This window comes from Metapseudomonas cellulosilytica (genome assembly GCF_049334135.1).
Classification (GTDB): Bacteria; Pseudomonadota; Gammaproteobacteria; order Pseudomonadales; family Pseudomonadaceae; genus Metapseudomonas.
On record NZ_JBHZGN010000006.1, the window covers coordinates 220,945 to 274,808 of the forward strand.

The following is a 53,864-nucleotide window of genomic DNA, read 5'->3' on the forward strand; positions in this document are numbered from 1 at the left end:
ATCGTCACCTTCCGCAATGCCGATGCCTTGCGCGAAGTGGCTCGCCAGGTGCCGGCCGACCGCCTGCTGGTCGAGACCGACTCGCCTTATCTCGCGCCGGTCCCTTACCGTGGCAAATCGAACCTGCCGCAGTACGTGCGTGAGGTGGCGGAGTTTCTCGCCGAGTTGCGCGGAGTCCCGTTCGAGGATTTTGCCCAGCAGACGAGTGAGAACTACCTTCGCCTGTTCCCGCTGGCGCGGCTTGGCTGAAAGCTCGGGCTGCTGGAAAACACGCGCACAAAAAAAACCCGGGTTCTGGGGGATGAATCCGGGTCAAGACCATTAGGAGTAAAACAAAGGAACGCGATCCACGGTTCCTCGACTGGCTGGGCACTTGGGGGGAGATGCCGCACGCCAGTAAGAGAAGTATTGGCCATTATCCCCAAGCGTCCAGATTGCTCAGCGGCGTTTCTTAAACGTATTTGGAATACACCGGCCCCGGCTGAGTCCTCATGCGTCTGCCATCTGGCGCAGGAGCGCAAGGGTTTCGTCTATTACCCGAGGTTGGGTGTAGAAGTGCGGCGAGAAGCGGATACCACCTCCGCGCTGGGCGCACACCACCTGCTCGGCGCGCAGGCGCTCGAACAGTGCCTGGTTGTCCCAGCCGTCCAGGCGGAAGGTGATGATGCCGGCACGGCGCGCCGGCTGCAGAGGGCTCAGCAGGTGCACGCCGGGAATCCGCGCCAGTCCGTCCTGCAGGCACTGCACCCGCTCGCCGAGGTCCTTGGCCACCTGCGTCATGCCCACTTCCTCCAGCAGCGAGAGGCTCGCCTCCAGCGCCATGGCGCCAAGCATGTTGGGGCTGCCACATTCGAAGCGGCGTGCGGTGCGCGAGGGTTCCCAGTCGGCGCGCTCGTAATCCCCGGGGTGTTCCAGCATGTGCCAACCGTACTCATGGAGCTTGAGCTGCTGGCGCAGGTCGGTGCGGCAATAGAAGACACCGAGCCCCTCCGGGCCGAGCATCCATTTGTGGCCGTCGGCCATCGCGAAGGCGCAGTCGATGGCCTGGGCGTCGAAGGGCAGGGCGCCCAGTTGCTGGATGGCATCGACACAGAACAGCACGCCGCGTTTGCGACATTCCTGGCCCAGGCGCAGCAGGTCAAGGCGCAGCCCGCTGGCGTACTGCACGGCGCTGATGGACATCAACCGCGTGCGCGGGCCGCAGGCGGCGAGCAGGGCACCTTCGGGATCGGCGTTGTCCAGGGAAACCTGGATGGTGTCCACGCCATAGCGCTTCAGCGCTTGCCAGACGACCCGGTTCGAAGGGAATTCCTGGTCGCTGATGACGACCTGATCGCCCGCCGTCCAATCCAGACCAAAGGCAACGAAAGACAGGGCTTCCGATGTATTCTTGACCAGTGCAAGATCAGCCGTGGTCGGTGCGTTCAGTAGCCTGGCCAGGCGTTCGCGAAGGCGACGATCCACGATCAACCAGTCCGGATAGTCCCTCGCGCCAATGCGCCAGTTCTCTTCGGCGAAGCGTTGGACCGCCTGGGTCGCGCGTTTCGGCCAGGGCGCGACGGCGGCATGGTTCAGATAGCGGAGCCCTTCGGCGTGGGCAAACTCATCTTGCAATACGCTCATAGTCGGATGTTCCGTGCATTTTTACGCCAGATAGGCATAATACCCGGCTTATTTTTTGACCCCACAGTCCCTTTATGCAGAAAGAACCCCGTAAAGTCCGTGAGTTCCGCCGCCGCGAGCAGGAAATTCTCGACACCGCCCTCAAGCTCTTCCTCGAAGAGGGCGAAGACAGCGTAACCGTCGAGATGATCGCCGACGCAGTGGGTATCGGCAAAGGCACCATCTACAAGCATTTCAAGTCGAAGGCGGAGATCTACCTGCGCCTGATGCTCGACTACGAGCGTGATCTGAACGCGCTGTTCCATTCCGCCGATGTGGATCGTGACAAGGAGGCGCTGTCGCGGGCCTACTTCGAGTTCCGCATGCGCGACCCGCAGCGCTATCGCCTGTTCGACCGCCTGGAAGAGAAGGTGGTGAAGAACAGCCAGGTGCCGGAGATGGTCGAGCAGCTGCACAAGATCCGCGCGTCCAACTTCGAGCGCTTGACCCAACTGATCAAGGGTCGTATCGCCGAGGGCAAGCTGGAAGACGTGCCGCCGTACTTCCACTACTGCGCCGCCTGGGCCCTGGTTCATGGCGCCGTCGCACTCTACCACTCGCCGTTCTGGAGCAGTGTGCTGGAGGATCAGGAAGGTTTCTTCCAGTTCCTCATGGACATCGGCGTACGCATGGGCAACAAGCGCAAGCGGGAAAGCGAGTCGCCAGCCAGCTGACGTATTCAGTGCATCTATGACGCGGTCCCGGACATGTGCTGCACCGACCGCGGGGATATACTCCGGTGTACCACATGCCGGAGCGTTCCATGATCGTCGATCGCCAGGGCAGGCGCTTCCGCAACCTGCGAATCAGCCTGACCGCCGCTTGCAATTACGCCTGTACCTACTGCGTGCCGGATGGCAAACGCCTGGTGGCGGCCCAGGACGAGCTCTCCGCCGAGGCCATGGTGCGTGGTGTGGCCTACCTCATCGAAGCGGCCGGTATCGAGCGTCTGCGCATCACTGGCGGCGAACCGCTGGTGAGCCCCAAGCTCGATCCTTTCCTCCATGAAGTCAGCAAGCTCGGCCTGGATGACATCAGCCTGACCAGCAACGGCCAGCTGCTGTCCCGCAAGCTGCCGCTGCTGCTGGATTGCGGCATCCGCCGCCTGAACATCTCCCTCGATACCCTGGATGCCGGCGAGTTCCGCGCCATCGCCCGTGGCGGCGACCTGGCCACTGTGCTCAAGGGGCTCGACGAAGCGCGGGCGGCCGGACTGAAGATCAAGATCAACATGGTGCCGCTGCGTGGCAAGAACCTGGACCAGGTGCTGCCGTTGCTGGATTACTGCCTGGAGCGCGGTTTCGAGTTGCGCTTCATCGAGCTGATGCGCATGGGCCACCTGGCTCGCGATCCCAATGCCTTCCATCAGCAGTTCGTGGGGCTGGAGGAACTGCTGGCGCTGATCCGCACCGCCCATGAGTTCGTCCAGGCCGATGCGCCTCTGGATGCCACGGCCCTGCGCTACCGGGTGCCAGGGGAGGGCTACTTCGGGGTCATCGCCAACGAGAGCGTGCCGTTCTGCCGCACCTGCTCGCGCCTGCGCCTGTCGTCCACCGGCTGGCTGCATGGCTGCCTTTCTTCGAGCAACCGCCACTACATCGGCGACCTGCTGGAAAAGCCCCGTCACGAAGCGCTGCCTGCTTTGCAGCGGTTGCTGGTGAAGGCCCTGGCGGACAAGCAGGATGTCGCCTTTTCCGGTGGCGTCACCGTGATGAAGATCATCGGCGGTTAATGGCGCGGAAGCTGCATTGGTCCTCTATCCGCCGGTTTTTCGTCGCCGGCGCGTGGAGGAGACACGATGCGTAGCATGATTCTGTTGCTGGCGATGCTTGGCCTGGTGGGCTGCATGAAGGTCAGCGACATGGCCGAAGGCACCCGCGAGCAGCTGAGCGATGCGGGGTTCCTGGACCACAGCGATACCCGCCGCGCCAGTCCCTGGCGCCTGCAGGCGGATTCCTTCATCTACATCGCCCAGGGCTACTTCGTGCCGCCGGGCTCGGCCTATCCGCGTGCCAACGTGGTGGCCGAGGAGGCCTTCAATGGCTTCGTCGAGTATTTCCCCCTGGTCCGTCGCGCCAAGGGGCCGGCCGGCCTGGAAGAGGCCATGGGCCAGGCCCGCTCGGTCGGTGCGCACTATTTGCTGTATGCGCGTTTCGCCAGCGCCGACGACCGCATCGGCACAGTGGAGGATTGGGAGGACCAGGAGGCCCTGGACCGCCTCGGCCGCGACCGTGGCGTGATCCAGTTGATGCTGATCGAGACCAATACCCGCTATCTGGTGGACACCGCCCGTATTCGCAACCGTGGCGGATTTCTGACGTTCTACGATGCCAGGCCGGAAGACCTGATCGGTCCGCCGCTGGAAGAGTATGCTCGCAGCCTGATCGGTCTGAGTCGTTGAGGAGATTGAAATGAGCGATCCCGGCAAAGCCGGCGACCTGCTGGCGCAGATACCCACGGGCGACAAGTCCGGTGGGGCGCCGGTGCACCTGTGGAACCCGCCATTCTGTGGCGACCTCGATATGCGCATCGCCCGTGACGGCACCTGGTTCTACCTGGGCACACCCATCGGCCGCAAACCCATGGTCAAGCTGTTCTCCAGCGTCATTCGCAAGGATGGCGAGGACTACTTCCTGGTGACGCCGGTGGAGAAGGTGGGGATTCAGGTCGAGGATGCGCCCTTCGTTGCCGTCGAGCTGCAGGTCGAGGGAGAAGGGGAGGCGCAGCAACTGCGCTTCATCACCAATGTCGAGGACGAGGTGCTGGCCGGCAGTATGCATCCGTTGCGCGTCGAACTGGACCCGCAAACCCAGGAACCCTCGCCCTACGTGCTGGTGCGCACCAACCTCGAGGCGCTGATCCACCGCAATGTCTTCTACCAACTGGTGGAGTTGGCCGAGCCGCGCGAAATCGGCGGCGTGACCTGGCTGGGCGTCTGGAGCGGCGGGGAATTCTTCCCCATCGGACCGCTGCCGGAATAAGGCTTCACAAGGCCACAAAAAAGGCTCCCGAGGGAGCCTTTCTTGTGTCTGCTTACATGTTGGGGTAGTTCGGGCCGCCAGTGCCTTCCGGGGCCACCCAGGTGATGTTCTGCGCCGGATCCTTGATGTCGCAGGTCTTGCAGTGCACGCAGTTCTGCGCGTTGATCTGGAAGCGCTTGGCGCCGTCCTCCTGGGTCACCACCTCGTACACGCCAGCCGGGCAGTAACGCTGTGCCGGCTCGTCGTACAGCGGCAGGTTCTGGGCGATCGGGATGCTCGCGTCGGCCAGCTTCAGGTGGCAGGGTTGTTCCTCTTCATGGTTGGTGTTGGAGAGGAATACCGAGGAGAGCTTGTCGAAGCTGAGCTTGCCGTCCGGCTTCGGATACTCGATGCGCTGGGACTGGGCCGCGGGCTTCAGGCAGGCGTAGTCCGGCTTGTTGTCGTGCAGGGTGAGCGGAATCTTGCCACCGAACCAGTTCTGGTCGATGTAGTTGAAGGCACCGCCTACCAGTGCGCCGAACTTGTGGATCGCCGCGCCGAAATTGCGGCTGCGGAACAGTTCGTCGTACAGCCAGCTGGATTTGAAGCTGTCGACGTAGCCGGTCAGCTCGTCACCGCCTTCCTTGCCGGCGGCCAGGGCGGCGGCCACGGCGTCGGCGGCCAACATGCCGGACTTCATCGCGGTGTGGCTGCCCTTGATCTTGGCGAAGTTCAGGGTGCCCAGGTCGCAGCCGATCAACGCGCCGCCGGGGAAGACCATCTTCGGCAGCGAGTTCAGGCCGCCCTTGCAGATGGCGCGGGCGCCGTAGGCTACGCGCTTGCCGCCTTCCAGGTACTGCTTGATCACCGGGTGGTGCTTGTAGCGCTGGAACTCGTCGAAGGGCGAGAGGAAGGGGTTGCTATAGGACAGATCGATGATCAGGCCCACCACCACCTGGTTGTTCTCCAGGTGATAGAGGAAGGAGCCGCCCGGGTTCTCGTCGTTCAGCGGCCAGCCGGCGGTGTGGACCACCAGACCGGGCTTGTGCTTGGCCGGGTCGATGTCCCAGATTTCCTTGATGCCGATGCCGTAGTGCTGGGCGTCGGCCTCGGAATCGAGCTTGTACTTCTTGATCAGTTGCTTGCCGATGTGGCCACGGCAGCCTTCGGCGAACAGGGTGTACTTGGCGCGCAGTTCCATGCCGGGGGTGTAGTAACCCTCTTTCGGGTTGCCTTCGCGGTCCACGCCGAGATCGCCAGTGATGATGCCGCGCACCACGCCGTTGTCGTCGATCAGCGCTTCCTGGGCGGCGAAGCCCGGGTAGATCTCCACGCCGAGGCCTTCGGCCTGTTGGGCCAGCCAGCGGCAGAGATTGCCCAGGGAGATGATATAGTTGCCCTCGTTGTGCATGGTCTTGGGCACGAAGAGGCCGGGAACCTTGATCGCGGAGTCGGCATCCTTGAGCATATAGATGTCGTCGCCGGTCACCGGGGTATTCAGCGGGGCGCCCAGGTCTTTCCAGTCAGGGAAGAGTTCGTTCAGGGCTCGCGGTTCGAATACGGCGCCAGAGAGAATGTGGGCGCCCACTTCGGAACCCTTCTCGACCACGCATACGCTGATCTCCTGACCAGCTTCCGCGGCCTTCTGCTTCAGTCGGCACGCGGCGGACAGGCCAGCAGGGCCAGCGCCGACAATGACGACGTCGAATTCCATGTATTCGCGTTCCACAGTCAATCTCCTCAAGGCTCTTCGATATTTTGTGTTGGAGGGCTAGGCTCAATCCCTGACCTGAGCCGGCGCATTATATCCAGACCCTAGGGCTGGTCCAATACAAACGTTTGTTTGAATTTTGTGAAACCCTGATAGGATAAGGCTCTGCGGCTTATGGCGGGGTATTTTGCTGTATTGACCAGAATAGGCGATACGGTCAAGATACGGGCGGTTTTGCGCTCGCTGTCTGGGCTCCGTGTCGGTTCCGGCCGACCTGCATCACTGGCCAGGCTCGTCTTGGCGACATTCTTATTAACCGGAGAGTAACGAGGAATCCATGAAGGTTCTTGTAGCTGTCAAACGAGTGGTCGACTACAACGTCAAGGTCCGCGTCAAGGCGGACAACTCCGGCGTCGACCTTGCCAACGTGAAGATGTCGATGAACCCCTTCTGCGAAATCGCCGTGGAAGAAGCCGTCCGTCTGAAAGAGAAAGGCGTAGCGAGTGAAATCGTCGTCGTCACCATCGGCCCGAACACCGCTCAAGAGCAGCTGCGTACTGCCCTGGCCCTGGGCGCCGACCGCGCGATCCTGGTCGAATCCAACGACGAACTGAATTCCCTGGCCGTGGCCAAGCTGCTCAAGGCCGTTGTCGACAAGGAACAGCCGCAGCTGGTGATCCTCGGCAAACAAGCCATCGACAGCGACAACAACCAGACCGGCCAGATGCTGGGCGCCCTCACTGGCTACGCCCAGGGCACCTTCGCCTCCAAGGTCGAAGTCGCTGGTGACAAGGCCAACGTCACCCGTGAGATCGATGGTGGCCTGCAGACCGTTGCACTGAACCTGCCGGCGATCGTCACCACCGACCTGCGTCTGAACGAGCCGCGCTACGCGTCGCTGCCGAACATCATGAAAGCCAAGAAGAAGCCGCTGGACGTGGTGACCCCGGACGCCCTGGGCGTTTCCACAGCTTCCACCGTGAAGACCCTGAAAGTTGAAGCACCGGCCGCCCGCCAGGCTGGTATCAAGGTCAAGTCGGTGGCTGAACTGGTCGACAAACTGAAGAACGAGGCGAAGGTAATCTGATGGCTATCCTGGTTGTTGCTGAACACACTAACGCCGCCCTGGCAGCCGCCACCCTCAACACCGTGACCGCCGCCCAGAAGATCGGTGGTGACATTCACGTGCTGGTCGCAGGCCAGGGCGTCGGCGCTGCCGCCGAAGCCGCTGCCAAGGTCGCCGGCGTGGCCAAGGTGCTGGTAGCCGACAATGCCGCCTACGCCCATCAACTGCCGGAAAACGTCGCTCCGCTGATCGCCGAGCTAGGCAAGGGCTACAGCCACGTTCTGGCCCCCGCTACCACCAACGGCAAGAACTACCTGCCGCGCGTAGCGGCTCTGCTGGACGTCGACCAGATCTCCGAGATCATCGCCGTTGAAAGCGCCGACACCTTCAAGCGGCCGATCTACGCCGGCAACGCCATCGCCACCGTGCAGTCTTCCGCTGCCGTGAAGGTGATCACCGTGCGTACCACCGGTTTCGACGCCGCTGCCGCCGAAGGCGGTGCCGCTGCCGTTGAAGCCGTGGCCACCGTGTCCGACGCCGGCAAGTCCGCGTTCGTCGGCGAAGAGTTGGCCAAGTCCGACCGTCCGGAACTGACCGCGGCCAAGATCGTCATCTCCGGCGGTCGTGGCATGCAGAACGGCGAAAACTTCAAGCACCTGTACGCCCTGGCCGACAAGCTGGGCGCCGCCGTCGGCGCGTCCCGTGCCGCGGTCGACGCCGGCTTCGTGCCGAACGACATGCAGGTCGGCCAGACCGGCAAGATCGTCGCCCCGCAGCTGTACATCGCCGTGGGCATCTCCGGCGCCATCCAGCACCTGGCCGGCATGAAGGACTCCAAGGTCATCGTCGCGATCAACAAGGACGAAGAAGCCCCGATCTTCCAGGTGGCGGATTACGGCCTGGTGGCTGACCTGTTCGAAGCCGTACCGGAACTGGAAAAGCTGCTGTAACAGCGCTTTCCCAGCCTGCCGTACAGAAAACCCGCTCCTGAGGAGCGGGTTTTTTATTGCCCCTCAATTACCGCTGGTGTCGAGGAAGGCCTGGTAGTGCCGAGCGGTTTCTTCCGGGCGCTCGATCATGGGCGCGTGGCCACAGTTCTGCATGATCACCACGCTGGGCTTTTTCAGCAGCGGTTTCATCACCTCGATACTGGAGACGTCCAGTACCCGATCGTGGTCGCCCCATAGCAGCAGGGTAGGGGACTCGATACGCGGCAGCTCCGGTTCAAGCGGGATATAGCGTTCGCGAAGCTGGCGGAACACTTCGTCGTAATGCGCCTCGTTGGCCATGGACTGCGCGGCGAGGTAAGCCTTCACCGAATCGGGCAGTCGCGGTGGTTCGACGAAGACGAAGGCCAGCATGCGCTCGAAGTCGTCCGCGCTCCTTACCACCAGCGGGTTGGGCTGGCCGCTTTCGATCAGGCGGAACAACTCGCTCTGCTTCGGCGCCTTGATACCGCCGTTGTCGAACAGTGCCAGGCTGCGTACTTGCTGGGGGTGGCGGGCGGCGAAGAGCGCGGCAATATGTCCGCCCATGGAGTTGCCCACCAGGTGTACCTTGCCCAGCTCCAGGGTCTTGACGAAGGACTCCAGGCGTTCGGCCTGGGTGCCGACGTCGTAGCTGCCGGCGGGGCGGTCGCTGTCGCCGAAGCCGGGCAGGTCCAGGGCAATCACGTGGTAGCGCTGGGTGAAGTGGCGGGCGAAGCGCAGCCAGTTGTCCTTGCTGGCGCCAAATCCATGGACCATCAGGATGGTTTCTCCCTTGGTCGGGCCGCCTTCGTAGTAATGGATGCTAAGATCGCCCAGCGCGATCTGGCGCTCCGACAGACCGGCGAGCTGGCGCTCGACCAGGCGCACGCTCGCAGTCAGCGCGGCGGGGGAGAAATAGAGGGTTGCCGTCGCAGCCGCCAGGATGACGAAGGCTGCGATGAGTAGTTTCTTCATGATCCATCCTTATCACGAATAGTTCTTTACGCCGCCCGTACGCTAGCATGAAGCTCGCGCCAGGCGATGCCGCGCATGCGTGGCCAATCGAATGTCCAGTTCGGGAAACTCCAGATGCCAAGTCGACTACGTCTTTCCTCCCTGCTACTCGCGCTCTGCCTGCTGCCCGGGCTCGGGCACGCTGCCGGGAAGTGCGAGCGCCTGGTGGCCACCGGCAATCCCGAGTATCCCCCATTCCTCTGGCGCGATCCGGAGAACCCCAAGCAGCTCATAGGCGCCAACGCCGACCTGCTCAAGCAGATCGCCAAGGAGCTTGGCCTGAAGGTGGAGATCCTCTACACCGGCCCATGGTCCCGTGCCCAGGACGAAGTCCGTACCGGCCGGGTCGACCTGATCGCCGGTGCCTACCTCACCTTGCCGCGCCTCGAAACCATGGACTACGTCCACCCGGCTTTCCTCGAGACTCAGAGCGTGGTCTGGGTCAAGCGCGACAAGGCCTTCCCCTACAGTGGGTGGGATGACCTGCGCAACCACACGGGCGGAACCCTGGTACAGAACAGCTTCGGCGAGGCCTTCGACCGCTTCGCCAAGGAAAACCTCAAGCTGGAGGAGGTTCCCAGCCTGACCCAGGCCTACCAGAAGCTCCTGCTCGAACGTACCGACTATGTGCTTTACGAACGCTACCCCGGCCTGGTGATGGCGGACACCCTCGGGATGGCGGATGATCTGGTCGCCCTGGAACCGCCCATCTCCAGTGAAGGTCTGTACCTGACGCTTTCCCACAACTCGGCCTGCAACGACCCGTGGCTGCGCGGACAGCTGGCGAAAAAGATGACAGAATTGGTCGCCGCCGGGGTCCCGGAAACCCTGCTGCAGCGCAACCTGGAACGTTGGAAGGCGCTGCAGATGCAACCTGCCGCCACCCCCCCGAACGATTAGGAAAACTCTCGTGAGCAAGACATCCCTGTTTGCTGCCGGCCTGGCGGCATTGGCCCTGGCCGGCTGCGCCAACGATCCGGTGCCCATGGAGCAGATGCGCCTGACCCAGAAGGCGGTGGAGCAGGCCAAGGCCGTTGGCGCCACCGAAGAGATCGAGGAAATGAAGCTGGCGCAGGACAAGCTCGCGCTGGCCGAGAAGAACATGGGCGAGCAGGACTACAAGCGCGCCCGCGTCCTGGCCGAAGAAGCCGAGCTGGATGCGCGCCTGGCGGAAGCCAAGGTGCTGACCACCAAGAGCCAAGGCCAACTGGCCGAACTGACCGCGCGCATCAATCGCCTGCGCAAGCAGTTGGGGGATGTCCAGTGATGCGTAACCATGCATTGAGTCTCGGCCTGCTGCTGACCCTCGGCGTGCTCGGCGGTTGCGCCAGCCAGCAGGAGACCGAACAGAACCTGGAACAGGCCCGGCAGATGTTCCAGAAGGTCAAGGAGGACCAGAACGTCCTCAGCGCCGCACCCAAGGACGTGATTCGCGCGGGCGAATCCCTGGCCCGCGCCGAACGCCTGTCCAGCTACTGGGGCAACGACGCCGACGTCGTTCACTATGCCTACCTCAGCCAGCGCTACAGCGAGATCGCCAGCCAGCACAGCGAGCAGAACCAGAACCAGGCCCGTGCCGCCAAGCTGCAGCTGGAGCGCGAGCGCCTGCAACTGGCTTTGCGCGAAGCCAAGCTGCTCAGCGTGCAGCAGCAGGGCAAGTGGCTGGAAGAACAGATGATCGCCCTGGCCGCTACCGAAACCGACCGAGGCCTGGTGATGACCCTCGGCGATGTGCTGTTCGACACCGGTCACTCCGAACTCAGGGCTTCGGCCAACCGGACTGTGCTCAAACTGGTGCAGTTCCTCCAGCTCAATCCGAAACGCGTCGTGCGCGTCGAGGGCTACACCGACAGCAGCGGAAACAAGCAGGACAACCTCCGGCTTTCCACCGACCGTGCCCAGGCGGTGGCCGATGCCATGATCGATCTCGGGATCGATGCCAAGCGCATCCAGGTCCAGGGCTATGGCGAAGCTTTCCCGGTGGCGGAGAACGCTTCCAATCGGGGCAGGGCGCAGAACCGCCGGGTGGAGATCGTCTTCTCCAACGAGAAGGGCGAACTCGGCCCGGCGCGCTGAGCCGCGACGCAGAGGCCCCGGCTACCATTGGGCGCCGGGGCTTTTTCTTGCCTGGACAATTTCACTGTATCGCCCACACTCTTTCGATCTGTACCGGTGCAGTTGCAGGGTATTCGGATAGTGTTTCGGTCCAGTGATCCAGGTGCCGCCGTCATGACCAATCTGTTGCTCTACCAACGCATCGCCCAGCAACTGGCCGATGATATCCGCCGTGGCGTCTATCAGCCCGGCGAGCGCGTGCCTTCGGTGCGCAAGCTCAGTTCCCAGCTCAGTGTCAGCCATGCCACTGTCCTGCAGGCCTATGCCAGCCTCGAAGACCAGGGACTGATCCGCGCCCGTCCGCAATCCGGCTTCTATGTGCACCAGACTCCGGCCCTGACCGCCCCCACGCCGGATATCGCCCGCGTCGAGCGTCCCGGCCTGGTCACCCGAGCCAGCATCATCCAGCAGGTACTGGCTGAGTCCCGCCGCGAAGGCGTGTTCCCGCTGGGCGCGGCGGTGCCCCATGTGGACTACCTGCCGGTGCGTACCCTGCACCAGCAATTGGCCAAGGTCACCCGCTTCCACAGTCCGCGCGCCTTCAGCTACATGTTCAGCCCGGGCTTCGAGCCGCTGCGGCGCCAGGTGGCGATCCGCATGCGCGATGCCGGCGTGGTGGTGGACCCGAGCGAAGTGGTGATCACCCATGGCTGCGTGGACGCCCTGCAGATGAGCCTGCGGGTGCTGACCCGGCCGGGCGACCTGATCGCCACCGAGTCGCCGACCTACTACGGCCTGCTGCAACTGGCCGACCTGCTGGGCCTGAAAGTGATCGAGATCCCCAGCGACCCGACCACGGGCATCAGCCTGGAAGCCTTGCAGCTGGCCGCCAACCAATGGCCGATCAAGGCCCTGGTGCTGACCGCGCGGCTGAGCAATCCGCTGGGCGGCACCATCCCCGAGGAGCGCCAGAAGCAGTTGCTGCGCCTGGCCTCGGATTTCGACATCCAGATTGTCGAGGACGATATCTACGGCGAGCTGATGTTCGACCAGGGCCCGTCCAAGGCCATCAAGGCCTACGACCTGGACGACCGGGTGATCTACTGCTCCAGCTTCTCCAAGACCCTGTCGCCCGGCGTGCGCATCGGCTGGATGGTCGCCGGCAAGTATCAGGCGGAGATCCAGCGCCTGCAGACCTTCAGTACTCACTCGGCGTGCAGCGTCACCCAGATGGGCGTGGCCGCCTACCTGGAGAACGGCGGCTATGACCGGCATCTGCGCTACATCCGCCAGGAGTACCGGAAGAACCTCACGGCCTTCCAGCTGGGTGTGCAGCAGTATTTCCCCGAAGGCACCCAGATGACCCGCCCCAACGGCGGCTTCATCCTCTGGATCAGCCTGCCGGCCAAGGTCAACACCAAGGACCTGCACGTGCGCGCCCTGCAGCAGGGCATCAGCATCGCCCCGGGGCTGATCTTCAGTAACACCGAGCAGTTCAACCACTGCGTGCGGCTGAACTGCGGCATCCCATGGAACCGCGAGGCCGAGCGCGCCATCATGACCCTCGGCATGCTGGCCAAGCAGCTCTGCCAGGAGGCCGGCCTGTAGGGGCGAATTCATTCGCCAAGGGCTGCGAAGCGGCCCCCTTCAGGAATCTACGCAACCTTAACCCGTTCGGCGCAGCGCCTCCGTCTACTGGTGCGAATGGCTCATTCGTACCCAGGAGGCGTCCATGTCCAGCCATAACTTCCTTCAGCACCAACCCCTGGCCGCCGGATTCACCACCGGCCTGCTGCTGGCCTTGGCGGCCTGCAGTGCCCAGGATGCTTCCGCACCGACCACCGGCAAGGTCGAGGCGTCGTCGCCCGTGCCGAGCCAGACCGAACCGGCGTTGCGCGAAGAGGCCAAGGCCAGTGCTCCGGCGCCCCTGGCCAAGCGCGCCGATTACGCCGCCGAGGTCCGGCAGCTGCCCATGAGCGTGCCCGCGCCCGTGGCGGACGTTTTCCAGCCGGGCTACCGCGATGTGCCGCGCGAGCAGTACCAGCATCTCGCCGACAACCCGGTGCATGCCGTGGCCAGCGAACCGGTCTCCACCTTCAGCATCGACGTCGACACCGGCAGCTACGCCAACGTGCGGCGCTTCCTCAACAGCGGCCAGCTGCCGCCGGCCGATGCGGTGCGGCTGGAGGAGATGGTCAATTACTTCCCCTACCGCTATCCGCAGCCGGAAGGCGATGTGCCCTTCGGTATCGGCACCGAGGTGGCGCAGACGCCGTGGAATCCGCAAACCCGTCTGCTGCGGGTGGCGATCAAGGCCTCCGACAGCAGCGTCGAACAACTGCCACCGGCCAACCTGGTGTTCCTGGTGGACGTCTCCGGGTCCATGGACCGGCGCGAGGGCCTGCCCATGGTGCAGGGCACCCTCAAGCTGCTGGTGGACCAGTTGCGCCCGCAGGACCGCGTATCCCTGGTCACCTACGCCGGGGAGGCGAGGGTGGTCCTGGGCTCCACACCCGGCAGCGAGAAGGCGAAGATCCGCGCCGCCATCGAGCAGCTCAGCGCGGGCGGCTCCACGGCCGGCGAGTCCGGGATTCAACTGGCCTATGCCGAAGCACAGAAGGGGCTGATCCAGGGCGGCATCAACCGCATCCTGCTGGCCACCGACGGTGACTTCAACGTCGGCATCAGCGACTTCGACAGCCTCAAGCAACTGGCCGCGCAGAAGCGCAAGGGCGGCGTGTCCCTGACCACCCTGGGCTTTGGCGTGGACAACTACAACGAGCGCCTGATGGAGCAACTGGCGGACGCCGGTGACGGCAACTACGCCTACATCGACAACCTGCGAGAGGCACGCAAGGTGCTGGTGGACCAGCTCGGCTCCACGCTCTCGGTGGTGGCGCGGGACGTGAAGTTGCAGCTGGAATTCAATCCGGCCGAGGTCAGCGAGTACCGTCTGCTGGGTTACGAGAATCGCGCCCTCAAGCGTGAGGACTTCAGCAATGACAAGGTGGACGCTGGCGAGATCGGCGCGGGACATACCATCACCGCGCTTTACGAGATCGTTCCCGCCGGTGCCAAGGGCTGGCTCGAGCCACTGCGCTACCAGCCGGCCGCCAGGGCCGAGGGCAAGGCGGGAGAACTGGCCTGGCTGCGGGTGCGCTACAAGGCGCCGGGCTCGGAGCAGAGCCGCCTGCTGGAACGTCCCATCGCCGCCGGCAAGGTGCCCAACCTGGACGAGGCCAGCGAGGACCTGCGCTTCGCCGCGGCGGTGGCGGCCTTCGCCCAGCAGCTCAAGGGCGGCCAGTACACCGGCGCGTTCGGCCTGGCGGACAGCGCCACGCTGGCCCGCGCCGCCCGAGGCGATGATCGCTTCGGGCTGCGCGGCGAGTTCGTGCAACTGGTGGAACTGGCACAGAGCCTGCAAACTCCCGTTCCATCCCAAGCGCGGAAGGAATGATGTGAACGCGACCCTCACGGATGATGACGCCGCCTTGCTGCGGCGTTACCGCAACGGCGATGCCGAGGCGTTTGGCGTGCTCTATGCGCGCCATCGCCTCGGCCTCTATCGTTTCCTCTGCGGGCTTTGTGGTGATGGCGCCCTGGCCGAGGAGATCTTCCAGGAAACCTGGCTGAACCTGATTCGCAGCGAGTCCGAGCCGCTGGGGCAGGCCAGCTTCAAGACCTGGCTCTACCAGATCGCCCGCAACCGCCTGATCGACCACTGGCGCAAGCACGGCCGCCAGTACGGCCGTGAGGAGGCGTTCGACGAGGCGCTGCATGGCGATGCCTTGCCAGGCAGCAGCCCCGACCCGGAGCGCGAACTTTCCCTCAGCCAGGACCAGCAGCGCCTGCGCGCGGCCCTGGACGAACTGCCAGGCGAGCAGCGTGAAGTATTCCTGCTGCGCGCCCACGGCGACCTGGAACTGACCGAGATCGCCGAACTCACCCGCACGCCCGCCGAAACGGTGAAAAGCCGCCTGCGTTATGCGTTGCAGAAGTTGCGTCGGCTGCTGGCCGACCCGGCCGCGGCCGAGGAGGTATCCGCATGAACCGAGACCCGCACAAGCCGGACGATATGGAACGGGAACTGCTCGAACACTACCGCCGCCACAGCCACGACGAGCCGTCGGCGGCTTTGGACCAGCGCATCCTCGCCGCGGCGGCCGCCCAGGCGGCACAGAACCGGGCGGCATCCCGCCCATCCTTCGGTTCGCGCTTACAGGCCTGGCTGTTCGGCCCTGGCGGCCGGCAGCGTTGGGCAGTCGCCGTGGCGGGCTTCGCCACCCTGGGCATTGGCCTGAGCCTGACCCTGCGTACCCAGGAGCAAGCTCGGCAACGCTTTGATGCGCCGCCGGCCAGCGTCGCGCCGTATTCCGCGCCAGCGCCGGCAGCCGCGCCCATGAACCGGGCCGCACCGGCAACCCTTGCCAGCCCTCCGGCCCAGGCCGAAAAGAAGGCGTCGACAATGGCCGACAGCAGCGCCGAGCTGCAGCAGAGGCAGGCTGAACCACAGCGGCTGGAGGAGGCCGCAGCCAAGGAGGAGCTGGCCAAATCCGCGTCCACACCCGAGCCGGAGGCCAGTCTGCGCCGCGTGCTGGAACTCAGGCAGGCGGGTAAGCGCGAGGAAGCGCACAGGTTGCTGGACGAGTTGCAATCGCGCTATCCGCAGCGGGATATGGCCGCCGAGCTGCGCGAGCTGGAGCGTGACCGCTGAAGGTGGTCGCGCCGGGCTTGCCTCCATGCTGGCGAAGGTGGAGCATGACGCCATTACCGACTCCACCCCCGCGAAGCCATGCGCCCGATTCATCTGATATGCGCTTTCCTGGCCTTGACCCTGCTCGCCGCCTGCGACAAGGAAGCGCCGCCCAAGCCCAAGGCCCCGCCCGCGCCGCCGCCAATTTCCACCAGCCCGGCGCCCGCACCTGCTGCGCCGCCTGAGGCCCCACCGCCGGCCGCACCGGAGCAACCGGTACCCGCAGCCGAACCCAAGCCGGTTCCGCCGCCTCCACCCGCGCCGCGGCCGGTGTCACCACCGCCCGTGCCGGTCACGCCCAAGGAGCCGGTGCAGACCGCCACTGCCAAGGCACTCGACCTCAGCCTGCCCACGGAACTGGCCGACACGCTGCAGCCGGATGAAGTCGCGGCTGAACTGCCGGTGCTGCCGCAGATGTTCGTGGAGAAGCCGGCTCCGGCGGGTCCCTTCCAGCTCAACGGCAAGTTGATTACCAACGAACGGGAAGACGACACCTGGCATTCGGTGGAAGGGGCCGAACTGCAGTTCGAGTTCAAGCGCTGAGTGGACCCTGGTACCAGCCGTGTAGGGTGGATAGCGCTTTTCTATCCACCAGCGAGGCATTGCAGGACACCGATGGTGGAAATCCCGGAAGTGATCTCTACCCTTGCGCGTTGTAGGAGCGAATTCATTCGCGAATGAATTCGCTCCTACAGATTCAGGACACCAGGCTTAGAAGCGGAACTCCCCACGCTGGATCGCCTGATACAGCTGGGCGTCCAGGGGGCGGAAGCCCGCGTCGCCGGGCAGGCGGGCGAACAGGGGCGCGCCCACCGCTTCCGGGTCGTAGGCCTGCTGCTTGAGTTCGGTTTTCTTGTACTTGAAGGTGCCGGTGGTCTCCACTTCCTCCAGCAGACGCAGGAACAGCGGCGACGCATAGCCGGGCAGCTCGCGGTCCAGGTGCGCGGCCAGGGCCTGGCCATCCAGGTGCTGGCCGGCGGTCAGGCGCAGGGCGGCCATGCCGCAACGGCCGTTGGTGCCGGGAATCTCCACACCGTAGACCACCGCATCTTCCACACCGGGGAAGGCGCCCAGGGTGTTTTCCACCTCGGTGGTGGAGACGTTCTCGCCCTTCCAGCGGAAGGTGTCGCCTAGCCGGTCGACGAACTGCGCGTGCTTGCAGCCGATGCCGCGCATCAGATCGCCGGTATTGAACCAGGCATCGCCCGGCCTGAACACATCGCGCAGGATCACCGCTTCGCTCTTGGCCGGGTCGGTGTAACCGTCGAAAGGCCATTTCGGGCTGATCTCGCTGATCAGCAGCCCCGACTCGCCCTTGGCCACTTCCTGCAGGAACCCGCGCGGGTCGCGCAGGGGGCGGTCGTTTTCCAGGTCGTAACGAACGATGGCGAAGGTGGCCGGGGAGAAGCCCACCGTATTGTCGAAATTGAACACATTGGTGAAGCCGATATTGCCTTCGCTGGAGGCGTAGAACTCCATCACGCGTTCGATGCCGAAGCGCGCCTTGAACTCGGCCCAGATGGCCGGGCGCAGGCCGTTGCCGATCATGCCGCTGAGGCTGTTGCCGCGCTCCTCGGCGCAGGGCGGCTGGTTCAGCAGGTAGCGGCAGAGTTCGCCGATGTAGCCGAAGCAGGTGGCCTGGTAGCGCGCCACGTCCTTCCAGAAGTTGCTGGCGGAGAACTTGCGGCGCAGGGCGATGGCGGCGCCTCCGGCCAGCACCGAGGCCCAACTCACGGTGACCGCGTTGTTGTGGTAGCAGGGCAGGGTCAGGTAGAAGACGTCCCGCTCGGTCAGGCCCAGCCCTGAGTGGCCGAAGCCACCGTAGGCCTTGATCCACTTGCCGTGGCTGAGGATGGATGCCTTGGGCAGGCCGGTGGTGCCTGAGGTGTAGATGTAGAAGCAGGGGTCCTTGAGGCGTACCTCGCCGGTTTCCACCGGATTGCCGCTGGAGCGACCCAGGGCCAGGCGCATCAGGTTCAGCCAGCCGGGCGGGGCATCCCCGGGGTCGCCCAGGCTGTCGCCGTCAGCCACCCAGTAGCAGCGGCGTGCGTCGTCCAGCTCGTGGCGAACCTCTTCGAAGGCGCCGCGCAACTCGTCACCCGCCACGAAATGCCGCGCCTTCACCAGGTTGAGGCTGTGGCTCAGCACCTTGCCGCGCTGGGTGGTGTTCACCAGTGCGGCGATCGCCCCCAGCTTGGCCAGTGCCCCCAGCACGGCCAGCACTTCGATGCGATTTTCCAGCATGACCGCCACCACGCAGCCGTGGACCACCCCTTGCTCCTTCAGGGCGTGGGCCAGGCGGTTGCACCAGGCGTTGAACTCGGCATAGCTGAGGCGGCGTTCTTCGTCTATGACTGCAGGGCGCTGCGGGTACAGCCGCGCCGCCCGTTCCAGGGCCCAGCCAAGGGACAACCTTTTCTCGCGGTTGCGGATGCCGGTGTAGTAGAGCCCCAGCAGCATGCGCGGCAGGCGTGGCAGGTTGCCCGGCAGGCGGGTGATGAAGCGCAGCGGGGAGATCAGTTCGGCTTGGCTCATGGTTTGCGTGTTGTCGTTGTTGTGAGCGGCGAAATCACTCTAGGACGGGCATTTGTCCTTCGCCATGACCCTGGCGCGGAGGCGAGGGGGCAGATGGGCGAATGGCTGGGGCAGTGAGATCTCTTGTAGGGGCGAATTCATTCGCCAAGGGCTGCGCAGCAGCCCCATTCCGTTGTTGGGCAGGGCTTCGTCCTGCTTGGCGAATGAATTCGCCCCTACAGGCTCATCGCCCTCGTGGGGGGGCCTCAATCGAGAAACAGATCCTGCACCAGCGAGCCACCTTGGGGGTCGTAGCGGTACTGCTCGAACTCGGTCTGGCCCTGTTCGCGCAGCAGGTCCTCGTCAATCAGCAGGCGGCCGGTGATGCTGCGGCCTGCGCTCGACAGGATGGCGTAGGCGGCATCGGCCATGATGGCCGGGGTGCGGGCGCGCTTGAAGGCGTCGCGGCTGCCCAGCTCGAACTCGATGGCGGCGGTGGCGATCATGGTCCTGGGCCAGAGGGAGTTGACGCTGATGCCGTAGCGCTTGAACTCCTCGCTCATGCCTAAGGTGAGCATGCTCATGCCGTACTTGGTCACGGTGTAGGGGCCGTGCTGGGCGAACCACTTGGGCGACAGGTTGAGCGGCGGCGACAGGTTGAGGATATGGCCGCCGGCGCTTTGCTTCAGGTAGGGCAGGGCGGCCTGGCTGCAGACCATCACCGCGCGGGTGTTGATCTGGTACATCAGGTCGAAGCGCTTGGCTTCCAGGTGCTCGACACCCACCAGCTTGATGGCGCCGGCGTTGTTGACCAGGGCGTCGATGCCGCCGAAGTGGGTGGCAGCCTTGGCCATGGCGTCGCGCACGGCATTTTCGTCGCGCACATCCAATTGCAGGGGCAGCGCCTTGCCGCCGGCGGCCTCGACTTCTTCCGCCACGCTGAAAATCGTGCCGGGGAGCTTGGGATGGGGCTCGGCGCTCTTGGCGGCGATGACGAGGTTGGCGCCATCGGCTGCGGCGCGCAGGGCGATCTCGCGACCGATGCCGCGGCTGGCGCCGGTGATGAATAGGGTTTTGCCGGATAGGGACATCTGTGCCTCCTGGATATTGTTGTTCATTGGGGCCGCGATGCGGCCCTTGGCGAATGAATTCGCCCCTACAGGAAACGGCGCGGGCGTCAGGTTTCTTCTACCTCCACCAGCAGCTGGCGGCTTTTCACCTGGTCGCCTGCGGTGACCTGGACGCGGCGGATCACGCCGTCGACCCCGGCCTTGAGCGGGTGTTCCATCTTCATGGCCTCCAGCACCACCAGCAGCTGGCCCTTGCCGACCCGTTCGCCTTCGCTCACCAGTACCTCGACGATGGCGCCGTCCATGGGGGCCTTCACCGTGCCCGAGCCGGCGCCGCCCTGGCCGTCTGCCGGTGCGTGGGTGACGTCCTGCAGTTCCAGGTTGCCGTTCCGGCCATACAGCCAGAGCTGGCTGGCGCGTTGATGGTAGGCCACGCGGCGGCGGATGCCGTCCAGCTCCACCACGGCCCAGCGGCCATCGGCGCTCAGCAGGCGGAGGGCGATTTGCGCATCGCCCACCCTGGCCAGCAGGCGCGGCTGCTGCCCGGTGTCCTGCACCACCAGCTCCACCGCCTGCTTCTGCTCACCCTGGCGCAGTACCAGGCGCCAGGGCGCGTTGCCGGCGCTGCGCCAACCGGCCAGGCCGCCCTGGTGGGCGCTGGTGGTGGCCGAGGCCTGGTAGAGCAGGGCGGCGGCGATCGCCAGTTCGGCCGGCGAAGCCGGCTGCGGGCTCAGGCTCGGGTCGGCACCGAAACTGTCGGCGATGAAGGCGGTATTGGCCTCCCCGTCGGCGAACTGCGGGTGCCTGAGCAGGTTGGCGAGGAAACGCTGGTTGCCCTTGACCCCGAGCAGCACGCAATCCTCCACCGCACGGGCCAGCTTGCGTCGGGCCTCGTCGCGGGTCGCGCCCCAGGCGATGACCTTGGCCAGCATGGGGTCGTAGAAGGGCGTCACCGCCTGGCCTTCCACCAGGCCATGGTCGATGCGGATGCCCTCCAACTCGGAAGCTTCCCAGCGCAGCACCTCGCCCGTCTGGGGCAGGAAGCCGGCGGCGGGGTCTTCGGCGTAGAGACGCACTTCCATGGCGTGGCCGCTGAGGCGGATTTCATCCTGCTTCAGCGGTAGCGGTCGTCCCTCGGCGACGCGAATCTGCCAGGCCACCAGGTCCTGGCCGGTGATCAGCTCGGTGACCGGGTGCTCCACTTGCAGACGGGTGTTCATTTCCAGGAAGTAGAAGGCGCCGCTGGCCTCCAGCAGGAACTCCACTGTACCCGCGCCGATGTAATTCACCGTGCGTGCCACCTTCACCGCTGCCTCCCCCATGGCCTGGCGCAGCTCGGGTGTCATGAGGGGGCAGGGGGCCTCTTCGATGACCTTCTGGTGGCGGCGTTGCACCGAGCAATCGCGTTCGCCCAGGTAGACGATATTGCCGTGGCAGTCGCCGAACACCTGGATCTCCACATGGCGTGGCCGCAGCACAGCCTTTTCCAGGATCAGTTCGGCACTGCCGAAGGCGTTCAGGGCTTCCGAGCGGGCGGTGCGCAGTTGCGCCGCCAGTTCGTCCGCGCTCTTCACCAGGCGCATGCCACGCCCGCCGCCGCCGGCGCTGGCCTTGATCATCAACGGATAGCCGATGCGCGTGGCTTCACGGGCCAGGGTGGCATCGTCCTGTTCGGCGCCTTCATAGCCGGGAATGCAGGGTACGCCGGCTTCCAGCATGGCCAGCTTGGACAGTCGCTTGCTGCCCATCAGGTGGATGGCTTCGACGGTGGGGCCGATAAAGCTGATGCCGGCCGAATCGCAGGCCCGGGCGAAGTCGGCATTCTCGGAAAGGAAGCCATAGCCAGGGTGGATGGCGTCGGCGCCAGTCCGTTGTGCGGCGCCGATGATGGCCTCGATGCCAAGGTAGGACTGGCCCACCGGCGCCGGGCCGATGCACACCGCTTCGTCCGCCAACTGTACGTGACGCGCTTGCGTGTCGGCCTCGCTGTAGACGGCGACGGTGCGGTAGCCGAGGGCCTGGGCGGTGCGCATGACCCGGCAGGCGATTTCGCCACGATTGGCGATGAGGATCTTGTTGAAGCTGGGCATCTCTGCGCTCCTGCGGTGTGTCCCGGATTGTGTCCGGGCTGTTCTTGCGTAGGGTGAATCACGCTCTATCGATCCACCGCCGGTGGATGTGAAAAGCGACATCCACCCTACGGGTCATTGCGCCCAGCTGGGCTTGCGCTTCTGCACGAAGGCCAGGGTGCCCTCGGTACCTTCGGGGCCGGTGACGGCGGCGGCGAACTGCTCGGCGGCCCGGTCCAGCAAGGGCGCCAAGGGTTCAGTTTCGGTCACCAGCAGCAGCGCCTTGGTCCGGGCGTTGGCGCCAGGGGCGCAGCGGTGAATCTGGTCCAGGCTTTCCGCCAGGCGCTGTTCCAGGGCAGCGGTATCCGCCTCGGCGAAATGCACCAGCCCCAGGCGCAGGGCTTCGGTTCCGTCGAAGCGGGCGGCAGTGAGGGCCAGGCGGCGCGCCTGGGTCAGGCCGATGCGCTTGACCACGAAGGGTGCGATCTGCGCCGGCAGCACGCCGAGGCTGGTTTCCGGCAGGCCGAACTGGGCGTTCTGGGCGGCGATGGCGATGTCCGAAACGCAAGCGAGGCCGAAGCCGCCGCCCAGCACGGCGCCTTCCAGCACCGCTATCACCACCTGGGGCTGTGCCTGGGCTTCTTCCAGCAGGCTGCCGAAGGCACGGTTCAAGGCCCGGTAGGCATCGCTGCCGGTGGCGCGGGCGCTGGCCATGTCCTTGATATCGCCGCCCGCGCAGAAGTGCCCGCCAGCTCCGCGCAACACCAGGGCGCGCACGCCGGAGTCGGTGCGCACGGCGGCCAGGACCGCCTGCAGTTCCTCGACCATGGCCAGGCTCATGGCGTTGCGGCTGTCCGGCCGGTTCAGGGTGATGTGCAGCACGCCACCGGCCTGTTCCAGCAGCAGGGTTTCGCAGTTCGGCAGTTCGGTCATGCCGGTGTCCTCATCAATTGGACGTCATGCTCGCTCGGAACCGTAGGAACTGTAGGATGGGTGGAGCGGAGCGATACCCATGCTGTGTGCGCTGGTACGGTTACGATCCGGGTTCAGCCTTTCTTCTTGCCGGGCAGGATGCCCATCAGCTTGCAGATGATGCCGAGCATGATCTCGTCGGCGCCGCCGCCGATGGAGACCAGGCGGGTGTCGCGGTAGGCGCGGGAGACGTGGTTGTCCCACATGAAGCCCATGCCGCCCCAGTACTGCAGGCAGGCATCGGTGACTTCGCGGCCGAGGCGGCCGGCCTTGAGCTTGGCCATGGAGGCGAGGCGGGTGACGTCCTTGCCTGTGACGTAGAGCTCCACGGCCTGGTAGACCAGGGCGCGCAGGGCCTCGATCTCGGTCATCAGCTCGGCCAGGCGGAAGTGGATCACCTGGTTGTCGATCAGCGGCGCACCGAAGGTCTTGCGCTCCTTGCAGTAGTCGATGGTGACGTCCACGCAGTGCTCCAGGCCCTTGATCATGTTGGCGGCGCCGAACAGGCGTTCTTCCTGGAACTGCAGCATCTGCATCATGAAGCCTGCGCCCTCGTGGCCGATGCGGTAGCGCTGCGGCACGCGGACGTTGTCGAAGAACACCTGGGCGGTCTCGGAGCTGCGCATGCCGAGCTTGTCGAGGTGGGGGCTGAGCGTGATGCCGGGGGTGTTCATCGGCACCATGATCAGCGACTTGTTGACGTGAGGCTTGTCGTCCGAGGTGTTGGCCAAGAGGCACATGAAGTCGGCGGAGGGCGAGTTGGTGATCCACATCTTGCTGCCGTTGATCACGTAATCGCTGCCGTCCTTGCGGGCGTTGGTCTTCATCCCGGCCACGTCGGAACCGGCGCCCACTTCCGAGACGCCGATGCAGCCAACCATTTCGCCGGCGATGGCGGGGCGGAGGAACTCCTCGCGCAGCTCATCGGAGCCGAAGCGTGCCAGGGCCGGGGTGCACATATCGGTCTGCACACCGATGGCCATGGGGATGCCGCCGCAATGGATGGTGCCGAATTCCTCGGCCGCGACTATGGAGTAGCTGTAGTCCAGGCCCATGCCGCCGAACTTCTCCGGCTTGGATATGCCCAGCAGGCCCAGTTCGCCGGCCTTTTTGAAAATGTCGTGGATGGGGAAGCGGCCTTCCTTTTCCCACGCATCGACATGGGGATTGATTTCCTTGTCGACGAAATTGCGCACCGTGCGGCGGAGTTCTTCGTGTTCCTGGGTGAAGATCATCTTTGTTGTTCTCCTTGTCGGGTGCGCCGTGCGCACCGTGATCGTTCGGGTCAGAAGCGGGCCACGCCGAAGCTGTTGGCCTTGAGCGGGCGGGCGTCGGCCTCCGCGCAGATATCCAGCAGATAGCCCAGCAGCCGGCGGCTGTCACGGGGGTCGATGAGGCCGTCGTCCCAGAGATTGGCGGTGCCGTAGAGGGCGGTGGACTGGCTGTCGAGCTTCTGTGCGGTCATCTGTTCGAGCATGTCGAGCATCTTGCTGTCGGGCTCCTTGCCCTCCTTGGCGTGCTTCTCCTCGGTGACGATGCGCAGCACCTTGCCGGCCTGGGCGCCGCCCATCACGGCGGTGCGGCTATTGGGCCAGGCGAAGATGAAGCGCGGGTCCAGGCCTCGGCCGCACATGGCGTAGTTGCCGGCGCCGTAGGAGCCGCCCACCACCAGGGTGAGCTTGGGCACGCGGGCGTTGGCCACCGCCTGGATCATCTTCGAGCCGTGCTTGATCACGCCCAGTTGCTCGGACTCGGTGCCGACCATGAAGCCGGTGGTGTTGTGCAGGAACAACAGCGGCACATTGGCCTGTTCGCAGAGCTGGATGAACTGCGCCGCCTTGGCCGCGCCCTGGGGCGTGATGGGGCCGTTGTTGCCGATCAGGCCGCAGGGCCGGCCTTCGATGCGCAGGTGACCGCAGACGGTCTGGCTGTCGAACTCGTTCTTGAAGTCGAGGAATTCCGAGCCATCGGCGATGCGGGCGATGATCTCGCGCACGTCGTAGGGTTTCTTCGGATCGGCCGGTGCCACCCCCAGCAATTCCTCGGCGCTGTACAGCGGCTCGTGCCAGGTCGGTTTCGCCGTCACCGGCAGCTGGGCGTTCCACGGCAGCATGGCGAGGATGTCGCGGGCCAGGCGCAGGGCATCGGCGTCGTTCTCCGCCAGGTATTCGGCGGTGCCGGCCACCTGGGCGTGCATCTCGGCGCCGCCCAGCTGTTCGTCGGTCGCCACTTCACCGGTGGCGGCCTTGAGCAAGGGGGGGCCGGCGAGGAACATCTTGGCCTTGCCGCGCACCACGATCACGTAGTCCGACAGCCCCGGCTGGTAGGCGCCGCCGGCGGTGCTGGAACCGTGCACCACGGTGACCTGGGGAATGCCCATGGCGGAAATCCGCGCCTGGTTGGCAAAGCCGCGCGCACCCTCGACGAAGATTTCCGCCGCGTAGTTGAGGTTGGCGCCGCCGCTTTCGGTGAGGGCCACCAACGGCAGCTTGTTCTCCATGGCCACCTGCTGCAGGCGCAGGGTCTTCTTCAGCCCGCTGGGGGAGATGGTGCCGCCCTTGATGGCGCTGTTGCTGGCACTGATCAGGCAGCGCACTCCGCAGATGTAGCCGATGCCGGCGATGATGCCGCCGCCGGCCTGGGTGCCGTCCTTGTCGTCGTGCAGCTTGTAGCCGGCCAGGGAGCAGAGTTCGAGGAAGGGGCTGCCCGGGTCCAGCAGCAGGTTCAGCCGCTCGCGGGGCAGGAGCTGGCCGCGCTTCTCGAACTTCGGCTTGGCATCAAGCGCCTTGTCCAGCACCTTCTGCTCGATCTCGCGGAAACTGGCGATGGCGGCGAGCATGGCGTCGCGGTTCCGGGCGAAATCCTCGCCCTGGATGTCGAGTCCGGATTGGATAACGGCCATCACTCTTGGTCCTTCAGCACGTCGGGGAGAAAGGCCCGGTGGAAGCCGTTGTACGCCTTGCTTTGGCCGGGCCTGGCCTTGGCCAGGGGGAAGGCGCGGCTGCCCTGGCTGGCGGCGCCGTCGATGCGGATGGTGTTGCCGCTGATGAAGGCGGCGCCGGGGGAGAGCAGGAAGACGATGGCGGCGGCCACTTCCGATTCAGTGCCGATGCGCTTGAGCGGCACGTGTTCGCGCAGGGTGGGGATGATGGCCTTGAACGCGCCTTCGTAGGTGTCCATGCCGCTGGACGCGATCCAGCCCGGGGCCACGGCGTTGACTCGCACGCCGGCATGGCCCCACTCGACGGCGGCGGTCCTGGTGAAGTTCTCCATGCCGGCGCGGGCGGCGCCGGAGTGGCCCATGCCGGGCATGCCGCCCCACATGTCGGCGAGCATGTTGACGATGCTGCCGCCGGTCTTGCTCATGACCTGGTTGAACACCTCGCGGGCCACCAGGAAGCCGCCCACCAGGTTGGTGCGCACCACGGTCTCGAAGCCTTTCTGGTTGATCGAGGCGAGCGGGGCGGGGTACTGGCCGCCGGCGTTGTTGACCAGGTGATGGATGGCGCCGCGCTCGGCCAGCACCGCCGCGACCATGGCCTTCACCGCTTCTTCGTCGCGGATGTCGCAGGCCTGCCAGCTGGCGCTGCCGCCGTCTTCGATGATCTCGCCGGCGGTCTTCTCCAGTTTCTCCGCCTTGCGCCCCACCAGCACCACATGGGCGCCCAGGGCCGCCAGTTCATGGGCGGTGCAGCGGCCGATACCGCTGCCGCCGCCGGTGACCAGGATGGTCTGGCCGCTGAACAGGCCAGGCTTGAATACCGAATCGTATGCCATGGGTTGCGTCCTCAAAGGCTGTCGGCCAGGGCTTGGGGCACCGGCACCGGGAACTCCAGGAGTTGCTGGGCGAAGGCCTTGCCCTGCGGGTCGATGCGCAGGCTGGCGACACCGCCGCCGCCCAGGGCGTTTTCCAGCAGGAAATTCAGGCTGTGGCTGCCCGGCAGGTACCAGCGCGCCACGCGGCCGATCTGCGGGTGGAGTACGTGGCCCATCCAGTCGACAACCGCTTCCGGGGTCAGGGCCTCGGCTATCCAGGGCAGGTACTCAGGCTTGCGCGCCATGACGCCGATATTGCTGTGATTGCCCTTGTCGCCGGAGCGGGCCACCGCCAGCGTCACCAGGGGGACGCTGGCGCGGGCCTGGCCTTCGGCGGCAGGCGGCGGAAGGTCATCGGCCAGGGCGGTGACGTCGAAGCACGCCACCTCCGGCAGTCGACACGGGGTGCGCTGGTCATCGCGCTCCACCTCCAGTTGGCAGGCGGCCTTGTCCACCAGGAAGGAGAACAGGCGGATCACCGGGTAGACGGTCGGCCGGCCGCCGACGATGCCGGTCAGGCCTGGCGCCATGCCGGTGGCGGCCTGGGCGATCTCCCGGGAGAACAGCACCAGGGCCTCCTTGCGGCTGTGGCTTACGGCGATCTTGATCACCACTTCGCGGCTGTCCTGCCTTTGGCCGTGCGGGCCGTAGGTGGACTCGCTGCCCAGCAGCTCGACATTCACTTCGCGGTAGGGCCCCCAGCCGCGTTCAGCGAAGAGTTCCTCGGTCTTGGCGATGATCGCGCGGCTGACCCGCTCGGCCTTCTTCACCGCATCGATGCCGGCGAGCAGGCAACTGGCGGTGCAACGGAAGCCGTCCGGATAGGTGGCGCTGACCTTGTATTGCGGCGTCGGCGGCAGGCCACGGGCGCCCAGAACGCGCACACGCTGCGCGCCGGCCTGTTCCAGGGTCACTTGGGTGAAGTCGCAGACCACGTCGGGGAGCAGGTAGGCGCGCGGGTCGCCGATCTCGTAGAGCATCTGCTCGCCGACCGAAAAAGGCGTGACCAGGCCGCCGGAACCGTCCGGCTTGGTCACGCAGAAGCTGCCATCGGCCTCGACTTCGATGATGGGAAAACCGATGTGCTCGTAATCCGGCACCGACTCCCAGTCGGTGAAGTTGCCGCCGGTGCACTGGGCTCCGCACTCGATCAGGTGGCCGGCGAGGGCGGCCTGGGCCAGCTTGTCGTAGTCGCTCCAGGCCCAGCCGAACTCGTGGACCAGGGCGGCGCTGACCACCGCGCTGTCCACCACGCGGCCGGTGATGACGATGTCGGCCCCCTGATCCAGGGCGGCCACTATGCCGGGCGCGCCCAGGTAGGCGTTGATCGAGACGCACACGGGCGGCAGCGGGGCGTCGGTGAACATTTCGCGGATGCCGGCCTTGGCCAGTTCGCCCAGCCTCGGCTGCAGGTTATCGCCGTGCAGGACGGCGATCTTCAGTGCCACGCCGGCTTTCTCGCAGGCGGCGGCCAGGGCGCTGGCGCAGGCGGCCGGGTTGACCCCGCCGGCATTGCTGATGACACGGATCTTCTTCTCGGCGATCGCCGGGAGCAGGGGCGCCAGCACCTCGACGAAATCGGTGGCGTAACCGGCGTTGGGGGCCTTCAGGCGGGCGCCGGCCATGATCGACAGGGTGATCTCGGCCAGGTAGTCGAACACCAGGTAGTCCAGGGTGGCGCCGCGCACCAGCTGGGCGGCGGCGGTGGAGGTGTCGCCCCAGAAGGCGGAGGCGCAACCGATGCGTACGGTTCTTGTCATTGGAGTGGTCCGCAGCATTGTTGGATGATGCGATCAACACTACCAAGCAAGCGCTTGGTTGAAAAGTGCCAGGCTTGTTCTTTTTTTCCCGAGCGCTTGCTTGGGCGAATTAGCCGGCATAAATTTCGTTAATCAAGACAGAGACTTGCGGACCATTCTTGAGTTGGAATGGCTGACCGCAGCGGGGAATGCAATGAGCCTTGACGACGAAAAAGCCCAGGCGGTGATGCGCGAGCTGGTGGACAGCGGCCAGATCACCGACCCCGAAAGCGCCCGCGGCAAGCTGCTGCAGACCGCCGCCCACCTGTTCCGCAGCAAGGGCTACGAACGCACCACGGTGCGCGACCTGGCCAGCGCCGTGGGTATCCAGTCCGGCAGCATCTTCCATCACTTCAAGAGCAAGGATGAGATCCTCCGTTCGGTGATGGAGGAGACCGTCCTCTACAACACCGCCCTGATGCGTGCAGCCCTGGCGGATGCCGGCGATCTGCGCGAGCGGGTGCTGGCGCTGATCCGCTGCGAGCTGCAGTCCATCATGGGCGGTACCGGCGAGGCCATGGCCGTGCTGGTGTATGAGTGGCGTTCGCTGTCGGAGGAGGGCCAGCTGCATATCCTCCAGCTGCGCGAAACCTACGAGCAGCCCTGGTTGGAGGTGCTCGCCGAGGCGAGGGCCGCAGGCTACTTCAGCGCCGACCCCTTCATCCTGCGCCGCTTCCTCACCGGTGCCCTGAGCTGGACCACCACCTGGTTCCGTCCGGAAGGGCCGATGACCCTCGACCAGTTGGCCGAACAGGCGCTTTCGCTGGTGATCAAGGACGCCTGAGGACGGTACTCAGGCCAGTCGCAGCGGATAGCTCAGCAGGAGCAGGTGGCAGAGATTCACCGCCAGGTGGAGGAATACCGCCACCGAGAGCCGGCCGCTGTAGTGAAAGGCCAGGCCGTAGCCCAGGCCGGCGACACCCGCCAATAGCGCGAAGAGCGGGCTGAAGGGCAGGTGGACGGCGCCGAAGATCGCCGCCGTGAGCGGGATGCCGTAGCGAGGACCGAGCCTTGCCACCAATGCCGGCTGCAGCAGGCCGCGAAACACCAGCTCCTCCGCCAGTACCGTGGCCAGCAGGTTGACCGCCAGCCATTCCCAGATCATCTCCGGCCATTTCGGCTGCCAGCCCACAAGACCCACGCCCAGGGCCAGCAGCGGTACCAGCAGCAGGGTCGCCAGGACCGCGAACCACGCCCGTTGCGGCGCCGACTCCGGTAGCGCAGGACGGCCCAGCCACCCGGCCAGCAGGGTCATGCCCACCAGCAGCTTGTCCCAGGACAGCCGCAGGGCGTAGGGCGGAGCATCGGGGCTGACGCGCTGGGGTTCGCCCAGGGGGAGCGGGCTGAAACCTGGCACCAGATGAGCGGCCAGGGCGACGGACGCGAGCAGCGTGACCGACAACCAGAGCCGCGGCGGCAGCTGGCGCTCGGCAAACACCCAGCCGGCATAGGCCACCCCCGCCAGCAAGGCTATTACCTCGACCCCGGCAAGACCCTGGCCGAGGGCGAGGACTACCAGGGGAAAGAGCAGCTGCAGGTGGAGCGGCAGGGCGCCTCCCTGTGGTGCTACCGCAGTCCGGACATCGGGGTGTGGCACGGGGTCAGCGGTCCTTGGCGTCCTTGGCATCCATTTCGGCATTGCGCTCGTGGATGCGCTTGAGTTGTTCCTCGGTCAGCGGCAGCTTCTTCGCCGTGTCGCGCAACAGCATCAGGCTACCGACTATGGAGCCGATGGCCAGGACCAGTATCAGCCAGGCATACCAGGGCATGATCATCTCCTGCGGAAAGGTGCATCACTCTATTCGATTGTGCGCGCCTTTCCACGTTCCCGAGAAGCCTTCTAATCGATAGCGTTTCAGCGGACGCCGCAGCTTGCCGCCTTGCTCGCCCGGCCCTCCAGCAGACGTGCACGGAGGGTGTCATAGGTCCAGTTGAAGGCCAGGGTGTAGGGCAGGAAGAACAGCAACAGGCCAATATCCAGCAGGAAGGCTTCCACCAGTCCGATCGACAACCACCAGGCCGCCAGCGGCACCAGTGCCACGATCAGCCCCAGTTCGAACAGCAGTGCGTGGCAGACGCGAACCCGCAGTGTGCGCTGGAAGCCCAGGCGGCGCTGGGCCCGGTCGAACAGGCTGTTGAAGAGCATGTTCCAGAGCATCGCCACGGTGGAGAACATCAGGGTCAGCGCGCCCATGTGCGCAAGCGACTTGCCCAGTACCAGGGAAAGCACCGGCGCGGTGAGCAGGACGGCCAGGCCCTCGAAAGCCAGGGCGTGGAACCCCCGTTCCTTGAGTGACTTGTTCAGGGCGGTGGTGGTCCGGGTCATGACGAGCTCCAGGTTCCGAGTGAATGCGTGGCCTGTATTCTCATCGGTCAATGGGATAGGGTTAAGTGAGCTACCATCGGGGAAACCGATATGAACTACTCGCCTGAATCCCTCGAGGCCTTTGCCCAGGCCGTCGCCCTCGGCTCCTTCAGTGCCGCCGCACGCAAGCTGGGCAAGAGCCAGTCCACCGTCAGCGAAGCCATCGCCCGCCTGGAGATCGACCTGGGCCTGGAACTCTTCGACCGCAGCAACCGCCAGCCACAGCTGACCGAGGCCGGCCGCGTCCTGCTGGGCCGCGTCGAGGAAATCCTCACTGCCTCCGACCGCTTGCAGCACGCGGCGGCGCAACTGGCCGGCGGGCTGGAGCCGCGGGTCAGCCTGGTGCTCTCGGACGCCTACCAGTCGGCGCAGTACGAAGCGCGCCTGGCGGAACTGGAGCAGCGCTATCCCGATCTCGAATTCGAATGCCTGATCGCCGAGCACCAGGACGTGATCGAGCTGGTCGCCCAAGGGCGCGCCACCCTCGGCCTGCTGGCCGCGCAGGGCAACTACCCGCCGGAGCTGGGGTCAGCGACCGTGGCCGAGCGTGCCGATTTCGGCCTGTTCGTGGCCCTTGAGCACCCCTTGGCGCAGCGTGCCGATGTGCGTGTGAGCGACCTGGCCGGCTGGCGCCTGCTGCGCCTGAATACCCTGGGCGATGCCCTGGCGGTGGACGATGGCCTGCCCTCCAGCGGTGGGCGCTGCTGGTCGGCGCCGAACTATTTGTTGCTGCTGGAGATGGCCGTCCACGGCTTTGGCTGGGCCGAGCTGCCGCGCTGGCTGGTCAGCGGCTACGCCAAGGGGCGCCTGAAGGAGTTGCCGGTCCCCGGCTGGCCACGCAGCCAGGCGGTGGATGTGGTCTGGTCGCGGCAGCGCCAACTGGGGCCGGCGGCGAGCTGGTTGCTGGAGCGCCTGCTGGACCGATAGGCTGGCGGCGGGAGTTGCGCCAGACCGGGCGTATCTATCAAGGAGGACGCCATGCAGATACCCGTCACCATCCAGGCCGGCCTGTGGGGCTGGCTCGCCGCCAGCAGCCTGCTGATCGGCGCCGCCATCGGTTTCCTGGTCAGGCTGCCGCAGAAGGCAGTGGCTTCGATCATGGCGTACGGCAGCGGTGTGCTGGTGGCCGCCCTGTGCTTCGAGCAGATTCCCGAGGCCGAACGCATCGGCGGCCTCTGGCCGACCCTGGCCGGACTCCTCGCCGGTGGCATCCTCTTCGTCCTGGCCAGCCAGTTCATCGAGCGACTGGAGCACCATCACCGCGGCAAGAGCAGCAACGGCGGCAGCGCCATGGTCGCCTTGCTGATCGCCGTCGGCGCCTTCCTCGACGGCATCCCCGAATCCCTCGGGCTGGGGCTGGGCCTGCTGGACGGCGGCGAGGTGAGCCTGGTGATGCTGGTGGCCATCTTCCTCGCCAACCTGCCCGAAGGCCTTGCCAGCGCCGCTGGATTACGCGGGGAAAAGCGTGGCGGCGCTCTGGTATTCGGCCTGTGGGGCGTCATCGCGCTGCTCTCAGGGTTGGCGGCCATGGCCGGGCCGGGGCTGTTCGCCGATTTGTCGCCGCGCTGGCTGGCCTTCGCCCTGGGCTTCTCGGCGGGGGCGGTGCTCTGCATGCTGGTGGATACCCTGATCCCCGAAGCCTTCGAGAGCACCCATGCCTGGACCGGGTTGATCACCCTGGCCGGTTTCATGACGGCCTTCGCCCTCGACCACCTTGTATGAGGGAAGGCAGCGGCGCGCGAGGGCTTGCGCTACAATGCGCGCCGTTTCCGATTCGTAAGAGATTCCCCATGTCCGCCTGTCAGACGCCGATCATTGTCGCCCTCGACTTCCCCACCCGCGAAGCCGCCCTGCGGCTGGCCGACCAGCTGGACCCCAAGCTGTGCCGGGTCAAGGTGGGCAAGGAGCTGTTCACCAGCTGCGCCGCCGAAATCGTCTCGACCCTGCGTGACCGTGGCTTCGAGGTCTTCCTCGACCTGAAATTCCACGACATCCCCAACACCACCGCCATGGCGGTGAAGGCCGCTGCCGAGATGGGCGTGTGGATGGTCAACGTGCACTGCTCCGGTGGTCTGCGCATGATGGCGGCCTGCCGTGAAACCCTGGACAAGTTCAACGGACCCAAGCCGCTGCTGATCGGTGTCACCGTGCTGACCAGCATGGAGCGCGAGGACCTGGCCGGCATCGGCCTGGACATCGAGCCCAGGGAGCAGGTGCTGCGCCTGGCGGGCCTGGCCGACAAGGCCGGCATGGACGGCCTGGTCTGCTCCGCGCAGGAAGCCACCGACCTCAAGTCCGCCTACCCGCGCCTGCAACTGGTGACTCCGGGTATCCGCCCGGCCGGCAGCGCCCAGGACGACCAGCGCCGCATCCTCACCCCGCGCCAGGCCCTGGATGCCGGCTCCGACTATCTGGTGATCGGCCGTCCGATCAGCCAGGCCGCCGATCCGGCCAAGGCCCTGGCCGCGGTGGTGGCCGAACTGGCCTGACGCCCCCCGGTGCGCTGCCTCGCCGGTAGCGCACCTTCGCCGCATCAGCGCACTTTCAGCACCAGTTTCCCGACGCTCTCCCCGCTGAACAGCTTGCCCAGGGTTTTCGGGAAGCTGTCCAGTCCCGTCACCACGTCTTCCTTGCTCTTCAACTCGCCGCTGTCCCGCCAGCCGGTGATGTCCCTGAATGATCCCGTCGAGCTTGTTTCATCAACGTACTGGATGGCGTATCCACCAGAGCCCTGATGATGCTGACGGCCGGGGGCGGCGACTGACTAGACTGCGCCGCAGTTTCCACTCCCATCGAGGATGCACAGATGAGCATGAAGTTCTCCGGCCAGGTCGCCCTGGTGACCGGTGCAGGCAACGGAATCGGTCGCGCCACCGCCCTGGCATTCGCCGCCGAGGGCCTCAAGGTGGTGGTATCGGATGTGGATGTCGCCGGGGGCGAAGGCACGGTCGAGCAGATCCGCGCCGCTGGTGGCGAAGCCTGCTTCATCCGCTGCGACGTGACCCGCGACGCCGAGGTCAAGGCACTGATGGACGGTACTCTGGCCGCCTATGGCCGCCTGGACTACGCCTTCAACAACGCCGGCATCGAGATCGAGAAGGGCAAGCTGGCCGAGGGCAGCGAGGCGGAGTTCGACGCCATCATGGGCGTCAACGTGAAGGGCGTCTGGCTGTGCATGAAGCACCAGATTCCGTTGCTGCTGGCCCAGGGTGGCGGCGCCATCGTCAACACCGCCTCGGTGGCGGGCCTGGGTGCCGCACCGAAGATGAGCATCTACGCCGCGTCCAAGCATGCGGTGATCGGCCTGACCAAGTCGGCGGCCGTCGAATATGCGAAGAAGAAGGTGCGGGTGAACGCCGTGTGCCCGGCGGTGATCGACACCGACATGTTCCGCCGGGCCTACGAGGCCGACCCGAAGAAGGCCGAGTTCGTCGCCACCATGCATCCGGTGGGGCGCATCGGCAAGGTGGAGGAAATCGCCGCGGCGGTGCTCTATCTCTGTAGCGATGCGGCGGGCTTCACCACCGGCCATGCCCTGGCAGTGGATGGTGGCGCGACGGCGATCTGATCCCTACAAGCCCGTAGGGTGGAAAGCGCTTTTCTTTCCACCAGCGAGGCATTGCAAGACACCGATGGTGGAAATCCCTAAGAGGATTTCCACCCTACGCGGCGATTGACATGGAATCGGCCGCAAAATGAAAAGAGGCGCCTTCTGGCGCCTTTCTTCATTTGTCCCTGCCGGTGTCCGTGTTGAGGATCACCAGGGTCAGCACCCCGGCGATCAGGCCCCAGAAGGCCGAACCGATGGACAGCAGGGTCATGCCCGAGGCGGTGACCATGAAGGTGATCAGTGCCGCTTCGCGTTCCCTGGGCTCCTGCATGGCGGCGGTCAGGCCATTGCTGATGGAACCGAACAGCGCCAGGGCGGCGATGGACAGCACCAGCTCCTTGGGCAGGGCGGCGAAGAGCGCCGCCAGGGTGGCGCCGAAGGTGCCGGCGATGCCGTAGAAGATCCCGCACCAGACGGCGGCCGTGTAGCGTTTGCGGCGATCTTCATGGGCATGCGGGCCGGTGCAGATGGCCGCGCTGATGGCGGCCAGGTTGATGCCGTGGGAGCCGAATGGGGCCAGCAGCAGGGAGGCGATCCCGGTGACCGAGACCAGCGGCGAGGCCGGCACCTGGTAGCCGTCGGCGCGCAGCACGGCGATGCCGGGGATGTTCTGCGAGGCCATGGCCACCACGAAGAGCGGAATGCCGATGCTGATGACTGCCGTGACGGAAAACTCCGGCGTGGTCCAGACCGGCTCGGCCAGGGCGAACTCGAAGCCACTGAAGTCCAGCAGGCCCAGCGTCGCCGCTGCGACGCAGCCCACCAGCAGCGCCACCAGCACGGCGTAGCGCGGCTGCAGGCGCTTGAACAGCAGGTAACTGAAGAACATCGCCAGCACCAGGGTGGGGCGGTGCTGGGCGGCGATGAAGATCTCGCTGCCGATCTTGAACAGGATGCCGGCCAGCAGGGCCGCCGCCAGGGAGGCGGGCAGGCGGCGCATCAGCCGCTCGAAACCGCCGGTCAGCCCCACCAGGGCGAGCAGGGCGGCGCAGACGATGAAGGCGCCGATGGCCTCGCCGTAGCTCACTCCCGGCAGGCTGGTGATCAGCAGGGCTGCGCCTGGGGTGGACCAGGCGACCACGATGGGCGTGCGGTAGTGCAGTGACAGGCCGATGGTGGTCAGGGCCATGCCGATGGACAGCGCCCAGATCCAGGAAGAGATCTGCGCATTGTCGAGGCCCGCGGCCTGGCCGGCCTGGAACATCAGCACCAGGGAACTGGTGTAGCCGGTGAGCATGGCGATGAAACCCGCCACCACGGCGGATGGCGAAGAGTCCGCCAGCGGGCGCAGGCGCGCCCCGCTGACCGGGGTGTCCGAACTAGGGGGCATCAGATCTTTCCGTTGACGTCGACCAGGATGGGATAGAGCGAGGCCACCAGCAGCAGGGCCATGCCGATGTTGAACAGGCGCAGTATGCGCGGTTCGGACAGCCAGCGGCGCAGCAGGCTGCCGGCCACGGTCCAGAGGCCGACGCTGGGGCAGTTGATCAGGGCGAAGAGCGCCGCGATCAGCACCACATTGACCACGAAGTTCTCCTGCGGGGTGTAGGTGGTAATGGCGCCGATGGCCATCACCCACGCCTTGGGGTTCACCCACTGGAAGGCGGCGGCCTGGAGAAAGGTGAAAGGCTTGGCACGCTTTTCGGCGCTGTCCGCATCCGGCGCCCCGGAACCGGCGATCTTCCAGGCCAGGTAGAGCAGGTAGGCGGCGCCGCCGTAGCGCAGCAGGGTATAGAGCGCCGGCACCTGTTCGAACACCTGGCTGAGGCCAAGGCCCACGGCCACCACCAGCACCATGAAGCCCAGGCTGATGCCGAGCATGTGCGGCAGGCTGCGGCGCACGCCGAAGTTCACCCCGGAGGCGAGCAGCATCATGTTGTTGGGGCCGGGCGTCACCGAGGTGACGAAGGCGAAGAGGACGAAGGCGAAGATCAGTTCCAGGCTCATGGCGGTCACCTTGTGGTTGTGCCCGCAGACTAAGGCCAGGTGCTTGGCAACGTCCCGATACAGCAATGCGCGGGTTGAGCGATACAGTCGGTTGGCACCCGGGGGTTCAGCGGCTACTGTGATGCTTTTGCAGTCTGGAGTGACAGCCATGGACGAGAATCCCTACGCCGCTCCCAGGGTCGACCTGGTTGAGGACCGGGGGCCGCGGCAATTGCGCGGCTGGACGCCCGGCAACCTCAGGTTGCTGGCCTGGCTGAGCCTGGTCAGCGCGGTGGGAACCCTGATTCTCACCGGGCTTGCGGTGGCTGCCGGCGCCACCGAGGATCTGCTGATGACCCGCCTGACCGACTGGTTGGGCGTGGCCCTGACCTTGCTGGGCTGCTATTTGCTGATCCGCCTCAAACTGTTCGCCGAAGCGCGTTTTTCCGGGGAGGGGCTGGCGGCGCCGGTCTGGGCGGTGATCATGGTCAGCCTGGCAATCGAGGGTCTGGATCTCCTCCTGGGCGACGCCAGCACCCAGCCAGGCTGGCCGATGCTGTTCTACTTCGGCGTGGTTGCCGTGCTCGGCGCCCTGACCGCCTGGCTCGGCGTGAGGCTGCTCAAGGTGCAGAACGTCTATCCGGCGTTCCGGGTCATGGCCTGGCTGGATGTGGTGGGCGGTATCATGATGGCGACCATCGTCCTGATGATGCTGGGCCTGCTGCCGTTGATCGCGGCCAATGTGGCCATGGTGCTGGTGTTCTTCCGCGCCGCGCGGGAGTTGCAAGCGGCTTCCTAGCCTTCGGCGACATCACTCTGCCGTACCGTGCACAGCGCCTGGTTGACCGCCAGCCAGCCGCGCACCGCTTCTTCCCCGGCTTCGCCGAAGGCGCGTTGCAGCAGGCGCGCCTGCTCCCGGCGCAGGGCCTGCTCCAGCTTAGCCCCTTCGGCGGTGAACCCCAGCAGGCGCTTGCGCTTGTCATCGATCGCCGCTGCGCTATCCACCAGTTTCATCTCGATCAGCTGCCGCAAGGGGGTGTTCAGCGCCTGCTTGGTCACCCCCAGGTAGCCGAGCAGCTCCTTGACGCTGAGTCCCGGATACTTGGCGATGAAGAACAGGATGCGGTGATGCACCCGCGACAGGCCACGGCGGGCGAGGATTTCGTCCGGCTTGCCAGTGAAGGCCTGGTAGCCGAAGAAGAAGGCTTCCATGGCGGCCTGCTGAATGGCGGGATTTTTCAGGTCAAGCATATTGACGTTTCTGTCGCGGTCGTCGTAGTTTCGGTCAAGCAGTTTGACTCAATTTTCTCGCTTCCGCACCCGGTGACAATCCATGGCCTTCTCCGAACGCATCGCCCGCCTGAAAAGCTCCCTGATCCGCGAAATCCTTGCTGCCGCCCAGCGTCCGGAAGTGATGTCCTTCGCCGGAGGCCTGCCGGCCGAGCCGATGCTGCCCAAGGTGGAGTGGGCCGAGATGCCGGCGAGCATGGGCCAGTACGGCATGAGCGAGGGCGAGCCGGCACTGCGCGAGGCCATCGCCGCCGAGGCGCGTGCCCTCGGCGTGCCCTGCGAGGCGAGCCAGGTACTGATCGTCAGCGGTTCCCAGCAAACCCTGGACCTGGCCTCCAAGCTGTTCATCGATCCGGGCACCGAGGTGCTGCTGGAGGCGCCCACCTACCTGGCGGCCCTGCAGGCCTTCCAGCTGTTCGGCGCCGATTGCATCGCCGTGCCCCAGGAAGCCGACGGCCCGGAAATCGCCGCCCTGCGCCAGCGTCTGGAGCAGCACAAGCCGGCCTTCGCCTACCTGATCCCGACTTTCCAGAATCCGTCCGGCACCCGCTACAGCGAGGCCAAGCGCGACGCGGTCGCCGCGCTGCTGGACGAGTTCGGCGTGACCCTGATCGAAGACGAACCCTACCGTGAGCTGGTATTCGACGAAGGCAGCGCCACCCCCATCGTCAGCCGCCTGAAGAAGACCAGCTGGATTTATACCGGCACCGTATCCAAGACCCTGCTGCCTGGCCTGCGGGTGGGCTTCCTGATCGCCACCCCGGATCTTTTCCCGCACCTGCTGCGCCTGAAGCAGTCGGCCGACCTGCACACCAACCGCATCGGCCAGTGGCAGGCGCTGCAATGGTTCGGTACCGAGCAGTACCGCGATCACCTGGCCGAGCTGCGCGACTTCTACCGCATCCGCCGTGACAACATGCAATCGGCACTGGAAGAGCACTTCGGCGAGCTGGCCACCTGGGAAATCCCCCAGGGCGGGCTGTTCTTCTGGCTGACCCTGAAGCAGCCGCTGGACACCCGCACCCTGCTCAAGCCGGCGCTGGAGCAGAACGTCGCCTTCATGCCGGGCGAGCCGTTCTTCATCGACCCGGACAAGCATCCGGGCCACCTGCGCCTGAACTTCAGCCACGTAGCACCCGAGCGCCTGGGCGAAGGCCTGAAGCGGCTCGCGGGCGTCATCCGTCAGGCCCAGGCAGCGGAAGCTGCCTGACCACAGAGGAGGGAAGCGATGTACAAGGTTTACGGCGATTACAAGTCCGGCAACTGCTACAAGGTCAAGCTGATCCTCAACCTGCTTGGCCTGCCGTATCAGTGGGTACCGGTAGACATCCTCAAGGGCGAGACCCAGAGCCCCGAGTTCCTGGAGAAGAATCCCAACGGCAAGATTCCGGTGCTGGAGCTGGAAGACGGCACCACCCTCTGGGAATCCAACGCCATCCTGAACTTCCTCGCCGAAGGCAGCGACCTGCTGCCCGCTGAGCCGCGCCTGCGCACCCAGGTGCTGCAGTGGCAGTTCTTCGAGCAGTACAGCCATGAACCCTATGTGGCGGTGGCGCGTTTCATCCAGCTCTACCAGGGCATGCCGGAAGATCGCTTCGAGGAGTACAAGGTCTGCCAGGTGCGCGGGCACAAGGCGTTGAAAGTGATGGAGAAGCAGCTGCAGCGCACGCCGTACCTGGTGGGCGACCAGTTCTCCATCGCCGATATCGCCCTCTATGCCTACACCCATGTAGCCCATGAGGGCGGTTTCGACCTGTCCGGCTACCCGGCCATCCTCGCCTGGCTGGACCGCGTGGCCAGCCATCCGCGGCATGTGGGCATGCTGGACTGAGCGTCCTCCGTTCAACGAGAAAGCCGGCGCAAGCCGGCTTTTTCGTTTGAGGGCGGGCGCGTCGGGTGGATAACGGCTGATCCGGCGATTTAGTCGCTGTTTGTCCTCATCCTATTGATTGATATCAAGATTTCTCCTGCTTTCAGCCTCTAGCCTATTGGCGTTTTCGTATTTCCAAACAATGCCAGGGCTGCGCGGCGAGGAGGGCAGGTGGTGTTTCTCGAGTGGGAAAGTGATCTGGACACCGGTATCGATGTCATCGATGGCCAGCACAAGCGTATCGTCGAGATGATCAATGCGTTGCACGCCGCCCAGGTGGAGCAGGACAAGGCTGCCGTGGCGCGGGTGATCGAGGAAGTGGTCGACTATACCCTGTCGCACTTCGCCTTCGAGGAAGCCCTGTTGGAAGACGCCGGCTACCGGTTCAGCCGAGCGCACAAGAAGGTCCATGAGCTGTTCATCCGGCGGGTCAACGTGCTGCGCACGCGTCACGAGGCCGCCGAAGACGTGGCCGACGAGCTCAAGGGCCTGCTCGGGCGCTGGTTGTTCAATCACATCCGCAACGACGATGCCAACTACGTCGAGGCGGTGAAGGCCAACATGCAGCAGTTGACCCAGGACCACAGCAACAGCGGCTGGCTGTCACGCTCGATGAAACGCTTCTTCGGCTGAACGGGGGAGGCGCGCTCTGCCATGGCGGACCGCCCGCGCCTGTACTAAGTTGGGCGTTCCAGCCTGGCAACAGGCGTCCAACGGAGTGCCGGCCATGAAGTACCGAGGCAGTTGCCATTGCGGGAAGATCGCTTTCGAGGTGGAGGGCACCCTGGAGCAGGTCATGGAATGCAACTGCTCGTTGTGCAGCCGGCGCGGCTACCTGCTCTGGTTCGTCCCCCGTGAGCAACTCAGGCTCTCCACCCCGGAGTCCGACCTTTCCACCTACCGCTTCAACCGCATGCATATCGCCCACCACTTTTGTGCCACCTGTGGCTGCGCGCCTTTCGGCGAGGCTGCGGACGCCAAGGGCAAGGCCATGGCCGCGGTGAACGTGCGTTGCCTGGAAGATGTGCCCGTGGACGGGCTCAAGGTCGTGAAGGTGGACGGCAAGAGCTTCTAGTCGGTGAAGTTCAGGCAACTCACCAGACCGCTGTCGAACAGCCCACCGAGGGCTTCGGCTGCGCTGCCGGAGTCACCCGCGCCGGTGATGACCCAGGCGCCGGGTTCGAGGGCGTCCAGTTGGCCGCCGAGGCTCGCGGCCAGGTCGCACAGGCGGGGCAGAAGTCGGTCGGCGGATTGCCGGGCGGCGCGGATCAGGAATTTGCGGGTCACCTGATTCGACATGGTCCATCTCCTGGAAAGGGCGGAAGGGGCAGGTTCAGGTTGCGCGCGGGGCGCGCGAATCCCTATAGCCAATCGCAGGAGAATTTCGGGGCCAATGGTTCCCGGCGACCCTTTTGTCTTGCGCCAACGAAAAAGCCGGCTTGCGCCGGCTTTCTCATGGGGTAGCGAAACTCAGTTGTTGATCAGGCTGAGAAATTCGCTGCGGGTGGCGGCGTTCTCGCGGAACTCGCCGAGCATCACCGAGGTGACCATGGTGGAGTTCTGCTTCTCCACACCGCGCATCATCATGCACATGTGCTGGGCTTCGATGACCACGGCCACGCCCAGGGCACCGGTGACCTGCTGTACGGCTTCGGCGATCTGGCGGCTGAGGTTTTCCTGGATCTGCAGGCGGCGGGCGTACATGTCAACGATGCGCGCAACCTTGGACAGGCCCAGTACCTTGCCGTTGGGGATGTAGGCCACGTGCGCCTTGCCGATGAACGGCAGCAGGTGGTGTTCACAGAGCGAATACAGCTCGATGTTCTTCACCAGCACCATTTCACTGTTGTCGGAGCTGAACAGGGCGCCGTTGGTGACCTCTTCCAGCGTCTGTTCATAGCCGCGGCAGAGATACTGCATCGCCTTGGCGGCGCGCTTCGGGGTATCGAGCAGGCCTTCACGGGAGACATCCTCGCCGAGCTGGCCGAGGATGGCGGTGTAATGCTGTTCCAGGGACATGGAGATTCCTGTGGGGATTTACGCAATTGCGCAGGGTAGGGCGCCAAGGGGGCTGCTGGCAAGGGCGCCATGCGCCAGCACCGGTCATTTTCGGGCTCGGGCAGACGGCTGGCCCGCCGGCAGCCTTCCGGTCACTCGTCGCGGCCTTCCAGCATGGTCCGCCGCAGCATCACGTAGACCGCGCCGGTGCCGCCGTGCTTCGGCAGGCAGGAGGTGAAGCCCAGCACCTGGGGATGCTGGCGCAGCCAGGTGTTGACGTGGCTCTTGATCAGCGGACGCTTGCCGTCCAGGCGCGCCGCCTTGCCATGGGTCACGCGAATGCAGCGCACCTCGAAGCGGGTGGCTTCGGCGATGAAGTCCCAGAGGGTCTCACGCGCCTTTTCCACGGTCATGCCGTGCAGGTCGAGGCTGCCTTCGAAGCCGATCTGACCCTGCTTGAGCTTGCGCATCTGACCTTCCTGGACGCCATCGCGGGCCCAGAACAGCTCATCCTCCGCGCCGACGTCGATGACGAACTGGTCGGACAGGCCGTCCACCTTGACGCTGGCGACGCTCAGGGTGGCGTTCTGCCGCCGGCTGGCGAGCTGTTTCCGGTCGGTGCGTACCTTGCCGGTGTCGGCGTGATCGGTTTGGATGCGCTTTACGCCGCGCATTTCCATGGCGAACAGGGAGCTTTCGTCGTCTTTCTGGGCGTCGTCTTGCATACAGGCCTCCGCGAAGGGCGGCTAGTTTACCCAAATGCCCGGCTCGAGGCTCAGTCGCGTTTCTTCATCAGATGGGGTGACAGGCTGAGGTCGCTGCGGCGTCGGGACCGCCGTCGGCAGAGGCGCCAGGCAATTACACCGACCCAGAGGAAGAGCAGGCCGAAGAGCAGCAGCACGATGGCCGCACCGGTGCTGTCGTTGAGTGGGCCAAGGGCAGGGGGGCGTCCCAGCAGGGTGGCGGTACCGGCCATCGCCAGCATTACGCCGAATCCGGCGAACAGCGCCGCCAGTGCTGCCGCGAAACGCCAGCGCCAGCTGCCCGGGCGCCGTGGGCGCAGGCGGCGGGCATCGAAACCATCGGATAACTTCATCCGGACGTCCTCTTGCATGATCGGGGTATGACCGGCGCCAGCTGGCGGTGGTTCCGGTCATTGCCCCGGCGGATGTCGCGGGATGTAACGGCGCTTAGATCAGCGCCTTGGCCTGCGGCACCACGCTGGCGAAGTTGTCGGCGAGGGCGATCACCTCGACACGGTGCATCTCTTCCGCGCTGATGACGCCGCCATCGACGGTCGGCAGGTCACGGGTCGCACAGGCGGCGCTCACCAGCGTGCAGCGATAACCATAGTCCTTGGCGGCGCGGACTGTGGTGCTGACGCTGGAATGGGTCATGAAGCCGCAGACGATCAGGTCCAGATGGCCGATGGCCTGCAGGCGGTCGTGCAGATCGGTTCCGGCGAAGGCGTTGGGCAGGCGCTTCTCGACCACGATCTCGCCCGCCAGGGGGGCGACTTCGGGAAGGTGCTCGCCGCGCTCGCCACGGGGGTCGAAGATACCGCCGGGCACGCCGAGGTGCTTCACGTGGACAATGGCGCTACCCATGGCGCGGGCGGCGGCGAGGAGGCTGGCGATCTCGTCGAGGGCCGCATCGAGGCCGGGTAGGGCAAGGACGCCGCTGCGATACTCTTCCTGGGCGTCGATGACGACCAGGGTGGCATTGTTCAGATTGGCTGGCGGATAACCGCGGCCACTGAGCTGGAACATGGATTTTGGGGCGGACATGCGGACCTCCGAGTACGACATGGCCACTATTGTCCGCCGAGCGGACGAATAAGTGAACCATGGACCAAGGTCCAGTTGCCCGGTCGCAAGCAGGGCATTCAGTCGCCATGGGGCCTGCAGGGCGGTTCGAGTGGTCGCTCCAGGTATCCGTTCGTCGGCTGTCGCGAGCTGCCGCGAGGCGGGAGGGGTGCTAGACTTGGCGGCCCGTTTGTTGAGGTAGCTGTCGTGTCCGAGTCCCGCCTGCGAACCCTGCGTGATCACATCCGCTGGGCTGTCAGCCGTTTCCATGCTGAAAACCTGTTCTTCGGTCACGGCACCGACAATGCCTGGGACGAAGCGCGTCAGCTGGTGCTGGGCGCGCTGCATCTGCCCTATGAGGTCGCCGACAGCTACCTGGACTGCCGGCTGGAAGAAGACGAGTGCGCCGAACTGCGCGAGTTGCTCCGCCGGCGCATCGAGGAACGCGTGCCGGTGGCCTACCTGCTGGGTGAGGCCTGGTTCTGCGGCATGCCCTACGTGGTCGACGAGCGGGTCCTGGTGCCCCGCTCGCCGATCTCCGAGCTGATCCAGCAGCGCTTTGCCCCGTGGCTGCCCCAGGAGCCGGCGCGCATCCTCGACCTCTGCACCGGCTCGGGCTGCATTGGCATCGCCTGCGCCCATACCTTCCCGGAAGCTGAAGTGGTACTGGGCGACCTGTCCTTCGACGCCCTGGAAGTGGCCAACCTGAACATCGAGCGCCATGGCCTGGAAGAGCGGGTCTACACGGTGCAGGGCGACGGTTTCGACGGGCTGCCGGGGCAGCGTTTCGACCTGATCGTTTCCAACCCGCCCTACGTGGATGCCGAGGACTTCGCCGACATGCCGGCCGAGTATCACCACGAACCCGAACTGGGCCTGGCCTGCGGCGCCGATGGCCTGGACCTGGTACGGCGGATGTTGGCCGAAGCGGCTGATCACCTGACCGAAATGGGCCTGCTGATAGTCGAAGTGGGCAACAGCCAGGTGCACGTCGAAGCCCTCTACCCGGAGGTGGACTTCCTCTGGCTGGACTTCAAGCACGGTGGCCATGGCGTGTTCATGCTCAGTGCCAGACAATGCCGCGAGCACCAGGCACTGTTCCGCGCGCGGCTGAACGGCTGACCCCCAGGGGTCAGCGAGTGGCGATCCAGATCAGCAGGCCTGCCTGGAACACGGCGAAGGCCACCAGGCAGGCGATGGTGAAGCGCAGGCCGCTGTCTTCGCGCTTGTAAACGGCGATCCGCTCCTCCAGCTTGCGGATCGCCACCTCCTGCCGCTGCAGGTTCTGGTCGGCCTGTTCCAGCATCGCCGCGGCCTCCTGCAGGTCCACCACCTGCACCTTCTCGCGGTGCCAGTCACCGTGCAGTTCGCTGACCCGGCCGGCGCCATAGCTGGCCTTGAGCTGCAGGTTGTCCAGGTAGTTGACCTCGAAGCCCTGGGCCCTGAGCACGTGGTCGCGGCGCAGGCGTACCTCGTTGTCCAGTGCGTCCCTGGCCGGCAGCGCGCCGCCTTCGATCCGATAGTGTGCCCAGCGTTGCCTGGCCCAGGCGATGCCCTGGCCCAGCAGGAAGCGCCCCAGGCCGCGGTTCTGCGGCTCCAGCTGCAAGCCGCTATCCGGGCCGAAGCGGACTTCCTTGTTGCGATGATCGGCCCAGACTTCCAGCAGGTTCTGCTCCTTGCGGACCTTCTGCCCGGGCAGCTGGATCACCAGCCGCAGCAGGCTCTGGTCCTTGCCGTGGCGCTCCACCCGGCCCAGTTCGACGAAACGCAGCGGCCGCGCGCCGGTATGGCGGTCGATGGGCAGCGGCGCGAGGCGCAGCAACTCGAAGCGCTCCGCAGCCAGTTCCGCCCAGGGGTGGGGCTGAGGGGTGGCTTCTTCGGAAGCGTGCTGTTCGGCTGTGCTTTGGGTCATCGGGAAATACCTTGTAGGGGCCTGCGCCGACGAATGTAGAACGTTCGTGCCGGTTTTGCTGAGCACTCTTTCCGTACTTTGTGAGGTTTCTGGCAGAGCTGAGGTGTTATCGGCCGCTTTCCGCATTCCTGGAGGCGGGAAGCCCCTGGATGAAGGCCAGGATGTGCTCGCCCAGTGCTCGCGCCAGGGGCAGCTGCGGGTTCCTGTAGGACGCCAGCTGTTGCTCCATGTCCAGCGGCACGATACGCAGCATGTGGTTCATGCCTTCGATGATGGCCAGTTCAGCGTCGGGCCTGGCGGCCTTGAGCTGCTCGGCATCGCTCACGCTGACCTGGATGTCGTGGCTGCCCTGGAGGATCAGCGCCGGTATCCGCAAGCGGCCGAAGGCCTGCGCCGGGTCCTGGCGGAACAGGGAAATCAGGTAGGGCTGCACGCTTGGCCGGAACAGCACCTCCAGCGCCTGTGGCACTTCGGCCACCTGCTGGCCCGCCCGCAGGCTGGTCAGCAGGGCATCGCTCTGGGCCAGCAGGGGCGGCGGCAGGCGGTCCTGCAACTGGTCGCGCAGCAGCTGGTCGATGGGGCGTGCGCTGCCGGCGATGCTCACCAGGGCGTCGGCTCCGGCCGCATCCGCGGCCAGGCTGGCGATCAGCGCGCCTTCGCTGTGGCCGATGAGGATCAGGCGGGAGAAGCGCGGGTCCTGCTTCAGGCGCTGGCCCCAGGCCGCCGCATCGCGGGCGTAGAGCTCGATGCTGAGTTGGCGCTCGTCGGTGCCGGCGTCCCGGCTGGCGGCAATGCCGCGCTTGTCATAGCGCAGGCTGGCGATGCCGTTGCGCGCAAGCAATTGCGCAAGCTTCTTCAGGCTGTCGTTGCGACCCGCCATGGGATTGTTGCCGTCGCGGTCGGTGGGGCCGGAGCCGGCGATGATCAGAGCCACCGGCACCGCACGCTCGGTCTTCGGCCGCAGCAGGGTGCCGTACAGCACACCGTTGCCGGTATCCAGCTCGATGGGGCGTTGCAGCACGCTTTGGGGCTCGGCCTGGGCCAGGCCGGCGAGGAAAGGGAGGATCAGCAGGAGGAATCGCAGCATGGGTCGGGGTGGTGTCCTGGATGGCGGGTTGGACGTGGCCGACGGCACAAGGTTCGAGGGGTGAACTGGCCGGACGCCGCGGGTATACTGCTCGACCTTCGATCGAGGCCCATTTCTGCGGAGCACTGTGCATGTCCGGCAACACCTACGGCAAGCTGTTCACCGTCACCACCGCTGGCGAAAGCCATGGTCCGGCGCTGGTCGCCATTGTCGACGGCTGCCCGCCGGGTCTGGAACTGTCCCTGGAAGACCTGCAGCGTGACCTCGACCGCCGCAAGCCGGGCACCAGCCGCCATACCACCCAGCGCCAGGAAGCCGACGAGGTGGAAATCCTCTCCGGCGTGTTCGAAGGCAAGACCACCGGTTGCGCCATCGGCCTGCTGATCCGCAACACCGACCAGAAGTCCAAGGACTACTCGGCGATCAAGGACCTGTTCCGCCCGGCCCACGCCGACTACACCTACCACCACAAGTACGGCATCCGCGACTACCGTGGCGGTGGCCGCTCCTCGGCGCGGGAAACCGCCATGCGCGTGGCCGCCGGCGCCATCGCCAAGAAGTTCCTGGCCACCCAGGGCATCACCGTGCGTGGCTACATGAGCCAGCTCGGCCCCATCGAGATTCCCTTCAAGACCTGGGATTCGGTGGAGCAGAACGCCTTTTTCAGCCCCGACCCGGACAAGGTGCCGGAGCTGGAGGCCTACATGGACCAGCTGCGCCGCGACCAGGATTCGGTGGGCGCGAAGATCACCGTGGTCGCCGAAGGCGTGCCGCCGGGCCTGGGCGAGCCGATCTTCGACCGCCTGGACGCCGAACTGGCCCACGCGCTGATGAGCATCAACGCGGTCAAGGGCGTGGAGATCGGCGCCGGCTTCGACAGCGTGGCCCAGCGCGGCACCCAGCATCGTGACGAGCTGACCCCGGAGGGCTTCCTCTCCAACAATGCCGGCGGCATCCTCGGCGGCATTTCCTCCGGCCAGCCGATCGTCGCCAACCTGGCGCTGAAGCCGACGTCCAGCATCACCACCCCCGGCCGTTCCATCGATATCCACGGCAATCCGGTGGAGGTGGTCACCAAGGGCCGCCATGACCCCTGCGTGGGCATCCGCGCCACCCCGATCGCCGAAGCCATGATGGCCATCGTGCTGATGGACCACCTGCTGCGCCACCGCGCCCAGAACGCCGGCGTGCAGGTCGAGACCCCGGTGCTCGGCCAGCTGTGACGGGCGGCGCGAGCGCGCTGCCCTACTGGCGGCTGTCCAGCTTCTACCTCTTCTATTTCTCCCTGCTGGGCGCCACGGCGCCCTTCCTCGGCCTGTATTTCGCGCACCTGGGCTTTTCCAGTGCGCGCATCGGCGAGTTGCTGGCCATTCCCATGCTGATGCGCTGCGTGGCGCCCAACCTCTGGGGCTGGCTGGGCGATCGCAGTGGCCGGCGCCTGGACATCGTCCGCTTCGGCGCCTTCTGCACTCTGGTGACTTTCTCGCTGATCTTCGTCAGCCACAGTTATGCCTGGCTGGCGTTGATCATGGCCCTGCACGCCTTCTTCTGGCATGCGGTGCTGCCGCAGTTCGAGGTGATCACCCTGGCGCACCTCAAGGAGCAGGCAGCGCGCTACAGCCAGGTGCGGCTCTGGGGCTCCATCGGTTTCATTCTCACGGTGATCGGCCTGGGCAAGCTGTTCGAGCTGTTCAGCCTGGATCTCTATCCCTGGGCGCTGGTGTTCATCATGGGCGGCATCGTCCTCAGCAGCTTCTGGGTGCCCAATGCCACGCCCCAGGCGCGGCCGGAGGTGGCGGGGCAGGGCGGCTTCCTCGCCCAGTTGCGCCAGCCCGGCGTGCTGGCCTTCTATCTATGTGTGGGGCTGATGCAGCTGTCCCATGGCCCTTACTACAGCTTCCAGACCATCTACCTGGAGGCTCTCGGCTACTCGCGCAGCCTGATCGGCCAGCTCTGGGCGCTGGGGGTGGTGGCCGAAGTGCTGCTGTTCCTGGTGATGGCGCGCATCCTCGCGCGCTATTCGGTGCGTACGGTACTGCTGGCCAGCGTCCTGATCGCCGCGCTGCGCTGGCTGCTGCTGGGCAACTTCGCCGACCAGTTGCCGGTGCTGCTGTTCGCCCAATTGCTGCACGCCGCTACCTTCGGCAGCTTTCACGCAGCCGCCATTCATTTCGTGCAACGTCGGTTCGGACCGCGCCAGCAGGGACAGAGCCAGGCGCTCTATGCCGCCCTGGCCGGCACCGGTGGCGCCCTCGGCGCACTCTACTCAGGCTATAGCTGGAGCAGCCTGGGGCCGGTCTGGACCTACGTCATCGCCAGTCTCGCTGCGCTCGTCGCAGCCGTTATCATTGCCACCCGATTGCAGGAGGAGCGGGCATGAATCGCCAACAACTCGCCCAGGAAATCATCGAAGCCGGCCGTTTCCTGTACGACCGCGGCTGGTCTCCGGCCACCAGCAGCAACTACTCGACGCGCCTGTCCGCCAGCGAAGCGCTGCTGACCGTCTCCGGCAAGCACAAGGGCCAGCTGGGGCTGGACGATGTGCTGGCGACCGACCTCGATGGCAACAGCCTGGAACCGGGCAAGAAGCCGTCGGCGGAGACCCTGCTGCATACCCAGCTTTACCGCTGGAAGCCGGAAATCGGCGCGGTGCTGCACACCCATTCGGTGAACGCCACCGTGCTCTCGCGCCTGACCCTGGCCGATTCCCTGGTGTTCGCCGACTACGAGTTGCAGAAGGCCTTCAGCGGCATCACCACCCATGAGTCCCAGGTGCTGGTGCCGATCTTCGACAACGACCAGGACATCGCCCGCCTGGCCGCCAAGGTGCAGTCCTGGCTGGACCAGCACCCGGACTGCGTGGGTTACCTGATCCGTGGCCATGGCCTCTATACTTGGGGGCCGCGCATGAGCGACGCCCTGCGTCAGGTCGAAGCCTTCGAATTTCTCTTCGAGTGCGAGCTGAAGACCCTGTCGATCACCCAGCGCTGATGCTTCCTTCGCACGAAGATGCCTGACTGACACCGGAGCCGTCCGACCCGCCAGAGAGTCGGGAGGACGCCCGCAAGGAGTACCCAGATGAGCAGCCTGACCGTCTACCACGAATCCAGCCCGGACCTGCCCAACAAGGTCCTGACCCACCTGGACAACATCGCTTCCACCCTGGCCGCCGTCGGCGTGCGCTTCGAGCGCTGGGAGGCGTCCGCGCCCATCGCTCCCGGCGCCAGCCAGGAAGAGGTGATCGCCGCTTACCGTCCGCAGATCGACCGGCTCATGCAGGAGCAGGGCTACGTCACCGTGGACGTGGTCAGCTTGACCAGCGACCACCCGCAGAAGGCCGAGTTGCGCGCCAAGTTCCTCGACGAACACCGCCATGGCGAGGACGAGGTGCGTTTCTTCGTCGCCGGTCGCGGCCTGTTCACCCTGCATATCGACGATTACGTGTATGCCGTGCTCTGCGAGAAGAACGACCTGATCTCCGTACCGGCCGGCACCCGCCACTGGTTCGACATGGGCGAATACCCGCACTTCGTCGCCATCCGCCTGTTCAACAACCCGGAAGGCTGGGTCGCCAACTTCACCGGCGACGACATCGCCAAGCGCTTCCCGCAGCTGGAAGACTGATGCCCCGCAATCGTTTCATCCGCGCCGCGCCGTAGGGTGGGCTTCAGCCCACCTTTCCCGTGCTCGGCCGTACCTGATTCATCTGGAGTTTTCCTATGCCCATCAAGGCCATCCTCACCGACATCGAAGGCACCACCAGCGCGGTGAGCTTCGTCTTCGACGTGCTCTTCCCCTTCGCCGCTCGCCATCTGCCGGCGTTCGTACTCGCCCACGCGGACGAGCCGGACGTGGCGCGGCAGATTGAGGCCGTCCGAGCGGAAAGCGGCGAAGCCGCCGCCAGCCCGGAACGGGTGGTGGAAATCCTCCTGGGGTGGATCGCCGAAGACCGCAAGGCCACGCCGCTCAAGGCGTTGCAAGGCATGGTCTGGGAGCAGGGCTATCGCGCCGGGCAGCTCAAGGGCCACGTCTACCCGGACGCGGTGGAGGCATTGCGTCGCTGGAAGGAACAGGGCTACGACCTCTACGCCTATTCCTCCGGCTCCATCCAGGCGCAGAAGCTGATCTTCGGTTGCTCCGAGGCGGGTGACCTGACTCCGCTGTTCTCCGGCTACTTCGATACCACCTCCGGACCCAAGCGCGAGGTGGCGTCCTACCAGCGCATCGCCGCGGCGATCGGCCTGCCCGGCGACGAGATCCTGTTCCTTTCCGATGTGGTCCAGGAGCTGGACGCGGCCCGCGAGGCCGGTATGCAGACCATCGGCCTGGCCCGTGAGGGGGGGCTCCTGGACGGCCACGAGACGGTGGCCAGCTTCGCGGTGATCGACCTGGCGCGTTGCTGACGCCGCCCGATTCGTCTGACGGAGCGCGAGGTAGGGTTCCGTCAGTCGATCTATCCTTGGGGTGACTGCATCCACCAGGGAGCGTCTTCCATGGGTTCCTGCCTCTGCGTCGTTGCGGCCCGGCCGGATTCGGGCCTGCACAGGGCAATCAGTGGCCGGGCGTCGCAACCGGCGACCCGACCATGACCCGACTCATCGTCCTTTTGCTGTGCGCGCTGCTGGCCCTGCCGACGGCGGCCGACCAGAAAGCGGCTTGGCAGGCCCTGCGCGAGGGCAAGGCCGTTCTCCTCCTGCGTCACACCACGGCGCCCGGTACGGGCGATCCGGAAGGCTTTCGCCTGGGCGATTGCAGCACCCAGCGCAACCTCAGCGAGCGAGGACGCCAGGAGGCGCGGCGCTGGGGCAGGTTGCTGGTGCGGCGCAAGGTGGAACAGCCGCGCCTCTATACCAGCAGCTGGTGCCGCGCCCAGGACACCGCCCAGGAAATGGGGCTGGGGGCGGTGGAGACGCTTTCGGCACTGGACTCCTTCTTCAGCGATCCGGAAAGCCAGGAGGCGCAGAAGGCGGAGATGCGCAAAGCCATCGAGAATGTGCCCAAGGACCGGCCGGTGATCATGGTCAGCCACCAGGTGAACATCAAGGCGCTGACCGGGGTATCGCCCAGGTCGGGGGAAGGACTGATCATCGAGCTGCCATTGGCGGAGCCGGCCAAGGTGCTGGCGCGCATCCGCCAGCCCTGATCACCTGGTCGTGATCCGCTGCGGGTCAGATCAGCAGCAACTGGTCCTGCTCCGGCTGCAGCTTGACGCCTTCCAGCTTCAGGAGCAGCGCCTTGCGCGACAGGCCGCCGGCATAGCCGGTCAGGCTGCCATCACGGCCGATGACACGGTGGCAGGGGATGACGATGGCAATGGGATTGGCGCCGTTGGCCGTGCCCACCGCGCGCACCGATTTCGGCCGGCCGATGCTTTCCGCCAGTTCGCTGTAGCTGGTGGTCCTGCCATAGGGGATATCCTGCAGGGCCCGCCAGACCTGTTGCTGGAAGGCGGTGCCACGGGGCGCCAGGCGCAGGTCGAAGCGCTTCAGGCGGCCCTGGAAGTACAGGTCCAACTGGCGGCAGGCCTCGTCCAGCTCCCGTTTCGCCGGATGCCAGGCCGGATCCAGTTCCCAGGGTTGCGCGGCGTCCATGTGCAGCAGTTGCAGGCCGCTGTCGTCGCCGGCCAGCAGCAGCGGACCAATGGGGCTGTCGTGGTAGCGGTAATGCATTTCAGCTTTCCTCCGCATAGCTCTGCCAGAGATAGACGGCCGCATAGGCGCGCCAGGGGCGCCACTGTTCTGCCCGGCTGGCCAGCGCCCGCGCACTGATACCGTCCGGCCCCCAGAGCGGCGACTTGAGCAGGCCGAGGTCTGCGGTGGGAAAGGCGTCCGGTTGGCCGAAGGCGCGCAAGGCGATGTATTCGGCGGTCCAGCGGCCGATGCCGGGCAGGGCGCAGAGGCGGTCCACCAGGGCTTCGACGCCGCCCGTCAGGTTCAGTTCAAGGCTGCCATCGGCCACCGCCTGGGCGAAGCGGCGCAGGGTGTCGACACGCTTGCCGGGCATGCCGATACCGGGCAGAAGGTCGTCGGCGATAGCCTGCGGGGTCGGGAAAAGTTGCTGCGGGCCATCGGGCTCCGCCTCCGCCAGCGGCTCTCCGAGCCGCTCCACCAGGCGTCCGGCGATGGTCACCGCCGCCTTCACCGTGACCTGCTGGCCAATGATGGTGCGCACGCCCTGCTCGAAAGGGTCGAAGGCCACCGGCAGGCGCAGGCCGGGGTAGCGGGCCAGCAGCTCCTGCAGCAGCGGGTCCTGGCCCAGGTGGCGGGCGATGGTGGCCGGATCACTGTCCAGGTCGAACATGCGGCGGATGCGCGGCAGCAGTTGCGGCGCGAGGTCCCGGGCCGATGGGCTCAACTCCAGTTGCAGGGCGCCGACCAGCGGGCGCAGGCGCAGCCAGCCGCTACGTTCGCCCAGGCGGAAGCTGCGGCAGTAACTGTCGGCCGTCAGTTGCTCGACGCCGGGCAGGCGCCGCAGGGCGAAATGTTGCTGGAACTGCTTCCAGCTCCAGGGCTCGAAATATTCAAGGCGCATGGGCTCGATGGGCTCGCGGGAATCTGCTGTAGGGAGCGGCTGCGGTCAGGGTGTGACGATATTCTCCTGGTGCTGCGCCGTCTCTGCAAAACTGACTTTCAAATTCTCCCGCCGCGGTTCGACCTGTCACCCAAGCCAAAGTAGAATGCGCGCCTTTTCGTGGGGCGGAGGCACCGTCCGCCAATACAGCCAGCAGGGGAAACAACCCATGAGCGACTATCAGGAAACTCTCTACGACGGTTACGGCCAGCGCTTTCGCATGGACAAGCTGCTGCACGAAGTGCGTACCGAGCACCAGCACCTGGTGATCTTCGAGAACGCCCGCATGGGCCGTGTCATGGCGCTGGACGGCGTGATCCAGACCACCGAGGCGGACGAGTTCATCTATCACGAGATGCTCACCCATGTGCCGATCCTCGCCCATGGCGCGGCGAAGAGCGTGCTGATCATCGGCGGTGGCGATGGCGGCATGCTCCGCGAAGTGTGCAAGCACCGCGATATCGAGCGCATCACCATGGTCGAGATCGACGGCACGGTGGTGGACATGTGCAAGGAGTTCCTGCCAAACCATTCCAAGGGGGCCTATGAGGACCCGCGCCTGAACCTGGTGATCGATGACGGCATGCGCTTCGTCGCCACCACCGAGGAGAAGTTCGACGTCATCATTTCCGACTCCACCGATCCCATCGGTCCGGGCGAGGTGCTGTTCTCCGAGAACTTCTACCAGGCCTGCCGCCGCTGCCTGAACGACGGCGGCGTGCTGGTGACCCAGAACGGCACGCCCTTCATGCAGCTGGGCGAAGTGCAGACCACCGCCAGCCGCATGGACAGCCTGTTCGCCGACTGGCACTTCTACCAGGCGGCGGTGCCCACCTATATCGGCGGCGCCATGACCTTCGCCTGGGGCGCCACCGATCCCGAACTGCGCAAGCTGCCCGTGGAAACCCTGCGTCAGCGCTATGCCGGCAGCGGCATCGTGACCCGCTACTACAACCCGGAAATCCATGTCGGCGCCTTCGCCCTGCCGCAGTACGTGCTGCA

General features: G+C 65.7%; 59 protein-coding genes and 1 pseudogene (2 of these 60 only partly in view). 33 read left to right on the forward strand and 27 right to left on the reverse strand.

Annotated features, from left to right (window positions below):
- Positions 1–249: the 3' end of a TatD family hydrolase gene (locus tag ACFW0H_RS10210; RefSeq protein ID WP_422913783.1), read on the forward strand. The gene continues 534 nt to the left of window position 1, outside the view; the window shows 249 of its 783 coding nt (coding positions 535–783); its start codon lies off the left edge, out of view; it ends in the stop codon at positions 247–249.
- A gap of 240 nt (positions 250–489) precedes the next feature.
- Here the strand turns inward: ACFW0H_RS10210 and ACFW0H_RS10215 are convergent, their stop codons facing one another.
- On the reverse strand, positions 490–1,623 hold the full coding sequence (locus ACFW0H_RS10215) for an aminotransferase class V-fold PLP-dependent enzyme (RefSeq protein WP_422913784.1): 1,134 nt from the start codon (positions 1,621–1,623) through the stop codon (positions 490–492).
- A 74-nt stretch (positions 1,624–1,697) separates the two neighbouring features.
- Here ACFW0H_RS10215 and ACFW0H_RS10220 point away from each other — a divergent pair, with 74 nt between their 5' ends.
- The 4 genes from ACFW0H_RS10220 to ACFW0H_RS10235 all read left to right on the forward strand — a co-directional run bounded on the left by ACFW0H_RS10220 (position 1,698) and on the right by ACFW0H_RS10235 (position 4,643).
- Positions 1,698–2,336 (forward strand): TetR/AcrR family transcriptional regulator, encoded by a 639-nt coding sequence (locus ACFW0H_RS10220; protein ID WP_271408287.1) that lies wholly within the window; start codon positions 1,698–1,700, stop codon positions 2,334–2,336.
- Between the two features lie 89 nt (positions 2,337–2,425).
- The gene (locus tag ACFW0H_RS10225; RefSeq protein WP_422913785.1) at positions 2,426–3,394 is read left to right on the forward strand and encodes a GTP 3',8-cyclase MoaA; all 969 of its coding nucleotides are present in this window, start codon (positions 2,426–2,428) and stop codon (positions 3,392–3,394) included.
- 66 nt (positions 3,395–3,460) lie between these two features.
- Entirely contained in the window at positions 3,461–4,063 is a 603-nt protein-coding gene (locus tag ACFW0H_RS10230) for a DUF4823 domain-containing protein (protein WP_422913786.1), read from the forward strand.
- Positions 4,064–4,073: 10 nt separating this feature from the next.
- Positions 4,074–4,643, forward strand: coding sequence for a DUF1285 domain-containing protein (locus ACFW0H_RS10235; RefSeq protein WP_422913787.1), 570 nt, complete (start codon positions 4,074–4,076; stop codon positions 4,641–4,643).
- Positions 4,644–4,695: 52 nt separating this feature from the next.
- Here ACFW0H_RS10235 and ACFW0H_RS10240 read toward each other — a convergent pair whose 3' ends face one another.
- Positions 4,696–6,351 carry an electron transfer flavoprotein-ubiquinone oxidoreductase gene (locus tag ACFW0H_RS10240; protein ID WP_422913788.1) on the reverse strand — a complete coding sequence of 552 codons (1,656 nt, stop codon included), beginning with the start codon at positions 6,349–6,351 and terminating at the stop codon, positions 4,696–4,698.
- 319 nt (positions 6,352–6,670) lie between these two features.
- Between ACFW0H_RS10240 and ACFW0H_RS10245 the strand changes: the two genes are divergently transcribed.
- Together ACFW0H_RS10245 and ACFW0H_RS10250 are read left to right on the forward strand one after the other, a co-directional pair.
- Positions 6,671–7,420 (forward strand): electron transfer flavoprotein subunit beta/FixA family protein, encoded by a 750-nt coding sequence (locus ACFW0H_RS10245; protein ID WP_422913789.1) that lies wholly within the window; start codon positions 6,671–6,673, stop codon positions 7,418–7,420.
- The gene (locus ACFW0H_RS10250) at positions 7,420–8,349 is read left to right on the forward strand and encodes an electron transfer flavoprotein subunit alpha/FixB family protein (protein WP_422913790.1); all 930 of its coding nucleotides are present in this window, start codon (positions 7,420–7,422) and stop codon (positions 8,347–8,349) included. Before ACFW0H_RS10245 ends, ACFW0H_RS10250 begins: the two co-directional genes overlap by 1 nt.
- Before the next feature lie 63 nt (positions 8,350–8,412).
- On the opposite strand, the gene ACFW0H_RS10255 is transcribed toward ACFW0H_RS10250, so the two are convergent.
- On the reverse strand, positions 8,413–9,342 hold the full coding sequence (locus ACFW0H_RS10255) for an alpha/beta fold hydrolase (protein WP_422913791.1): 930 nt from the start codon (positions 9,340–9,342) through the stop codon (positions 8,413–8,415).
- 114 nt (positions 9,343–9,456) lie between these two features.
- Between ACFW0H_RS10255 and ACFW0H_RS10260 the strand changes: the two genes are divergently transcribed.
- From ACFW0H_RS10260 to ACFW0H_RS10295, 8 genes are all read left to right on the forward strand, one after another.
- Positions 9,457–10,281 carry a substrate-binding periplasmic protein gene (locus ACFW0H_RS10260; RefSeq protein ID WP_422913792.1) on the forward strand — a complete coding sequence of 275 codons (825 nt, stop codon included), beginning with the start codon at positions 9,457–9,459 and terminating at the stop codon, positions 10,279–10,281.
- Positions 10,282–10,291: 10 nt separating this feature from the next.
- On the forward strand, positions 10,292–10,648 hold the full coding sequence (locus ACFW0H_RS10265) for a DUF4398 domain-containing protein (protein WP_422913793.1): 357 nt from the start codon (positions 10,292–10,294) through the stop codon (positions 10,646–10,648).
- Complete coding sequence (locus ACFW0H_RS10270; RefSeq protein WP_422913794.1) at positions 10,648–11,457, forward strand: OmpA family protein; 810 nt, start codon at positions 10,648–10,650, stop codon at positions 11,455–11,457. The genes ACFW0H_RS10265 and ACFW0H_RS10270 overlap by 1 nt, the downstream gene beginning before the upstream one ends.
- A gap of 153 nt (positions 11,458–11,610) precedes the next feature.
- Complete coding sequence (locus ACFW0H_RS10275) at positions 11,611–13,044, forward strand: aminotransferase-like domain-containing protein (protein WP_422913795.1); 1,434 nt, start codon at positions 11,611–11,613, stop codon at positions 13,042–13,044.
- Between the two features lie 124 nt (positions 13,045–13,168).
- Entirely contained in the window at positions 13,169–14,893 is a 1,725-nt protein-coding gene (locus tag ACFW0H_RS10280; protein WP_422913796.1) for a vWA domain-containing protein, read from the forward strand.
- 1 nt (position 14,894) lies between these two features.
- Positions 14,895–15,485, forward strand: a complete 591-nt coding sequence (locus ACFW0H_RS10285; protein ID WP_422913797.1) for an RNA polymerase sigma factor — start codon at positions 14,895–14,897, stop codon at positions 15,483–15,485.
- The gene (locus ACFW0H_RS10290; protein WP_422913798.1) at positions 15,482–16,150 is read left to right on the forward strand and encodes a hypothetical protein; all 669 of its coding nucleotides are present in this window, start codon (positions 15,482–15,484) and stop codon (positions 16,148–16,150) included. The genes ACFW0H_RS10285 and ACFW0H_RS10290 overlap by 4 nt, the downstream gene beginning before the upstream one ends.
- A 78-nt stretch (positions 16,151–16,228) precedes the next feature.
- Positions 16,229–16,732 carry a hypothetical protein gene (locus ACFW0H_RS10295; protein ID WP_422913799.1) on the forward strand — a complete coding sequence of 168 codons (504 nt, stop codon included), beginning with the start codon at positions 16,229–16,231 and terminating at the stop codon, positions 16,730–16,732.
- 168 nt (positions 16,733–16,900) lie between these two features.
- Here the strand turns inward: ACFW0H_RS10295 and ACFW0H_RS10300 are convergent, their stop codons facing one another.
- From ACFW0H_RS10300 to ACFW0H_RS10335, 8 genes are all read right to left on the reverse strand, one after another.
- A complete protein-coding gene (locus tag ACFW0H_RS10300; RefSeq protein WP_422913800.1) occupies positions 16,901–18,724 on the reverse strand; it encodes a long-chain-acyl-CoA synthetase in 1,824 nt (607 codons plus the stop codon).
- 245 nt (positions 18,725–18,969) lie between these two features.
- Entirely contained in the window at positions 18,970–19,794 is an 825-nt protein-coding gene (locus ACFW0H_RS10305; protein WP_422913801.1) for an SDR family oxidoreductase, read from the reverse strand.
- A gap of 86 nt (positions 19,795–19,880) precedes the next feature.
- Positions 19,881–21,863 (reverse strand): geranyl-CoA carboxylase subunit apha, encoded by a 1,983-nt coding sequence (gene atuF, locus ACFW0H_RS10310; protein WP_422913802.1) that lies wholly within the window; start codon positions 21,861–21,863, stop codon positions 19,881–19,883.
- A gap of 114 nt (positions 21,864–21,977) precedes the next feature.
- Complete coding sequence (locus ACFW0H_RS10315; RefSeq protein ID WP_422913803.1) at positions 21,978–22,775, reverse strand: enoyl-CoA hydratase/isomerase family protein; 798 nt, start codon at positions 22,773–22,775, stop codon at positions 21,978–21,980.
- Positions 22,776–22,888: 113 nt separating this feature from the next.
- On the reverse strand, positions 22,889–24,049 hold the full coding sequence (gene atuD / locus ACFW0H_RS10320) for a citronellyl-CoA dehydrogenase (protein ID WP_422913804.1): 1,161 nt from the start codon (positions 24,047–24,049) through the stop codon (positions 22,889–22,891).
- Positions 24,050–24,099: 50 nt separating this feature from the next.
- Positions 24,100–25,716, reverse strand: coding sequence for a geranyl-CoA carboxylase subunit beta (atuC, locus tag ACFW0H_RS10325; protein ID WP_422913805.1), 1,617 nt, complete (start codon positions 25,714–25,716; stop codon positions 24,100–24,102).
- The gene (locus tag ACFW0H_RS10330; protein WP_422913806.1) at positions 25,716–26,591 is read right to left on the reverse strand and encodes an SDR family oxidoreductase; all 876 of its coding nucleotides are present in this window, start codon (positions 26,589–26,591) and stop codon (positions 25,716–25,718) included. The genes atuC and ACFW0H_RS10330 overlap by 1 nt, the downstream gene beginning before the upstream one ends.
- Before the next feature lie 11 nt (positions 26,592–26,602).
- Positions 26,603–28,390 carry an acyclic terpene utilization AtuA family protein gene (locus ACFW0H_RS10335; protein WP_422913807.1) on the reverse strand — a complete coding sequence of 596 codons (1,788 nt, stop codon included), beginning with the start codon at positions 28,388–28,390 and terminating at the stop codon, positions 26,603–26,605.
- A gap of 193 nt (positions 28,391–28,583) precedes the next feature.
- Between ACFW0H_RS10335 and ACFW0H_RS10340 the strand changes: the two genes are divergently transcribed.
- Positions 28,584–29,213 (forward strand): TetR/AcrR family transcriptional regulator, encoded by a 630-nt coding sequence (locus ACFW0H_RS10340; protein WP_422913808.1) that lies wholly within the window; start codon positions 28,584–28,586, stop codon positions 29,211–29,213.
- 9 nt (positions 29,214–29,222) lie between these two features.
- Here ACFW0H_RS10340 and ACFW0H_RS10345 read toward each other — a convergent pair whose 3' ends face one another.
- From ACFW0H_RS10345 to ACFW0H_RS10355, 3 genes are all read right to left on the reverse strand, one after another.
- A complete protein-coding gene (locus tag ACFW0H_RS10345) occupies positions 29,223–29,978 on the reverse strand; it encodes a CPBP family intramembrane glutamic endopeptidase (RefSeq protein ID WP_422913871.1) in 756 nt (251 codons plus the stop codon).
- Between the two features lie 52 nt (positions 29,979–30,030).
- Complete coding sequence (locus tag ACFW0H_RS10350; protein ID WP_082073127.1) at positions 30,031–30,198, reverse strand: DUF2897 family protein; 168 nt, start codon at positions 30,196–30,198, stop codon at positions 30,031–30,033.
- A gap of 86 nt (positions 30,199–30,284) precedes the next feature.
- Entirely contained in the window at positions 30,285–30,755 is a 471-nt protein-coding gene (locus ACFW0H_RS10355) for a multidrug/biocide efflux PACE transporter (RefSeq protein WP_422913809.1), read from the reverse strand.
- A gap of 90 nt (positions 30,756–30,845) precedes the next feature.
- Between ACFW0H_RS10355 and ACFW0H_RS10360 the strand changes: the two genes are divergently transcribed.
- The 3 genes from ACFW0H_RS10360 (at position 30,846) to pyrF (ending at position 33,283) form a co-directional block, all read left to right on the forward strand.
- Positions 30,846–31,721 carry a LysR family transcriptional regulator gene (locus tag ACFW0H_RS10360; RefSeq protein WP_422913810.1) on the forward strand — a complete coding sequence of 292 codons (876 nt, stop codon included), beginning with the start codon at positions 30,846–30,848 and terminating at the stop codon, positions 31,719–31,721.
- 51 nt (positions 31,722–31,772) lie between these two features.
- Positions 31,773–32,516, forward strand: a complete 744-nt coding sequence (locus ACFW0H_RS10365; RefSeq protein WP_422913811.1) for a ZIP family metal transporter — start codon at positions 31,773–31,775, stop codon at positions 32,514–32,516.
- 68 nt (positions 32,517–32,584) lie between these two features.
- Positions 32,585–33,283, forward strand: coding sequence for an orotidine-5'-phosphate decarboxylase (gene pyrF, locus ACFW0H_RS10370; protein ID WP_422913812.1), 699 nt, complete (start codon positions 32,585–32,587; stop codon positions 33,281–33,283).
- A 44-nt stretch (positions 33,284–33,327) separates the two neighbouring features.
- On the opposite strand, the pseudogene ACFW0H_RS10375 reads toward pyrF, so the two are convergent.
- A pseudogene (locus ACFW0H_RS10375) lies at positions 33,328–33,456 on the reverse strand (NADP-dependent oxidoreductase); the annotation flags it as partial.
- 144 nt (positions 33,457–33,600) lie between these two features.
- Here ACFW0H_RS10375 and ACFW0H_RS10380 point away from each other — a divergent pair.
- The gene (locus ACFW0H_RS10380; RefSeq protein WP_422913813.1) at positions 33,601–34,362 is read left to right on the forward strand and encodes an SDR family oxidoreductase; all 762 of its coding nucleotides are present in this window, start codon (positions 33,601–33,603) and stop codon (positions 34,360–34,362) included.
- A 157-nt stretch (positions 34,363–34,519) separates the two neighbouring features.
- Here the strand turns inward: ACFW0H_RS10380 and ACFW0H_RS10385 are convergent, their stop codons facing one another.
- Both ACFW0H_RS10385 and ACFW0H_RS10390 read right to left on the reverse strand, forming a co-directional pair.
- On the reverse strand, positions 34,520–35,734 hold the full coding sequence (locus ACFW0H_RS10385) for a benzoate/H(+) symporter BenE family transporter (RefSeq protein ID WP_422913814.1): 1,215 nt from the start codon (positions 35,732–35,734) through the stop codon (positions 34,520–34,522).
- On the reverse strand, positions 35,734–36,351 hold the full coding sequence (locus ACFW0H_RS10390; protein WP_422913815.1) for a LysE family translocator: 618 nt from the start codon (positions 36,349–36,351) through the stop codon (positions 35,734–35,736). Before ACFW0H_RS10390 ends, ACFW0H_RS10385 begins: the two co-directional genes overlap by 1 nt.
- A 148-nt stretch (positions 36,352–36,499) precedes the next feature.
- On the opposite strand from ACFW0H_RS10390, the gene ACFW0H_RS10395 reads away from it, so the two are divergent.
- A complete protein-coding gene (locus tag ACFW0H_RS10395; protein ID WP_422913816.1) occupies positions 36,500–37,129 on the forward strand; it encodes a hypothetical protein in 630 nt (209 codons plus the stop codon).
- On the opposite strand, the gene ACFW0H_RS10400 is transcribed toward ACFW0H_RS10395, so the two are convergent.
- The gene (locus tag ACFW0H_RS10400; RefSeq protein WP_422913817.1) at positions 37,126–37,581 is read right to left on the reverse strand and encodes a MarR family winged helix-turn-helix transcriptional regulator; all 456 of its coding nucleotides are present in this window, start codon (positions 37,579–37,581) and stop codon (positions 37,126–37,128) included. The two genes, ACFW0H_RS10395 and ACFW0H_RS10400, sit on opposite strands and share 4 nt — an antisense overlap.
- Before the next feature lie 82 nt (positions 37,582–37,663).
- Between ACFW0H_RS10400 and ACFW0H_RS10405 the strand changes: the two genes are divergently transcribed.
- From ACFW0H_RS10405 to ACFW0H_RS10420, 4 genes are all read left to right on the forward strand, one after another.
- On the forward strand, positions 37,664–38,830 hold the full coding sequence (locus tag ACFW0H_RS10405; RefSeq protein WP_422913818.1) for an aminotransferase-like domain-containing protein: 1,167 nt from the start codon (positions 37,664–37,666) through the stop codon (positions 38,828–38,830).
- Between the two features lie 18 nt (positions 38,831–38,848).
- Positions 38,849–39,451 carry a glutathione S-transferase family protein gene (locus tag ACFW0H_RS10410; protein WP_422913819.1) on the forward strand — a complete coding sequence of 201 codons (603 nt, stop codon included), beginning with the start codon at positions 38,849–38,851 and terminating at the stop codon, positions 39,449–39,451.
- Between the two features lie 210 nt (positions 39,452–39,661).
- Positions 39,662–40,123, forward strand: a complete 462-nt coding sequence (locus ACFW0H_RS10415; protein WP_422913820.1) for a bacteriohemerythrin — start codon at positions 39,662–39,664, stop codon at positions 40,121–40,123.
- Positions 40,124–40,217: 94 nt separating this feature from the next.
- Positions 40,218–40,565, forward strand: a complete 348-nt coding sequence (locus tag ACFW0H_RS10420; protein ID WP_422913821.1) for a GFA family protein — start codon at positions 40,218–40,220, stop codon at positions 40,563–40,565.
- Here ACFW0H_RS10420 and ACFW0H_RS10425 read toward each other — a convergent pair.
- The 5 genes from ACFW0H_RS10425 to ACFW0H_RS10445 all read right to left on the reverse strand — a co-directional run bounded on the left by ACFW0H_RS10425 (position 40,562) and on the right by ACFW0H_RS10445 (position 43,275).
- A complete protein-coding gene (locus ACFW0H_RS10425; protein WP_422913822.1) occupies positions 40,562–40,789 on the reverse strand; it encodes a hypothetical protein in 228 nt (75 codons plus the stop codon). The genes ACFW0H_RS10420 and ACFW0H_RS10425 overlap by 4 nt on opposite strands.
- A 171-nt stretch (positions 40,790–40,960) precedes the next feature.
- Positions 40,961–41,509 carry a GTP cyclohydrolase I FolE gene (folE, locus tag ACFW0H_RS10430; protein WP_422913823.1) on the reverse strand — a complete coding sequence of 183 codons (549 nt, stop codon included), beginning with the start codon at positions 41,507–41,509 and terminating at the stop codon, positions 40,961–40,963.
- Between the two features lie 131 nt (positions 41,510–41,640).
- Positions 41,641–42,213 (reverse strand): Smr/MutS family protein, encoded by a 573-nt coding sequence (locus ACFW0H_RS10435; protein ID WP_422913824.1) that lies wholly within the window; start codon positions 42,211–42,213, stop codon positions 41,641–41,643.
- Positions 42,214–42,263: 50 nt separating this feature from the next.
- Positions 42,264–42,584, reverse strand: coding sequence for a hypothetical protein (locus ACFW0H_RS10440; protein ID WP_422913825.1), 321 nt, complete (start codon positions 42,582–42,584; stop codon positions 42,264–42,266).
- Between the two features lie 94 nt (positions 42,585–42,678).
- Entirely contained in the window at positions 42,679–43,275 is a 597-nt protein-coding gene (locus ACFW0H_RS10445; RefSeq protein WP_422913826.1) for a cysteine hydrolase family protein, read from the reverse strand.
- A 225-nt stretch (positions 43,276–43,500) separates the two neighbouring features.
- Between ACFW0H_RS10445 and prmB the strand changes: the two genes are divergently transcribed.
- Positions 43,501–44,415, forward strand: a complete 915-nt coding sequence (gene prmB, locus ACFW0H_RS10450; protein WP_422913827.1) for a 50S ribosomal protein L3 N(5)-glutamine methyltransferase — start codon at positions 43,501–43,503, stop codon at positions 44,413–44,415.
- Positions 44,416–44,425: 10 nt separating this feature from the next.
- Here prmB and ACFW0H_RS10455 read toward each other — a convergent pair whose 3' ends face one another.
- Both ACFW0H_RS10455 and ACFW0H_RS10460 read right to left on the reverse strand, forming a co-directional pair.
- The gene (locus ACFW0H_RS10455; RefSeq protein ID WP_422913828.1) at positions 44,426–45,205 is read right to left on the reverse strand and encodes a hypothetical protein; all 780 of its coding nucleotides are present in this window, start codon (positions 45,203–45,205) and stop codon (positions 44,426–44,428) included.
- A gap of 106 nt (positions 45,206–45,311) precedes the next feature.
- The gene (locus ACFW0H_RS10460; protein ID WP_422913829.1) at positions 45,312–46,292 is read right to left on the reverse strand and encodes an alpha/beta hydrolase; all 981 of its coding nucleotides are present in this window, start codon (positions 46,290–46,292) and stop codon (positions 45,312–45,314) included.
- Positions 46,293–46,423: 131 nt separating this feature from the next.
- Between ACFW0H_RS10460 and aroC the strand changes: the two genes are divergently transcribed.
- The 6 genes from aroC (at position 46,424) to ACFW0H_RS10490 (ending at position 51,435) form a co-directional block, all read left to right on the forward strand.
- Positions 46,424–47,515, forward strand: a complete 1,092-nt coding sequence (gene aroC, locus ACFW0H_RS10465) for a chorismate synthase (protein ID WP_422913830.1) — start codon at positions 46,424–46,426, stop codon at positions 47,513–47,515.
- Complete coding sequence (locus ACFW0H_RS10470; RefSeq protein WP_422913831.1) at positions 47,512–48,672, forward strand: MFS transporter; 1,161 nt, start codon at positions 47,512–47,514, stop codon at positions 48,670–48,672. The genes aroC and ACFW0H_RS10470 overlap by 4 nt, the downstream gene beginning before the upstream one ends.
- Positions 48,669–49,283 carry a methylthioribulose 1-phosphate dehydratase gene (locus ACFW0H_RS10475; protein WP_422913832.1) on the forward strand — a complete coding sequence of 205 codons (615 nt, stop codon included), beginning with the start codon at positions 48,669–48,671 and terminating at the stop codon, positions 49,281–49,283. The genes ACFW0H_RS10470 and ACFW0H_RS10475 overlap by 4 nt, the downstream gene beginning before the upstream one ends.
- A gap of 87 nt (positions 49,284–49,370) precedes the next feature.
- A complete protein-coding gene (locus tag ACFW0H_RS10480; protein WP_422913833.1) occupies positions 49,371–49,916 on the forward strand; it encodes a 1,2-dihydroxy-3-keto-5-methylthiopentene dioxygenase in 546 nt (181 codons plus the stop codon).
- 95 nt (positions 49,917–50,011) lie between these two features.
- On the forward strand, positions 50,012–50,695 hold the full coding sequence (mtnC, locus tag ACFW0H_RS10485) for an acireductone synthase (protein ID WP_422913834.1): 684 nt from the start codon (positions 50,012–50,014) through the stop codon (positions 50,693–50,695).
- A gap of 182 nt (positions 50,696–50,877) precedes the next feature.
- A complete protein-coding gene (locus tag ACFW0H_RS10490; protein ID WP_422913835.1) occupies positions 50,878–51,435 on the forward strand; it encodes a histidine phosphatase family protein in 558 nt (185 codons plus the stop codon).
- Positions 51,436–51,460: 25 nt separating this feature from the next.
- On the opposite strand, the gene ACFW0H_RS10495 is transcribed toward ACFW0H_RS10490, so the two are convergent.
- Together ACFW0H_RS10495 and ACFW0H_RS10500 are read right to left on the reverse strand one after the other, a co-directional pair.
- Entirely contained in the window at positions 51,461–51,961 is a 501-nt protein-coding gene (locus tag ACFW0H_RS10495; RefSeq protein ID WP_422913836.1) for a methylated-DNA--[protein]-cysteine S-methyltransferase, read from the reverse strand.
- Position 51,962: 1 nt separating this feature from the next.
- Positions 51,963–52,823 carry a DNA-3-methyladenine glycosylase family protein gene (locus ACFW0H_RS10500; RefSeq protein WP_422913837.1) on the reverse strand — a complete coding sequence of 287 codons (861 nt, stop codon included), beginning with the start codon at positions 52,821–52,823 and terminating at the stop codon, positions 51,963–51,965.
- A 208-nt stretch (positions 52,824–53,031) separates the two neighbouring features.
- Between ACFW0H_RS10500 and speE the strand changes: the two genes are divergently transcribed.
- A protein-coding gene (gene speE, locus ACFW0H_RS10505; protein WP_422913838.1) for a polyamine aminopropyltransferase crosses the window boundary here: on the forward strand, positions 53,032–53,864 show its 5' portion. Its footprint extends 28 nt past the window's final position; the window shows 833 of its 861 coding nt (coding positions 1–833); it begins with the start codon at positions 53,032–53,034; its stop codon lies off the right edge, out of view.

Bases quoted from the DNA above. Each gene is read 5' to 3' on its own strand.
- ACFW0H_RS10215 (WP_422913784.1), bottom strand. From the start codon at position 1,623: ATGAGCGTATTGCAAGATGAGTTTGCCCACGCCGAAGGGCTCCGCTAT.
- ACFW0H_RS10220 (WP_271408287.1), top strand. From the start codon at position 1,698: ATGCAGAAAGAACCCCGTAAAGTCCGTGAGTTCCGCCGCCGCGAGCAG.
- ACFW0H_RS10225 (WP_422913785.1), top strand. From the start codon at position 2,426: ATGATCGTCGATCGCCAGGGCAGGCGCTTCCGCAACCTGCGAATCAGC.
- ACFW0H_RS10230 (WP_422913786.1), top strand. From the start codon at position 3,461: ATGCGTAGCATGATTCTGTTGCTGGCGATGCTTGGCCTGGTGGGCTGC.
- ACFW0H_RS10235 (WP_422913787.1), top strand. From the start codon at position 4,074: ATGAGCGATCCCGGCAAAGCCGGCGACCTGCTGGCGCAGATACCCACG.
- ACFW0H_RS10245 (WP_422913789.1), top strand. From the start codon at position 6,671: ATGAAGGTTCTTGTAGCTGTCAAACGAGTGGTCGACTACAACGTCAAG.
- ACFW0H_RS10250 (WP_422913790.1), top strand. From the start codon at position 7,420: ATGGCTATCCTGGTTGTTGCTGAACACACTAACGCCGCCCTGGCAGCC.
- ACFW0H_RS10255 (WP_422913791.1), bottom strand. From the start codon at position 9,342: ATGAAGAAACTACTCATCGCAGCCTTCGTCATCCTGGCGGCTGCGACG.
- ACFW0H_RS10260 (WP_422913792.1), top strand. From the start codon at position 9,457: ATGCCAAGTCGACTACGTCTTTCCTCCCTGCTACTCGCGCTCTGCCTG.
- ACFW0H_RS10270 (WP_422913794.1), top strand. From the start codon at position 10,648: ATGCGTAACCATGCATTGAGTCTCGGCCTGCTGCTGACCCTCGGCGTG.
- ACFW0H_RS10275 (WP_422913795.1), top strand. From the start codon at position 11,611: ATGACCAATCTGTTGCTCTACCAACGCATCGCCCAGCAACTGGCCGAT.
- ACFW0H_RS10280 (WP_422913796.1), top strand. From the start codon at position 13,169: ATGTCCAGCCATAACTTCCTTCAGCACCAACCCCTGGCCGCCGGATTC.
- ACFW0H_RS10290 (WP_422913798.1), top strand. From the start codon at position 15,482: ATGAACCGAGACCCGCACAAGCCGGACGATATGGAACGGGAACTGCTC.
- ACFW0H_RS10295 (WP_422913799.1), top strand. From the start codon at position 16,229: ATGCGCCCGATTCATCTGATATGCGCTTTCCTGGCCTTGACCCTGCTC.
- ACFW0H_RS10300 (WP_422913800.1), bottom strand. From the start codon at position 18,724: ATGAGCCAAGCCGAACTGATCTCCCCGCTGCGCTTCATCACCCGCCTG.
- ACFW0H_RS10305 (WP_422913801.1), bottom strand. From the start codon at position 19,794: ATGTCCCTATCCGGCAAAACCCTATTCATCACCGGCGCCAGCCGCGGC.
- atuF (WP_422913802.1), bottom strand. From the start codon at position 21,863: ATGCCCAGCTTCAACAAGATCCTCATCGCCAATCGTGGCGAAATCGCC.
- ACFW0H_RS10315 (WP_422913803.1), bottom strand. From the start codon at position 22,775: ATGACCGAACTGCCGAACTGCGAAACCCTGCTGCTGGAACAGGCCGGT.
- atuD (WP_422913804.1), bottom strand. From the start codon at position 24,049: ATGATCTTCACCCAGGAACACGAAGAACTCCGCCGCACGGTGCGCAAT.
- atuC (WP_422913805.1), bottom strand. From the start codon at position 25,716: ATGGCCGTTATCCAATCCGGACTCGACATCCAGGGCGAGGATTTCGCC.
- ACFW0H_RS10330 (WP_422913806.1), bottom strand. From the start codon at position 26,591: ATGGCATACGATTCGGTATTCAAGCCTGGCCTGTTCAGCGGCCAGACC.
- ACFW0H_RS10335 (WP_422913807.1), bottom strand. From the start codon at position 28,390: ATGACAAGAACCGTACGCATCGGTTGCGCCTCCGCCTTCTGGGGCGAC.
- ACFW0H_RS10340 (WP_422913808.1), top strand. From the start codon at position 28,584: ATGAGCCTTGACGACGAAAAAGCCCAGGCGGTGATGCGCGAGCTGGTG.
- ACFW0H_RS10350 (WP_082073127.1), bottom strand. From the start codon at position 30,198: ATGCCCTGGTATGCCTGGCTGATACTGGTCCTGGCCATCGGCTCCATA.
- ACFW0H_RS10355 (WP_422913809.1), bottom strand. From the start codon at position 30,755: ATGACCCGGACCACCACCGCCCTGAACAAGTCACTCAAGGAACGGGGG.
- ACFW0H_RS10360 (WP_422913810.1), top strand. From the start codon at position 30,846: ATGAACTACTCGCCTGAATCCCTCGAGGCCTTTGCCCAGGCCGTCGCC.
- ACFW0H_RS10365 (WP_422913811.1), top strand. From the start codon at position 31,773: ATGCAGATACCCGTCACCATCCAGGCCGGCCTGTGGGGCTGGCTCGCC.
- pyrF (WP_422913812.1), top strand. From the start codon at position 32,585: ATGTCCGCCTGTCAGACGCCGATCATTGTCGCCCTCGACTTCCCCACC.
- ACFW0H_RS10380 (WP_422913813.1), top strand. From the start codon at position 33,601: ATGAGCATGAAGTTCTCCGGCCAGGTCGCCCTGGTGACCGGTGCAGGC.
- ACFW0H_RS10385 (WP_422913814.1), bottom strand. From the start codon at position 35,734: ATGCCCCCTAGTTCGGACACCCCGGTCAGCGGGGCGCGCCTGCGCCCG.
- ACFW0H_RS10390 (WP_422913815.1), bottom strand. From the start codon at position 36,351: ATGAGCCTGGAACTGATCTTCGCCTTCGTCCTCTTCGCCTTCGTCACC.
- ACFW0H_RS10395 (WP_422913816.1), top strand. From the start codon at position 36,500: ATGGACGAGAATCCCTACGCCGCTCCCAGGGTCGACCTGGTTGAGGAC.
- ACFW0H_RS10400 (WP_422913817.1), bottom strand. From the start codon at position 37,581: ATGCTTGACCTGAAAAATCCCGCCATTCAGCAGGCCGCCATGGAAGCC.
- ACFW0H_RS10405 (WP_422913818.1), top strand. From the start codon at position 37,664: ATGGCCTTCTCCGAACGCATCGCCCGCCTGAAAAGCTCCCTGATCCGC.
- ACFW0H_RS10410 (WP_422913819.1), top strand. From the start codon at position 38,849: ATGTACAAGGTTTACGGCGATTACAAGTCCGGCAACTGCTACAAGGTC.
- ACFW0H_RS10420 (WP_422913821.1), top strand. From the start codon at position 40,218: ATGAAGTACCGAGGCAGTTGCCATTGCGGGAAGATCGCTTTCGAGGTG.
- ACFW0H_RS10425 (WP_422913822.1), bottom strand. From the start codon at position 40,789: ATGTCGAATCAGGTGACCCGCAAATTCCTGATCCGCGCCGCCCGGCAA.
- folE (WP_422913823.1), bottom strand. From the start codon at position 41,509: ATGTCCCTGGAACAGCATTACACCGCCATCCTCGGCCAGCTCGGCGAG.
- ACFW0H_RS10435 (WP_422913824.1), bottom strand. From the start codon at position 42,213: ATGCAAGACGACGCCCAGAAAGACGACGAAAGCTCCCTGTTCGCCATG.
- ACFW0H_RS10440 (WP_422913825.1), bottom strand. From the start codon at position 42,584: ATGAAGTTATCCGATGGTTTCGATGCCCGCCGCCTGCGCCCACGGCGC.
- ACFW0H_RS10445 (WP_422913826.1), bottom strand. From the start codon at position 43,275: ATGTCCGCCCCAAAATCCATGTTCCAGCTCAGTGGCCGCGGTTATCCG.
- ACFW0H_RS10455 (WP_422913828.1), bottom strand. From the start codon at position 45,205: ATGACCCAAAGCACAGCCGAACAGCACGCTTCCGAAGAAGCCACCCCT.
- ACFW0H_RS10460 (WP_422913829.1), bottom strand. From the start codon at position 46,292: ATGCTGCGATTCCTCCTGCTGATCCTCCCTTTCCTCGCCGGCCTGGCC.
- aroC (WP_422913830.1), top strand. From the start codon at position 46,424: ATGTCCGGCAACACCTACGGCAAGCTGTTCACCGTCACCACCGCTGGC.
- ACFW0H_RS10475 (WP_422913832.1), top strand. From the start codon at position 48,669: ATGAATCGCCAACAACTCGCCCAGGAAATCATCGAAGCCGGCCGTTTC.
- ACFW0H_RS10480 (WP_422913833.1), top strand. From the start codon at position 49,371: ATGAGCAGCCTGACCGTCTACCACGAATCCAGCCCGGACCTGCCCAAC.
- mtnC (WP_422913834.1), top strand. From the start codon at position 50,012: ATGCCCATCAAGGCCATCCTCACCGACATCGAAGGCACCACCAGCGCG.
- ACFW0H_RS10490 (WP_422913835.1), top strand. From the start codon at position 50,878: ATGACCCGACTCATCGTCCTTTTGCTGTGCGCGCTGCTGGCCCTGCCG.
- ACFW0H_RS10495 (WP_422913836.1), bottom strand. From the start codon at position 51,961: ATGCATTACCGCTACCACGACAGCCCCATTGGTCCGCTGCTGCTGGCC.
- ACFW0H_RS10500 (WP_422913837.1), bottom strand. From the start codon at position 52,823: ATGCGCCTTGAATATTTCGAGCCCTGGAGCTGGAAGCAGTTCCAGCAA.